The sequence below is a fragment of the Collinsella sp. AM24-1 genome (assembly GCF_003470325.1).
Classification (GTDB): Bacteria; Actinomycetota; Coriobacteriia; order Coriobacteriales; family Coriobacteriaceae; genus Collinsella.
In genome coordinates this window covers 57672-115342 of the sequence record NZ_QRHM01000002.1, presented here as the reverse complement: position 1 = coordinate 115342, position 57671 = coordinate 57672, and the positions used below count along the sequence as shown (strand labels likewise).

At 58.8% G+C, this 57671-nt stretch carries 50 protein-coding genes and 1 riboswitch (2 of these 51 cut by a window edge); of the genes, 21 read left to right on the top strand and 29 right to left on the bottom strand.

What is annotated here, in order from left to right; translation table 11 throughout:
- A protein-coding gene (locus tag DW661_RS01310) for a hypothetical protein (RefSeq protein ID WP_117817290.1) crosses the window boundary here: on the bottom strand, positions 1-821 show its 5' portion. The gene continues 61 nt to the left of window position 1, outside the view; the window shows 821 of its 882 coding nt (coding positions 1-821); the start codon lies at positions 819-821; its stop codon lies beyond the left edge, outside the window.
- A gap of 543 nt (positions 822-1364) precedes the next feature.
- Positions 1365-2801 (bottom strand): PLP-dependent aminotransferase family protein, encoded by a 1437-nt coding sequence (locus DW661_RS01305; RefSeq protein ID WP_118934247.1) that lies wholly within the window; start codon positions 2799-2801, stop codon positions 1365-1367.
- Positions 2802-2946: 145 nt separating this feature from the next.
- On the opposite strand from DW661_RS01305, the gene pdxS reads away from it, so the two are divergent.
- Positions 2947-3837 carry a pyridoxal 5'-phosphate synthase lyase subunit PdxS gene (gene pdxS, locus DW661_RS01300; RefSeq protein WP_117776059.1) on the top strand — a complete coding sequence of 297 codons (891 nt, stop codon included), beginning with the start codon at positions 2947-2949 and terminating at the stop codon, positions 3835-3837.
- A 20-nt stretch (positions 3838-3857) separates the two neighbouring features.
- Positions 3858-4445: a pyridoxal 5'-phosphate synthase glutaminase subunit PdxT gene (pdxT, locus tag DW661_RS01295; RefSeq protein WP_117765938.1), complete on the top strand. Its 588-nt coding sequence runs from the start codon at positions 3858-3860 to the stop codon at positions 4443-4445.
- A 402-nt stretch (positions 4446-4847) separates the two neighbouring features.
- Here pdxT and DW661_RS01290 read toward each other — a convergent pair whose 3' ends face one another.
- Together DW661_RS01290 and DW661_RS01285 are read right to left on the bottom strand one after the other, a co-directional pair.
- Entirely contained in the window at positions 4848-5759 is a 912-nt protein-coding gene (locus DW661_RS01290; RefSeq protein ID WP_117776058.1) for a hypothetical protein, read from the bottom strand.
- A gap of 152 nt (positions 5760-5911) precedes the next feature.
- Positions 5912-7327 carry an MFS transporter gene (locus tag DW661_RS01285; protein ID WP_117776057.1) on the bottom strand — a complete coding sequence of 472 codons (1416 nt, stop codon included), beginning with the start codon at positions 7325-7327 and terminating at the stop codon, positions 5912-5914.
- Between the two features lie 204 nt (positions 7328-7531).
- On the opposite strand from DW661_RS01285, the gene DW661_RS01280 reads away from it, so the two are divergent.
- Entirely contained in the window at positions 7532-7942 is a 411-nt protein-coding gene (locus tag DW661_RS01280; protein WP_117776056.1) for a peptide deformylase, read from the top strand.
- 36 nt (positions 7943-7978) lie between these two features.
- Complete coding sequence (locus DW661_RS01275) at positions 7979-8902, top strand: LysR family transcriptional regulator (RefSeq protein WP_117776055.1); 924 nt, start codon at positions 7979-7981, stop codon at positions 8900-8902.
- Between the two features lie 123 nt (positions 8903-9025).
- Here the strand turns inward: DW661_RS01275 and DW661_RS01270 are convergent, their stop codons facing one another.
- From DW661_RS01270 to DW661_RS01245, 6 genes are all read right to left on the bottom strand, one after another.
- Positions 9026-10468 (bottom strand): PTS transporter subunit EIIC, encoded by a 1443-nt coding sequence (locus DW661_RS01270; RefSeq protein WP_117776054.1) that lies wholly within the window; start codon positions 10466-10468, stop codon positions 9026-9028.
- 193 nt (positions 10469-10661) lie between these two features.
- Positions 10662-11780: a neutral/alkaline non-lysosomal ceramidase N-terminal domain-containing protein gene (locus DW661_RS01265; RefSeq protein WP_118934245.1), complete on the bottom strand. Its 1119-nt coding sequence runs from the start codon at positions 11778-11780 to the stop codon at positions 10662-10664.
- Positions 11777-13045: a hypothetical protein gene (locus DW661_RS01260; protein ID WP_117776052.1), complete on the bottom strand. Its 1269-nt coding sequence runs from the start codon at positions 13043-13045 to the stop codon at positions 11777-11779. Before DW661_RS01260 ends, DW661_RS01265 begins: the two co-directional genes overlap by 4 nt.
- A 26-nt stretch (positions 13046-13071) precedes the next feature.
- Positions 13072-14106: an amidohydrolase family protein gene (locus DW661_RS01255; RefSeq protein ID WP_117776051.1), complete on the bottom strand. Its 1035-nt coding sequence runs from the start codon at positions 14104-14106 to the stop codon at positions 13072-13074.
- A gap of 227 nt (positions 14107-14333) precedes the next feature.
- Positions 14334-15815, bottom strand: a complete 1482-nt coding sequence (locus DW661_RS01250; protein WP_117640619.1) for an aminotransferase class I/II-fold pyridoxal phosphate-dependent enzyme — start codon at positions 15813-15815, stop codon at positions 14334-14336.
- Between the two features lie 201 nt (positions 15816-16016).
- Positions 16017-16874 (bottom strand): LysR family transcriptional regulator, encoded by an 858-nt coding sequence (locus DW661_RS01245; protein WP_117640615.1) that lies wholly within the window; start codon positions 16872-16874, stop codon positions 16017-16019.
- Between the two features lie 118 nt (positions 16875-16992).
- On the opposite strand from DW661_RS01245, the gene DW661_RS01240 reads away from it, so the two are divergent.
- Both DW661_RS01240 and DW661_RS01235 read left to right on the top strand, forming a co-directional pair.
- A complete protein-coding gene (locus DW661_RS01240) occupies positions 16993-17904 on the top strand; it encodes a DMT family transporter (protein WP_117640614.1) in 912 nt (303 codons plus the stop codon).
- Between the two features lie 211 nt (positions 17905-18115).
- Positions 18116-20365 (top strand): KUP/HAK/KT family potassium transporter, encoded by a 2250-nt coding sequence (locus DW661_RS01235; RefSeq protein ID WP_117640613.1) that lies wholly within the window; start codon positions 18116-18118, stop codon positions 20363-20365.
- A gap of 79 nt (positions 20366-20444) precedes the next feature.
- Here DW661_RS01235 and bsh read toward each other — a convergent pair whose 3' ends face one another.
- Both bsh and DW661_RS01225 read right to left on the bottom strand, forming a co-directional pair.
- Positions 20445-21410, bottom strand: a complete 966-nt coding sequence (gene bsh, locus DW661_RS01230) for a choloylglycine hydrolase (protein ID WP_117640612.1) — start codon at positions 21408-21410, stop codon at positions 20445-20447.
- 131 nt (positions 21411-21541) lie between these two features.
- Positions 21542-21961, bottom strand: a complete 420-nt coding sequence (locus DW661_RS01225) for a peptide deformylase (protein WP_117640611.1) — start codon at positions 21959-21961, stop codon at positions 21542-21544.
- Between the two features lie 193 nt (positions 21962-22154).
- On the opposite strand from DW661_RS01225, the gene DW661_RS01220 reads away from it, so the two are divergent.
- The 4 genes from DW661_RS01220 (at position 22155) to DW661_RS01205 (ending at position 28429) form a co-directional block, all read left to right on the top strand.
- Complete coding sequence (locus DW661_RS01220) at positions 22155-23468, top strand: NCS2 family permease (protein ID WP_117640610.1); 1314 nt, start codon at positions 22155-22157, stop codon at positions 23466-23468.
- A gap of 207 nt (positions 23469-23675) precedes the next feature.
- Complete coding sequence (locus DW661_RS01215; RefSeq protein WP_117640609.1) at positions 23676-25463, top strand: hypothetical protein; 1788 nt, start codon at positions 23676-23678, stop codon at positions 25461-25463.
- A 308-nt stretch (positions 25464-25771) separates the two neighbouring features.
- Positions 25772-27556 carry a carbohydrate-binding domain-containing protein gene (locus DW661_RS01210; protein ID WP_158549367.1) on the top strand — a complete coding sequence of 595 codons (1785 nt, stop codon included), beginning with the start codon at positions 25772-25774 and terminating at the stop codon, positions 27554-27556.
- A 207-nt stretch (positions 27557-27763) separates the two neighbouring features.
- Positions 27764-28429 (top strand): alpha/beta hydrolase, encoded by a 666-nt coding sequence (locus DW661_RS01205; RefSeq protein ID WP_117640607.1) that lies wholly within the window; start codon positions 27764-27766, stop codon positions 28427-28429.
- A gap of 59 nt (positions 28430-28488) precedes the next feature.
- On the opposite strand, the gene DW661_RS01200 is transcribed toward DW661_RS01205, so the two are convergent.
- The 4 genes from DW661_RS01200 to DW661_RS01185 form a co-directional block, all read right to left on the bottom strand.
- On the bottom strand, positions 28489-29823 hold the full coding sequence (locus tag DW661_RS01200) for a uracil-xanthine permease family protein (RefSeq protein WP_117640606.1): 1335 nt from the start codon (positions 29821-29823) through the stop codon (positions 28489-28491).
- Positions 29824-29945: 122 nt separating this feature from the next.
- On the bottom strand, positions 29946-31079 hold the full coding sequence (locus tag DW661_RS01195) for a 5-methyltetrahydropteroyltriglutamate--homocysteine S-methyltransferase (RefSeq protein ID WP_117640605.1): 1134 nt from the start codon (positions 31077-31079) through the stop codon (positions 29946-29948).
- A 155-nt stretch (positions 31080-31234) separates the two neighbouring features.
- Positions 31235-32131, bottom strand: coding sequence for a LysR family transcriptional regulator (locus DW661_RS01190; RefSeq protein WP_117563541.1), 897 nt, complete (start codon positions 32129-32131; stop codon positions 31235-31237).
- A gap of 10 nt (positions 32132-32141) precedes the next feature.
- Positions 32142-33050, bottom strand: coding sequence for an HAD-IIB family hydrolase (locus DW661_RS01185; RefSeq protein WP_158549063.1), 909 nt, complete (start codon positions 33048-33050; stop codon positions 32142-32144).
- A gap of 163 nt (positions 33051-33213) precedes the next feature.
- Positions 33214-33324: riboswitch (TPP riboswitch) on the top strand.
- Positions 33325-33375: 51 nt separating this feature from the next.
- Between DW661_RS01185 and thiM the strand changes: the two genes are divergently transcribed.
- Genes thiM through DW661_RS01170 form a run of 3 tightly spaced genes read left to right on the top strand, consistent with a single transcriptional unit; the run spans position 33376 to position 35252 of the window.
- Complete coding sequence (thiM, locus tag DW661_RS01180; RefSeq protein ID WP_233502662.1) at positions 33376-34215, top strand: hydroxyethylthiazole kinase; 840 nt, start codon at positions 33376-33378, stop codon at positions 34213-34215.
- Positions 34216-34218: 3 nt separating this feature from the next.
- Positions 34219-34560, top strand: a complete 342-nt coding sequence (locus tag DW661_RS01175) for a thiamine-binding protein (RefSeq protein ID WP_233502661.1) — start codon at positions 34219-34221, stop codon at positions 34558-34560.
- Positions 34557-35252: a thiamine phosphate synthase gene (locus DW661_RS01170; RefSeq protein WP_006234517.1), complete on the top strand. Its 696-nt coding sequence runs from the start codon at positions 34557-34559 to the stop codon at positions 35250-35252. Before DW661_RS01175 ends, DW661_RS01170 begins: the two co-directional genes overlap by 4 nt.
- Positions 35253-35353: 101 nt before the next feature.
- Here DW661_RS01170 and DW661_RS01165 read toward each other — a convergent pair whose 3' ends face one another.
- Entirely contained in the window at positions 35354-36223 is an 870-nt protein-coding gene (locus tag DW661_RS01165) for a patatin family protein (RefSeq protein ID WP_187365011.1), read from the bottom strand.
- A 319-nt stretch (positions 36224-36542) separates the two neighbouring features.
- Here DW661_RS01165 and DW661_RS01160 point away from each other — a divergent pair, with 319 nt between their 5' ends.
- Positions 36543-39260, top strand: a complete 2718-nt coding sequence (locus tag DW661_RS01160; protein WP_118934234.1) for an EAL domain-containing protein — start codon at positions 36543-36545, stop codon at positions 39258-39260.
- Positions 39261-39386: 126 nt separating this feature from the next.
- On the top strand, positions 39387-40916 hold the full coding sequence (locus DW661_RS01155; RefSeq protein ID WP_117640602.1) for a diguanylate cyclase domain-containing protein: 1530 nt from the start codon (positions 39387-39389) through the stop codon (positions 40914-40916).
- 286 nt (positions 40917-41202) lie between these two features.
- Here DW661_RS01155 and DW661_RS01150 read toward each other — a convergent pair whose 3' ends face one another.
- Positions 41203-41523 (bottom strand): DUF3784 domain-containing protein, encoded by a 321-nt coding sequence (locus DW661_RS01150; RefSeq protein ID WP_117635527.1) that lies wholly within the window; start codon positions 41521-41523, stop codon positions 41203-41205.
- A gap of 404 nt (positions 41524-41927) precedes the next feature.
- On the opposite strand from DW661_RS01150, the gene DW661_RS01140 reads away from it, so the two are divergent.
- From DW661_RS01140 to DW661_RS01125, 4 genes are all read left to right on the top strand, one after another.
- Complete coding sequence (locus tag DW661_RS01140) at positions 41928-42551, top strand: flavodoxin family protein (RefSeq protein ID WP_118934233.1); 624 nt, start codon at positions 41928-41930, stop codon at positions 42549-42551.
- An 11-nt stretch (positions 42552-42562) separates the two neighbouring features.
- Complete coding sequence (locus DW661_RS01135) at positions 42563-42904, top strand: arsenate reductase family protein (protein ID WP_118934231.1); 342 nt, start codon at positions 42563-42565, stop codon at positions 42902-42904.
- Between the two features lie 86 nt (positions 42905-42990).
- The gene (locus tag DW661_RS01130) at positions 42991-44121 is read left to right on the top strand and encodes a GTP-binding protein (protein ID WP_118934229.1); all 1131 of its coding nucleotides are present in this window, start codon (positions 42991-42993) and stop codon (positions 44119-44121) included.
- 98 nt (positions 44122-44219) lie between these two features.
- Positions 44220-44819 (top strand): tRNA (cytidine(34)-2'-O)-methyltransferase, encoded by a 600-nt coding sequence (locus tag DW661_RS01125; protein WP_117640598.1) that lies wholly within the window; start codon positions 44220-44222, stop codon positions 44817-44819.
- Between the two features lie 183 nt (positions 44820-45002).
- On the opposite strand, the gene DW661_RS01120 is transcribed toward DW661_RS01125, so the two are convergent.
- From DW661_RS01120 to DW661_RS01085, 9 genes are all read right to left on the bottom strand, one after another.
- Complete coding sequence (locus DW661_RS01120) at positions 45003-46064, bottom strand: hypothetical protein (protein ID WP_117582856.1); 1062 nt, start codon at positions 46062-46064, stop codon at positions 45003-45005.
- Positions 46065-46073: 9 nt separating this feature from the next.
- Positions 46074-46205 carry a hypothetical protein gene (locus DW661_RS10425; protein WP_255413187.1) on the bottom strand — a complete coding sequence of 44 codons (132 nt, stop codon included), beginning with the start codon at positions 46203-46205 and terminating at the stop codon, positions 46074-46076.
- 11 nt (positions 46206-46216) lie between these two features.
- Positions 46217-46861 carry a DUF4230 domain-containing protein gene (locus DW661_RS01115; RefSeq protein ID WP_117582855.1) on the bottom strand — a complete coding sequence of 215 codons (645 nt, stop codon included), beginning with the start codon at positions 46859-46861 and terminating at the stop codon, positions 46217-46219.
- A gap of 144 nt (positions 46862-47005) precedes the next feature.
- Entirely contained in the window at positions 47006-47818 is an 813-nt protein-coding gene (locus DW661_RS01110) for an FxLYD domain-containing protein (RefSeq protein ID WP_118934227.1), read from the bottom strand.
- 165 nt (positions 47819-47983) lie between these two features.
- A complete protein-coding gene (locus tag DW661_RS01105; protein WP_117582853.1) occupies positions 47984-48619 on the bottom strand; it encodes a recombinase family protein in 636 nt (211 codons plus the stop codon).
- Positions 48620-48808: 189 nt separating this feature from the next.
- Positions 48809-51322 (bottom strand): excinuclease ABC subunit UvrA, encoded by a 2514-nt coding sequence (locus tag DW661_RS01100; RefSeq protein ID WP_199411556.1) that lies wholly within the window; start codon positions 51320-51322, stop codon positions 48809-48811.
- Entirely contained in the window at positions 51315-52433 is a 1119-nt protein-coding gene (locus tag DW661_RS01095; protein WP_117640593.1) for an AAA family ATPase, read from the bottom strand. Before DW661_RS01095 ends, DW661_RS01100 begins: the two co-directional genes overlap by 8 nt.
- A 93-nt stretch (positions 52434-52526) precedes the next feature.
- Positions 52527-54530, bottom strand: a complete 2004-nt coding sequence (locus DW661_RS01090; protein WP_118934225.1) for a translation factor GTPase family protein — start codon at positions 54528-54530, stop codon at positions 52527-52529.
- A 306-nt stretch (positions 54531-54836) separates the two neighbouring features.
- The gene (locus tag DW661_RS01085) at positions 54837-55325 is read right to left on the bottom strand and encodes an N-acetyltransferase (protein ID WP_117640591.1); all 489 of its coding nucleotides are present in this window, start codon (positions 55323-55325) and stop codon (positions 54837-54839) included.
- A gap of 77 nt (positions 55326-55402) precedes the next feature.
- Between DW661_RS01085 and DW661_RS01080 the strand changes: the two genes are divergently transcribed.
- Entirely contained in the window at positions 55403-55699 is a 297-nt protein-coding gene (locus DW661_RS01080) for a hypothetical protein (RefSeq protein ID WP_055310006.1), read from the top strand.
- Between the two features lie 48 nt (positions 55700-55747).
- On the opposite strand, the gene DW661_RS01075 is transcribed toward DW661_RS01080, so the two are convergent.
- Complete coding sequence (locus tag DW661_RS01075) at positions 55748-56452, bottom strand: class I SAM-dependent methyltransferase (RefSeq protein WP_117640590.1); 705 nt, start codon at positions 56450-56452, stop codon at positions 55748-55750.
- Between the two features lie 434 nt (positions 56453-56886).
- Here DW661_RS01075 and DW661_RS01070 point away from each other — a divergent pair, with 434 nt between their 5' ends.
- Complete coding sequence (locus tag DW661_RS01070) at positions 56887-57288, top strand: hypothetical protein (RefSeq protein WP_117640589.1); 402 nt, start codon at positions 56887-56889, stop codon at positions 57286-57288.
- 126 nt (positions 57289-57414) lie between these two features.
- Here the strand turns inward: DW661_RS01070 and DW661_RS01065 are convergent, their stop codons facing one another.
- On the bottom strand, positions 57415-57671 hold the end of the coding sequence (locus DW661_RS01065; RefSeq protein WP_118259607.1) for a putative RNA methyltransferase. The gene runs 556 nt beyond the window's last position; the window shows 257 of its 813 coding nt (coding positions 557-813); its start codon lies beyond the right edge, outside the window — the gene reads right to left on this strand; it ends in the stop codon at positions 57415-57417.

Below are 57671 nucleotides of genomic sequence, written 5' to 3'. Positions count from 1 at the left end.
TTGTCGATTTCTCCCAGTTTTGACCAGTCAACGAATAGCTCAGACCGAAGTAATGCCTCGGCCCCTTGCTCCTCCAAGCTTTTATCGCGATATTCAACATCGAGCAACCTGCATACGGCCTTAACAATCGCATGGAATCTATCATCATCGGATATCTGTCCGTGTGTCAGGAGAAATACATCGTAGCCCATGGCCTGAAGCGCCGTCATGCGGTCGGCGTCACGCAAACCATCCCCGGCTCGCCCGTGTGAGCCCTTTCCTTGGCATTCAATGGCCACCTGTCGCTCTCCGTCCGGCGAAGAAAGAAGTAGGTCGATATATACACGGGACTTGCCTACAATCGCCCGAGCACTTGCGCTTAGCGCCACTTCGACATTGAGCTCTATGCCGCAAAAACCTTCGCCTCCCAATGATCGTGGCAACCCAAGCAACAAATACGTCTCAACCTCAAAAGGCGATGCGGCACCCAGTGGAACGAGATGCGATACCGCGACAAATCGCTTGCCGTAACGCATCCCACAAACATCTGAACAAAAACGGTCAAGATCTCCGTCCAAAACCAAAGCGTCGCGCCGCCACAAATTTGAGGCGGCACCGTCCTCGGACGGGCAACGTGCCCAACCAAAGGTTGCCGGAATCGCGCCCGACTCAATTGCACGCGAAAGCTCTGCCTCGAGTGCTGCTGGCAAGGCACAAACCGTAAACAAGCCGCACATCTCCGCCAATACCAAAAGCAGCTGGAGATCCGTCAGATGCCGCGACATGATGAATGCCGTCAGCAAAGGAGATGTGACCAAAAACCCATGTTCCGTTTCCAGCACGGATTCCCTGGGAAGCTCACCAAGGAACAGCCGTTGCCTAACGCTGGCAGGACAAGTCCGCTTATTTCTCGTCCCAACCAATGTATGCAACGGCAAGCCGAGCGCAACCGCAGCCGTCGGGTTACGGGCGAGGCCATATCGCTGCCGGTCTTCTTCCGGTCGTGGAAGTGGCGGACACAAAGCGAGGGCTTGAGGAGGCAAACGCCAGTACCTAAAAGCCGATATGTCACAAAGTAGATCCTTCATAGGCACAGGAAAACACGGATTTCAACCCAGTCAGTCACGCATTGGCGCGAACGCACCAAAAATGGCGCCGAACGGACTGCCGAGTTTTCAACAGCCCTCCCCAACTGGCCAAAAGCTTGCCAAGAGCTGGACGAAGCCCTGTTGAAAACCCCATTTTTTTTCTCATGCAGGAGCTTTGCGCGGCAAGTGAGTAGACTTTTTTGAACATCCCGATCAGGCCGGTCATCCTGCTTTTCAAAACCGCAGGTAGATAGCTTGTTACAAAACTGCCTGGTCGCCAAAGTGCTAAAAGTCTACTCACTTAGGTTGCAGAGTGCCCCCCATTAGCTGCAATTCCAAGATAGTTAGTACTTTTGGACTCAGATCGTCATACTGAACAAGAATTTGAGTTGAGTTTTCAGGGACAGATGCGCCATCGGCACACCAAAAACAGTCACCGATATCGATAAAAGGGATGCTCGAGCGCGTGAGGGCCCGTGCAAAAGTGCTTCCGCCCATTCCACGCTCCGCAACCACGATACAGTAAAGGCCCGCGTCTGCATGCTCGATCGAGACCTCCCCTGCCGGAAACGCTTTCCGTACAAGCGCTGCCAGGCCATCGCGTGCCTCGCGAGCACGCACGCGCACGCGGTTCACATGCCGCTCGTAATCACCCGATTCCAGCAAGCGCGCTAAAGCGACCTGGTCAACAGAACTTACCGACGAGGCGTAGAAACCAAGGTTGCGTTTAAACCTCTCCATTAGTTCATCGGGCAGCACCATGTACGCCAAACGTAACGCCGATGAAAGGCTCTTCGAAAACGTGTTGGTGTAGATAACCGACTGGGCGGCATCGATCGACGCGAGCGCGGGAATCGGCTTGCCGGCAAGGCGAAACTCACAATCAAAGTCGTCTTCGATGAGATACCGACCTGGCCGCTCGGCGGCCCAGCTCAGCAACGCATAGCGACGTGCAATGCTCGTCACAAGACCGGTCGGATACTGATGAGACGGCATCAGATGAAGGACATCGGTCCCGATTTTCTGCAGCGCGCTCAAGTCCACGCCCTCAGCATCCAACGGGACATGCCGTACTTCGCAACCCATGGCCTGATAGATGCGCGTCAAGCGCAAATAGCCTGGATCCTCGACGGCATACACCTTGTCCGCGCCAAGCAACTGAACCAACATGGTATCGAGCAGCTGGGCGCCCGCACCGATAACGATATTGTCGGGATTGACATTCATGCCCCTTGTCCCGCGCAGATGGTGCGCAATCGCACGTCGCAGTCGAGCGGTGCCCTGCGCCGGTGCGGGCGAAAAGATTTCACGTTCGTCTTCGGACGTCAGCGTCGCCCGTAGGGCGGCCTGCCAAAGCCGCGCCGCTTCCAAGGCGGAAGGAGAAAGTGCGTCGAATCGCTCGACCTGCCCCGTGGCATCATGCGCGCTGGGGCCAACAGAGACAGCATCTCGGTCGATATCCCCCGCGGCCAAAGACAAAACCGGTGCATCGGGAAGCTCGCACGCGTAGTAACCACGGCGCGGCTTTGAGCAAATATAGCCCTCGGCAAGCAACTGGCTATATGCATTCTCGATGGTAATAACACTGATTCCCAGATGACTGGCAAAGGCGCGCTTGGACGGCAGATGCTCCCCCGCCGTAATGCGTCCAGCTACGATATCATCTCGGATTTGCTGGTAAACATACTCATAGAGCGATGCTTCGCCGCGTTTTTCCAAATTGTAGTCAAGCATGAGTTTATCACCTGACCTTATCGAGCTGTTCAATCTGGTATTAAGCTGACCTTATTATTATCTCGAAAACTGAGTATTTTGCCATGCCCAGCTCCCCGATAGGATGTTCCGTCAAGCAATGCACATGCCAACCAAGGGAGCAACCATGGCAGAACAGACCAGCAAGGCAGATCGCGTCAAACTCAATCGCGAGCTCGCGCAGATGCTCAAGGGCGGCGTCATCATGGACGTCACCACGCCCGAGCAGGCACGTATCGCCGAGGAGGCAGGCGCCTGCGCCGTCATGGCTCTCGAGCGCATCCCGGCCGACATCCGCGCCGCCGGCGGCGTGTCGCGCATGAGTGACCCCAAGATGATCAAGGGCATTCAAGAGGCCGTCTCCATCCCCGTCATGGCCAAGTGCCGCATCGGTCACATCGTCGAGGCGCAGGTCCTTCAGGCCATCGAGATCGACTACATCGATGAGTCCGAGGTTCTCTCCCCCGCCGACGATGTCTACCACATCGATAAGACCCAGTTTGACGTCCCGTTTGTCTGCGGTGCCCGCGATCTGGGCGAAGCGTTGCGCCGTGTTGCCGAGGGCGCCACAATGATTCGCACCAAGGGCGAGCCGGGCACGGGCGACGTCGTCCAAGCCGTGCGCCACATGCGCAAGATTCAAAAGCAAATCCGCGACGTTGCTGCTCTGCGCGATGACGAGCTCTTTGAGGCAGCTAAGCAACTGCAAGTTCCAGTCGAGCTTGTGCGCGAGGTCCATGCCACGGGCAAGCTTCCCGTGGTGAACTTTGCCGCCGGCGGTGTAGCAACCCCCGCGGACGCCGCGCTGATGATGCAGCTGGGTGCCGAGGGCGTCTTTGTCGGCTCGGGCATCTTTAAGAGCGGCGACCCCGCCAAACGCGCCGCCGCCATCGTTAAGGCTGTGGCAAACTTCACCGACGCCAAGCTCATTGCCGAGCTTTCTGAGGACCTGGGCGAGGCCATGGTCGGTATCAACGCTGACGAGATCGAGATCATCATGGAGGAGCGCGGACGCTAGTCCAGCAGAAAGGATCGCACATGAGCGATTATGCAGGCCAGACGGTCGCCGTGCTGGCGGTCCAAGGCGCTTTTGCCGAGCACGAGACAAGACTATCCGAGCTGGGCGCACGTTGTATTGAGCTGAGGCAGGCGGCTGATTTGATGCAGGACTTTGACCGTCTGGTACTTCCCGGCGGCGAGTCCACCGTTCAAGGGAAGCTGCTTGATGAGCTGGGCATGCTCGAGGAGCTTCGCGCCCGTATCGCTGAAGGCATGCCCGTCCTGGGCACCTGCGCCGGCTTGATTCTACTGGCTCACGACCTTGCCGCCCATGACGATAAAGGCACGCCGCGTTTGGCAACCATGGATGTACTTGTCGAGCGCAATGCCTACGGCAGGCAGCTCGGCAGCTTTCGAACCAAGGGGCAAGTAGCCGGCATCGACGGCGAAGCGCCGCTGACGTTTATCCGCGCGCCCCGCATCGTCGAGGTCCACGGCGACGCCAAGGCCCTGGCCGAAGTCGATGGCCGCATCGTCGCTGCCCGCCAAGACAATCAGCTCGGCGTAACCTTCCACCCCGAACTCGACGAAGACACCCGCCTCCACGAACTGTTCCTACAAATGTAGGCATCGAAATCAACAAACGAAACGAGAGCGGACAATCTCCCACTTCAAGCTTGAATGCAGGCTCAAACCGGGAGATTATCCACTCTCATGCTATGTAGTCATTGGGGTCGCTCTTAAACGACTACTCAAACAAGAACGTTCCCAACGACTACATTGCGATAGACAACCACGTTTGCTCAGATAAAACCGACCAAAATAAACCTGCCCCTTTTTGGCAGGTTTTGATCAAGGCAACGCCGATGTTTTGGCAACGCCAGCGAGCGCCGCCCAGGGCGAACAAGTTGGCATGAAAAAGGCAAGGCATAGACCTTCTGGTCATGCCTTGCCTTTTGAATGACAAATTGTCGCCCTGGGTGGCGCGCAGCGTCAACTAGTTACGCGGTTCGTAGAACCGCGTAACCCCTAAAAGCGGTTGCCGCGGAAGCCGCCACCGTTGCGGCCGCCGCGATCGCCGCCGCGACCGCCGCGGTCGTTACCACGGTTGCCGCCGAAGCCGCCACGGTTGCCACCGCGGTCGCCATAGCCACCACGGTTGCCGCCAAAGCCGCCGCGACCGCCACGGTCGCCGCCACGGTCACCAAAGCCGCCACGGCCGCCACGATCGCCACCGCGACCGCCACGGTCACCGCCGCGGCCACCGCGATCGCCAAAGCCACCGCGGCCACCACGGTCGCCGCCACGGCCACCGCGATCGTCACGGCCACCGCGAGGACCGCGGTCCTCGTCCAGGCCCATGGCGACGAGCGGAGCGATAACCTTATCGAGAGCGACCATCAGCTCGGTGGCCTCCTCGTAAGAAAGCTCGGGCAGGAGCTTCTCCTTCTTGTTGGCAAGCTCGACCAGGCCCTCGGCAGCATCCTCGGCAGCGAAGACGACGATCTTGCGCATATCGCCCTCGGCGTCGTCGATGCGGCCGACCAGATCGGCAGCCTCGGCCTCGGCCATCAGGCCATCGAGCTCACGAAGGCGCATGCCCAGCAGGTCGGACATCTCCTTCTGCTCCATCTTGGGCTTGAGGTCAAGAAGCTTGATGGCGCGCTCGATGTTCGCCATGCGCTCGGCCTTGGCCTCCTCCTCCTTGGAAATAGCAAAGCGACGGCTGCGCAGCAGGCGGGCGGCCTTCTGCATCTTGTCCATCAGCTCTTCGTCATCGTAATCAGCGGCGGCCTCGACAACCTCGGCCTCCTCCTCGGCGGAAACCTCGTCAGCAGCCTCAACCTCGGCAGCTTCGGTCTCCACGGTCTCGACTGCCTCAACCTCGGCAGCCATGGTCTCGTTCTCGGTCTCGTTCATGATCTCTTCGTTCTCGGACATGAGACTCCTTCTTGGCCCTCTCGGGCATCATCGCCCCATTCGCGGGGCCCGTCGCGCACTCTTTGCGCTTTAAACATTCATGCCTCTCGGCAAAACGTCCATTAGTTTATGGTGTCGCCGTCCAATCTAGCTGCAGAATCTATGTGCACACATTAATGCGACATGTGCGACTCGCGGCGAGCGTACACAACCGACACCGCGAACCCGACCACGGCAATCACGGCCGCCACGCGCACGGCAGCTGCAAATCCAATCGCCTGGGCAACGTCCGTCGCAACTCCAGAGGTTCCGGCAGCCGCCGCAGAACTCGAGAGCAGGCCAATAAACAGCGACGGGCCAAACGACGCGGCGATCATGTTCCACGTGTTGAGCAATGCCGTTCCGTGAGGATGCTCAGCGGCAGGCAGCGTCTCCAAGCCGGCCGTCTGCGAGGGACTCAGCACCAAACCGACACCGGCATACACCACAACGGTCAGTGCCACGACAACGCCGATGTTCATGCTTGCCGCAGTCATCGAGATTGCAGTCTGCCCCACGGCAATCAGGGCAAAGCCTACCGGCAGCAGCGGCCATGCGCCATGGGTATCCATAACACGCCCGCCCACAATCGAGGTCACGGCGTTGCAGGCAATCGCCGGCAAAATGAGCAAGCCCGCAACAAGCGCGGTCATGCCATATGCACCCTCAAAATAGAGCGGCAACAAAACGCTCATCGAGAACGTCGTCATCATCGACACCACCACAAGCAGGCACGCCGGCCAAAAACGAGCGCTCGCCATGGGATGTACGTTGAGCACTGGATGGTCAAGCTTGAGCTGGCGGGCCGCGAACAGGCCGAGCAGCACAGCGGCGACGAAAAGCGTCACGACACCGGTCATTACATTGGTCGAGAACTCACCGACGGAATACACAAACGCCGTAATGCCGGCGGCAAGCAAAATAACCGACAGGACATCAAGGGTGGCGTTCGAGCGCTCTCCGACATTTCGAACGAGCTTTGCGCCCGCCACAGCGACCACAACACCGCCCACCAGCGGGACGATAAACACCGCCCTCCAGCCAAACAGGGTGCACATAAGACCACTGATCACAGGGCCAAACGCCGGCCCCAGCGTAATGCAAGCACCGCCTAGGCTCAGATACAGACCGAGCTTCTCGCGCGGAGCGCAAGATAGCACCACATTCATCATGAGCGGAAACAGGATGCCCGAGCCCGCGGCCTGCAGAATACGGCTCGGCAGCAACACGGCAAACGACGGCGCCAACAGGCACAGAATCTCGCCGGCAACCATGCAGCCGCATGCAAAGAACAGCAGCTTGCGTGTCGAGAAGCGCCCGGATAGAAAGGCCATGATGGCCGTAAAGATCGACGTCACGATCATGTAGCCCGAAACAAGCCACTGCGCCGTGGTGGCACTCACCGAAAAAGCCGCCATGATGTCGTGCAGCGCCACGTTAATGATGTTCTCGTTAAACGCGGCAACAAAGGCCGCGATATACATTACGGCAAGAAAAGCCGAAGTGCCCGATGGCGCTACTTGAACTTGTTGCTGAGATTTACTCCCCATGCATTTCCTTCCTCTTGGAACGACAGTTGCATCGCCCCAGAGGAACAGTCCAGGGCGAACATGAGCCCTAGACTTACGCCAGACGCCATACGCGACGAATCTGACAACATGGTCCAACGTCGAAAGATTGTAACGCGGACGCGCGGCTTTCCTTCCGCGCTATTATTAAAAGTCCACGAAAGCATGAGACATGAGGAGCCCGCCATGATCAAGCCCATCATGAAATCCGAGTTCTTTTTGCGCCTGCCTTCCGAAGACGCGGGACCCGAAGACGCCGCGACCGGACAGGACCTCCTGGATACGCTCCACGAGCACGAGCACGAGTGCGTGGGCCTTGCCGCCAACATGATCGGTGTGCGCAAACGCATCATCTGCGTAAAAGATGGCAACAGGGCGCTGTTGATGTACAACCCGCAAATTCTTGAGCAGGTAAATGCCTATCAAACGAGCGAAGGATGTCTCTCGCTGATCGGTGAGCGCCCCTGCACCCGCTACCGTCGCATTAAGGTGGAGTATTTGGACGAGAACTTCGTTCACCGCATCAAAAACTTCTCGGGCTACACCGCCGAAATCATCCAGCACGAAATCGACCACTGCAACGGCGTCGTGGTTTAGGCCACCTGCCAAAATGAGGGTACCGGAGGCCTCCCTATGGATATCAGCCGCTTCGGCGAATTCGCCATCTTAGCGCAGTCACGCACGTTTCTTGATGCGGCGGAACTGCTTTTCATGTCGCAATCAACCCTCTCCAAGCACATCATGGCAATGGAGCACGAACTCGGCTGCAAGCTCATCGATCGAAGCAAGCGCCACGTAACACTCACCGCGCAAGGTGAAGCGCTCCTCCCCTATGCGCAAAAAATTGCGACGCTTCAGCATCGCTATCTTGCCGCCATTCAAATAGGTGCAGATGAGCCGCTCGAGCACCTCACCGTCGGTTCTATCCCCATTATGACCCCTTATGGGATTACGGACGCCGTCATCGATTTTCAGCAGGCGAACCCCTCATATTCTGTCGAGCTCATCGAAGGCGAGGGCGACACACTCAAGCGCATGCTCCTGCACGAGGACATTGACCTGGCCTTCATCCGCGACAGCGGCGCCATCGAGCCGGAGTTCAAAAAGATTCCCTTTACGACCGACCGGCTCGTGGCCGTCCTTTCGCTCGACCATCCACTCGCCGAACGTGACACCGTCGAGATAGACGACCTTATCGACGAGAATTTCCTCATGCTTCCCCAAGGCTCGTTCGTAAGCGAGCTCGTCCTTTCCCTTTGTCGCAAAGCTGGATTTGGCCCACGTGTTACGTTCACCGGCAAACGAGCCGAGAACATCATCTCTCTTGTCGCACGCGGCGCCGGTGTCTCATTCCTCATGCGCAAGCCGGCGGAATCGCTTGCCAGCGGAAAGGTAGCCCTGGTGCCGCTTGAGCCCGCGACGACCTCCGAGGTCAGGCTCTACCTCAAGCGGAACGCCGCGCACTCGCAGGCGGTCGTCTCGTTCATCGGCTTCCTCCCCTACCGTCAGCTCCTGCAGGGCGACCGTGCGTCTTCCACCGCGGCACGACCGTCATAATCCCCGTTGCTCCACAACCGCAGGCTTGTGTCCGCAAACACGCTGACAACGGCACAAAACACAAATATGCCTCGGGCGGCACGTCACCGTCCGAGGCAAATTTAGTTAAAGTGCGCAGACAGACTAGTCCACCGAGATGTTGAGCGCCTTACCGCCCTCGTCCTTCCTGGTACCGATCACCATAGCGGCGACAAGAGCCAGAACGAAAGCGACCACACCGGAGATGACAAGGCCGATAAAGCCCGTGTCGATGCCGGCAGGGTTAATAAAGCTCGGGAAACCGAGCGGGCCGGAGGCACCGAAGGCATAGAGTTTGGCACCCATGAGGCCGGCGATGGCGCCGCCTACACCAGCGGAAATAAAGGTTGCCCACATAAGGCGCTTACGCGGCAGCAAGATGGCGTAAAGCGCAGGCTCGTTGACACCGAAAATCGAAGAGACAAGGGCGGGAATGTTGACGGCAGCATTTTCCTCGGAATCCTTGGTTCGGATGACCATGCCAAGCACAGCACCGGCGATGGCACAACCGCCTGCATACACGAGCGGGTTAATGAGGTCATAGCCGTAGGTTGCGACATCGAGAAACCACAGCGGGATGATACCCCAGTGCAGGCCGAACATGACGAGCAGGCTCCAGAACGTGCCGATGACGAAGCCGGCGATGGCGGGCTGGAAGTTGATGAGCATCAAGATGATCTGGGCAACGATATTGGAGAGGACCGTCATGACCGGACCGACCACAAGCAGGCCAAGGATGCCGCAAATGAGGAGCGTCAGGATGTTGGAGAAGAACGAACTCACAAGCGCGGGCAGCGCGTTAGAAAGGGCCTTGTGCACCTTGGAGGCAATCCAGACGATAAAGATCGCAGGCAGAATCGTCGATGAGTAATTCTGCATGATCAGCGGGATGCCAAAAATATCACCATAGACATTGGACTCGAAGACCGTGCCGGCGCCGAGCGTGTAGAGCGGATCTCCGCCCATAAGGGCAACGAGCGTCGGGTAGACGAGGATACCACCGAGCGCCATTCCCATAACGGGCTTAAGTCCGAACTTCTTGGCCGACGTCCAGCCAATGATTAGCGGAAAGTAATAGAAGACCGAATCTCCGATTGCCGAGAGCGTCACATACGTATTGCTGTCCTTGGCAAGCCAACCGGCAACCGTGCAGAGCGCGAGCATCGACTTGATAAAGCCACCGGCCATAAGCACGCCAAGAACCGGCTGCAGAATCTCGGAAATGATGGCGAGCAGACGCGAGAATGGATCGCCCTTTTTGACGTCGTCGCCCTCATCGATATCGAGTGCGGGTTTGGAGTCGAACCCGCCAATCTGAACAAGGTCGTTGTAGACGGCCTCGACAGTGGCACCTATCACGACCTGATACTGTCCGCCGGCCTGGATGACGTCAACGACGCCCTTCGTCGCCTTAAGTTCATTGGTCTGGGCGAGCGATTCATCCTTGAGGTGGAAGCGGAGACGCGTAATGCAGTGGCTCACGTCTAACACATTGTCTCGACCACCGACCTTTGTGATGATTTCATCGCAAAGCTTCTGGTATTTCATGGAATTCTCCTTTTTCTGAGCGGGGCATAGCGTAGATTTCAGGCCTCCGTAGTCGACGTGGGAGGGCAAGGAACCCGCTTCCCCCTTTGAAATCCGCGGACGCACGTACGCCCGGGATAGGAAACGGCAGAGAAGATGGAAGATGCCGATCACATGGCAGCGAACCTCATTAGCCCATGTCACGCAATCAGGTCTACAGACGCGAATCTGCTGCGCCGAGAAGTCTCGTCGTCTGGCAGAACTTGTCACACAGACGTTCCGGTTCGCCCTGGGGAATCTGAGTACGCTCGGTCTCAAAGGAGAGGCCGTACTCGCGTGCCGGAAGGAAATACTCGAAATAGCCGTTGGTGTAACCGCAAACTATTCCCTCGACCGGACATTCGCGCTTCATGCGAATACCCAGGTCGCTGCCGAGCTCACTCGGGAACACAAAGAGATGCAGGCCGCCCAAACTGATGACGGCACACTTAAGCGTGAGCGAAAAGTCGTCATGGGCAACGGTGTGATAGAACGTCTGAGGCTCGATGCGGTCAATAACGACCTCGCGATCGAGCTTGATCTGGGAAATCGCCTCGGCAAGACCGGTCGAAACACGCTCAACCTCGGGAATGCCGCGTCCCTGGCGAAAATTGCGGTCGCTACAGTCGCCAGCAGCACCGACGACCATGGCCGGATAGTAACCAAGACTCTGAGCGAGCTTTTTGCCGGTAAGACCGGCGAGTTCGCTCGTGAGCTCCGTGCAGTCGGGTCCGACACAGGCAGAATGCACCGCCCAGTTCACAAAGCCCGCAAACGATTTGCCTTCGTCATCGAAGAACGACACCACGATAACCTCATTGTCGGCAAGCTCTCCGGGAATGATGCGGTTGTCGTAGAAACCGGTGATGACTTTTTTGCCCATGCGGCAGGTCGCAGGTCGCACGTTGGCGCGGCACTCTTCGAAGCATTGACAGATGGTATCGAGGAACCAGCGATAGTAGTCCTCGTTGAATTTTCCCGTCCACCAGCTGCGATGGTAGGCGACGATCGAAGTGTGGTCGTGCGTCGCGGAGAGCAGAACGCAATCACGGTCGATTCCGTAGCGCTCGGCGAGCATCGTCTTAACCTCCTCGGCCATGCTCTCCTCAAACTCGAGAACATCGGCGTTGAAGAGAAAAACTTCGCGGTCGTCCTGTTGGAAAAGAATCGCGTTGGCGAAGACGTCGTCATGGACGCCTGTCGCAGGCTCCAGACGGTTGGGGAGGTTACGGTATCCGATTAGATAGATGTCGCCTTGCGGGGTAATCTTGCGGCGTGCATGTCCGATATTCATGCAAGTTCTCCTTTTTGTCGCGCCGCGTTTAAAGCGGCAAGGATGGTTTGGAGGAGGCGCTCATGGGAACCGGCGGCAAAGCCGGAGTTCATGGCCTCATAGGTGATTTTCTCGTACGCATCGGGGGCCGGCAGATACTTCTGCCCTCCGTTGACAAGCGTGGCGAAGAGCACGGGGCAGAATCGGGCGGCGCGCACGGCGGCGCCAAACGAGCTCGAAACCTCGGGCTGGATACCAACGAACTCGGCATTTCCCAGCCGAAGTAAATAGACCCTCGTACGCTGTTCGCCCGCCGCATGAAACTCATAAGTTCGATGCGGGGCCAATGAGCAGAAGTCGGCGCGCGTCTGGGCGGGCAAAAGGACGTCGACCGTGCGAGCATCGACGCCGATGGCATCGTCCTCACGCGCCGCACGGACGGCCTCAATCAACGCATCGCTCAGAACGCGACCCTGTCGATGCAGCATGCGATATCCACTCTCGTGAGCATCTAACGTTTGCTTCGCCCCGGTCGAATCAAACGCAACGGTCACGGCGCGCTCCGCCGGACTCTGATCCCCCGCGGCACCGGGCAGCAGCAACACAACTCCGCCCAATTCGCGCTCGAGAGCCATGGCGGCAAAGCCAAAGAGGTCCCCGCTCACCACGCGCTTCCCTTGAGAATCGTGCGATCCGTCGAGCACGGAAGACTGGACATCAGCCGTCGCAAGCATGGCAACGAGCCCGCCCTCAGCATCCCTCGCGACAAGTACGGGCATCGCGTGGTCGGCAAACCCCTTGGGGTCTACTCCCAGCCACCAGCCGGCCGGCGTCTCAATGTCGCGGTTAACGTTCACAGGACAGTGGCCCTCCGCCGAGGCGAGCGTGACAGAGCGAATGCCCGCAACCGCCTGCTCAACAGCCGCGCGTGTCGCGGCGATGAGCGCGGCACGATAGCGCTCATTTCGATCGCGGGCATCGGTGTCGGCCAGATGCCCAGGGGTGCGCACGTGAGGCGCAGAAAACGTGTGGGTCGGGACCACCCAAGAAAAGGCGCCGTCGCAATTGGAGACATCCTTGACAACCTCACGCAGATCGGCGAGTAGGGCCGGAGCGATCGAGGTAACCTCAAGTGAAAGGATGCAAGCGCGCCGCCCCATCCCTTCGACCACGAAGGCACGGACAAAGATTTCATGACGGAGTGCGTCGAAACCGTCGAACGGCAATACGTCCTCTAAGTTAATGGCCACCCGGGCGGCTCCGGCCTTCATCTCTCCCTTATCCATGGCGAACGCCCTCCTTTATCTGTCGCTCACTCGATGCCGTACAGGCGCCGTGCCGTGCCGCCAAGCATAAGGTCCTTGTCCGTATCACTTAAATCTGTAGCGCGGACGCAGGCGACACCCTCTGTTAGCCACTCGCGTTTAACGGGATAACTCGTACCAAAGACAATATGGTCTGCACCAAGGACTTCAACCGCACAGGCAAGAAGCGTCTCGCCCCAGGGCTGAGCATGGGACATGTCGAAATAAACGTTGTTCTCAAGACGCTTGGAGACCGTCTCGGTATCGGTCTGGAAGCGACCCGAGGCATCTGGACGCTTGGGACCGTGCGGCAGCAGCATCTCCTTAAACGCAAAATAAGCGCCACCGAGCATGGAGTGGACCATCTTGACGTTGGGATAACGCTCGAAGAAGTCGCTGAAGATTTCACGACCGATCACCGTGGTCTGGTCGACGCAACGGCCGTAGGAGCGACGCAGGTTGTCGTATGCGAGCAGCGACGTATGCTCGACCGGTACGGGCACATGGTGCACGTAAACGGTGACGCTGCGTTCGTTCAGTCGCTCAAAAAAGCCCGAAAAGATCGGATCGTCAAGATAGCGCTTGCCGTAGTGGGCGCAGAGTTGCACGCCCGCGAAACCCTCGTCGAGCCTGCGATCGAGTTCCTCAAGGTTCGCCTCGGTGCCAAAGGGAGGCACGGCGACAAGCGGTATCAAGCGACCGTTCGACGCTTTTGCGTCAGCGGCCATACCGTCGTTGAAGCGCCGGCACATCTCGAGTGACATCCACTCATGGCAGCCGGGGAGTTTGAGAATCGCTTTATCGACCCCCGCCTCGTCCATGTCTGCCAGACGCTTCTCAAGGGTGTAGTCTCCCTCGATATAGTTAAGGCCCGGGAAGCCAGCGGGCTTTTCGATCACAATCTGTCGCTTGCCCGTGGGGCTTACGGTCAGATAGCCCTCGGTGTCGTAAGCGCGGGGCACCTCGGCCAAAAACTGTTCACAGAGTGTCTCGTCATGGAAGATGCGCTCGTCAAACCAGTAGGAATTTGCATCGATAATCATTGGTGGGGACCGCCTTTCATCTTGTCGAGAACATTCTAAAAAAGCGGACACACGGACATCAATTCCAGTTGAAGCACACTGTATTCCATTTTGGAATACAGTTTTCCGTTCACACGCGAACCCCACTCACCCAAACGATCGAGACGCCGACAACGCGAGCTTTAACAGAAAACGGGCGACCCGAATCTGTTACGGGCCGCCCGTTAAATGACAGACTATCTCTGTCGTTATGATTGACGGTAGTGATCGAAGAAGTCGGCGAGGTCTTCGAGGGACTCTTTGAGTACTTCCATGCGCGGCAGGTACACGATGCGGAAGTGGTCAGGCTCAGCCCAGTTGAAGCCGCCACCGCGCGTGATCAGGATCTTCTTCTCGTGCAGCAGGTCGAGGGCAAACTGCTCGTCATCGGTGATGTTGAACTTCTTCACATCCATCTTGGGGAAGATATAGAACGCCGCACGCGGCTTGACCACCGAGATGCCGTCGATCTTGTTGAGTGCCTCATACACAAAGTTGCGCTGCTCGTAGACACGACCGCCGGGGCGGATGTAGTTGTTAACAGACTGATGGCCGCCGAGCGCCGTCTGGACGATCGACTGAGCCGGCACGTTGGAGCACAGGCGCATGTTCGAGAGCATGTTGATGCCCATAATAAAGTCGCTCATGCAGCGCTGGTTACCCGAAAGCACCATCCAGCCAATACGATAGCCCGCGATCATGTGCGACTTGGAAAGGCCGCTAAAGGTGACGCAGGGCAGGTCGGGGGCGAGTGATGCAATGGAGACGTGCTCGTAGCCGTCCATGCACAGGCGGTCGTAGATCTCGTCGGCAAAAATCATGAGCTGGTGCCTGCGCGCGATTTCAACGATGCCCTCGAGCACCTCGCGCGGATAGACCGAGCCCGTGGGGTTGTTGGGGTTGATGATGACGAGGGCCTTGGTCGCGCTCGTGATCTTGGACTCCATATCCTCCAGGTCGGGATACCAATCCGCTTGCTCATCACACAGATAGTGAACGGGATGACCGCCGGCAAGGGTTGCGCACGCCGTCCAGAGCGGATAATCGGGGCTGGGGATCAGAATCTCGTCGCCATTGTCGAGCAGCGCGTTCATCGAAAGCTGAATGAGTTCGGACACGCCGTTGCCCGTGTAGATGTGCTCCATCTGAACATTGGGCAGGCCCTTGATCTGCGAGTACTGCATGATTGCCTTGCGCGCGGAGAACAGACCGCGCGAGTTGGAATAGCCTTCGCAGTCGGGCAGCTGCTGGCGCATGTCCTTGATGACCTCATCGGGCGTGCGGAAACCAAAGGGCGCGGGGTTGCCGATGTTGAGCTTGAGAATACGCTCGCCCTCGTCCTCCATACGGGCGGCCTCGTCGACGACGGGGCCGCGCACGTCATACAGGACGTTATCGAGCTTGGTGGATTTAGAAAAAGTACGCATGGTGGTGCTCCTTGGAATTTGAGCTGAGGGATGGGGTTCGGGCTTGGGCACGTTGCGAGGCGATGATTCCTCGCCTTGATCGGCGTCACCGGCGATCAGCCAGGTAACATCAACCTCCAAAATACGGGCGAGTAGCTCTGCCACATCGCGCCGCGGGATCGTCTTGCCGCTCACATATTGGCTCATCTGACTCTTGCCGAGTTTTTTGCCGAGCATCTCCGATGCGCGGATTACGTCCGACTGGCGAACGTCGCGATCGGACATAGTCTGTCGCAGGCGATCGCTAAACGTCTCTTGGGCCACAGGAACCTCCTTGCTGGCAAAGTTCAATTTATAGAACACGAATTGAACCTAAGTTCAATTTAGGCAGCAGTATAGCGCCGTACCTTATTCGGAAGTTCAATTTCACAAGAAAACGTACCGAACTCCGAGATTTGCCCAAGGCGGACAATGACGCGCACGCGTTTAGAGATATTCAAGGAATCGAGCGGCGGCAAGCGAAACGTCAGCCGTGCGATATATCGCGTTGATCTGCCGATGGGGATGTCCCTCGAGCGGACGCACGGCGACATCGAACTGACAGCGGCGCAAGATGAGCGCCGGAAGAATACTCACGCCCAGACCGTCCTCGACCATGGCCATAATCGCATAATCATCCCAGGTCGATAGCTTAGAACGCACCGCCAGACCCGCGCGGCGAAACAGCGGCGTAATCTCGTCGTCGCTACCGCGTTCCAGAAGAATAAACTGCTCGTTGGCCAAATCGGCAAGGGAAACGACCTCCGCGGTGGCAAGCGAGGAGTCCGCTGGCACCACGGCCATCAGCTCGTCTTGCACCAACGGCCGCGACGCCATGCCGGCGCCGCGTGGCTCGCGCGGAATAAAGCCCAGGTCGCAGCGGCCTTCCGCCACCCATTGCTCAATCTCGGAGTAATCACCCATCAGCAGCTCGTAATCGACATCCGGGTGATCAGCGCGAAACCGCGCGATCACCGGCGGCAGTACATGGGTCGCCACACTCGAGAATGTACCGATACAGATCTTGCCACGCATGAGCCCCCGCATCTCGTCCACGCGTCGCTGCAGGCGGCCAAACTCTTCGCATAACGCCTCGACTGCCGGCATGACCTGCCGCCCGTCGGCAGAAAGCACCACGCCCTCGCGGCCGCGATCAAGCACCTTAAAACCCCAGTCTGCCTCAAGGTCGCCCACCATGCGGCTCACGCCCGACTGCGAATAGCTCAGCCGCTCTGCAGCATGCGTAAAGCTGCCGGCACGCACCGTCTCGAGCAGCACTTGCATCTTTTGAATATTCGTTTCCACGGCATCCCTCCACCTTTACATGAGTTTTTGTCATGTTATCCATGCATTATATTCGCTTTTCTTCTAAAGCCACCTCACCCATAGTGAACATGCTCGGATATAGAGGAGATGTCAGCACATGAACAACGGACTGTTTACGTACTTAGCAGCATTGCTATTGTTTGGCTCCAACGGCATCATCGCCGCTGCCATCGCGCTGCCGAGCTCCGATATCGTACTGTTGCGCACGTTTTTGGGCGCTCTCACCCTTGCCGCCATCCTCTTCATAACCAAGCGCCATAACCTGCAGGCTCCGTCTCGCCCCCGCGAGGCCGCAGCGCTCATCGTCTCGGGCGCCGCGCTGGGCGCCAGCTGGATTTTCCTGTTCCGCGCCTATCAGACGATCGGCGTTGGCATCTCCTCGCTGTTGTATTACTGCGGCCCCATCATCGTTATGGCCCTCTCCCCGCTCATTTTTGGCGAAAAGCTGACCGGCGGCAAAATCGCCGGGTTTATCGCCGTTGCCTGTGGCGCCTTTCTCATTGCGGCGCAAGGTCTAGGCGGCAATATGCCCATTGCGGGTATCGCTTGCGGCATCGCCTCGGCCTTCTGCTACGCCTTGATGGTCATCGCTAGCAAGGGTGCGCCACACATCGAAGGCCTCGAGAACTCCACGCTCCAGGTGAGCGCCGCCTTTGTAACCGCGTTGATCCTTACGCTCTTCACGCAAGGTGCCCCCTCGTTCCTCTCCCCCAGCATTGCCGCCGGCATCGATTGGGGCGCCGTCGCCATGCTCGGCGTCGTCAACACCGGCATCGGTTGCCTGCTCTACTTTAGTGCCGTCGCCAAGCTGCCCGTCCAGACCGTCGCGGTCGTCGGCTACCTCGAGCCGCTTTCGGCCGTCGTGTTCTCCGTTGCCCTTTTGGGAGAGACCATGACGCCCATCCGCCTCATGGGCGCCGCGTTGATCATCGGCGGCGCGATCTTTTGCGAAGTCGCCGGCAAACGCGCAGACACCAAAGCAAGCATCGCCCAAGCAGCACGCGCCTAAAAGCCCCTCTTCAGTTTCAAAGCAGGGGCGCGTCCGTGGTTATCACATTGCAGCAAGACCATACAGCCGGTGCGCCCCTGTTTTGAAATGCTACCTGCGTACATGAATAATCCCCAGATGGGGATTATTGTCTAAAACACCCCGATGTGCCAAACTGCTCTTATATGTATAAAGATGGCATAAAGGTTATCTGCCCTAGACAGATAACCGGATGTCTAAGGGAGTCCACGTGGCACACAACAAACTGGAGGCAAACCTCCAAGACCAGCACGGACAGAGCGGGCATGGAGCCATTCCCCTTTCTGCTGGTATGTTGCTCGTAACGCTCGGCGTCGTCTATGGCGACATCGGCACGAGCCCTATGTACACCATGAAATCAATCGTCGCCAACAACGGCGGCATCGGTACCGTCAGCGAGGACATGATCCTGGGCGCGCTTTCGCTCGTCATCTGGACCATGACGCTCGTAACCACGGTCAAGTACGTGCTAATCGCCATGAGGGCCGACAACCACAACGAGGGCGGTATCTTCGCCCTGTTCAGTCTCGTGCGCAAAGTGGCGCCGTGGCTGATCCTTCCCGCCATGATCGGCGGTGCGGCGCTGCTTGCCGACGGCATCCTCACCCCCGCCGTCACGGTCACCACAGCCATCGAGGGTCTGCGCACCATCGAGTGGGGCCACGCGCTATTGGGCGACGGCCAGACCAACGTCATCATTATTACCATCATCATTATCTGCGGCCTATTTGCCATGCAGCGCGCCGGCACCTCGTCAATCGGCAAGCTCTTCGGCCCGCTCATGACGCTATGGTTCCTGTTCCTGGCGGGCGCCGGCCTGTTCAACATGCTCGGCAACCTGTCCATCTTGCGCGCACTCAACCCCATCCGCGGCATCATGTTCCTGTTCTCGCCCATCAACCACTCGGGCATCATGGTGCTCGGCTTCGTCTTCCTGTCGACGACCGGCGCCGAGGCGCTCTATTCGGACATGGGTCACGTGGGCAAGGCTAACATTTACGCATCCTGGCCGTTCGTAAAGGCGGCCCTCATCCTTAACTATCTGGGTCAGGGCGCTTGGCTGCTCGCCAACAACTCCAATCCCCAGATGCTCGCGATGGACATCGTCAACCCGTTCTACATGATGCTTCCCGAGCCCCTGCGCCCCTTTGCCATCGTGCTATCGGCCGTAGCGGCCATCATCGCCTCGCAGGCGCTTATCACCGGCTCGTTCTCGCTGGTATCCGAGGCCACGCGTCTCAACCTTATGCCGCATCTGCGCATCCACTACCCCAGCGACACCAAGGGTCAACTCTATATTCCGCTCGTCAACAACATCATGTGGGTCGGCTGTATCTTCATCGTGCTGCTGTTCCAAAACTCCGAGCGCATGGAGAGCGCCTACGGCCTCGCCATCACCGTGACTATGCTCATGACCACGACGCTTTTGACGAGCTATATCGCCGGCATCCTCAAGCACAAGCTGGGCGCCTGCGTCTTTGCCCTGCTTTTTGGCGCAATCGAGCTCTGCTTCTTTGCCTCGTGCCTCACCATGTTCTTTGACGGCGGCTATGTGATGATCTTCCTGGCCTCGCTGCTGTTTGGCCTTATGTACGTGTGGCGCCGCGGCACCGCCATCGAGCGCACGCAGACGATCCTGCTGCCCGTCTCCAAGTACATCGATCAGCTCAACCGCCTGCGCAACGACGAGACCTACCCCGTGCTCGCCGACAATCTGGTGTTCCTCACCAACAGCCCCGACCCGCTCACGCTCGACCGCGACGTGCTCTATTCCATCCTGGACAAGCACCCCAAGCGCGCCAAGGCATATTGGTTCATCAACGTGCACGTTACCGACGAGCCCTATACGCACGAGTATTCCGTCGAGACCTTTGGCACGGACTTTTTGTTCCGCGTGCGCCTGGACCTGGGCTTTAAGGTCAACCAGCGCATCAACGCCTATCTGCGTCAGATCGTTGGCGACTTGATGACATCGGGTGAGCTGCCACCGCAGCATCACACCTACTCCATCTACGAGACACGCGGCAACGTGGGCGACTTCCGTTTTTGCATGCTGCGCAAGATGCTTGCCCCCGAAACGGACATCAACCGCAACGACCACCGCGTGATGGCCATCAAGTACGCCGTCCGCCGCGCCTGCGGAAGCCCGGCACGCTGGTACGGTCTTGAGAACTCGGCGATCATCATCGAGTACGTGCCTCTCTTTGCCCGCATGCGTCCGGCGGTCAAACTCGTACGCACCCATGTGCCGCTCGAGGTCCAGATCGAAGAAGCCGAGGAAATGGAAGTCGATATCTTCTCGGACGACCTGGTCAACGGCAACGAGGCCGGTAGGGACATGAACGTCGATCCCACCGAATTGCTCGAGAGCGTCGCCGATACGCCCGAACAGCAACTGCTCGACGGCCTCGAGAGCGCCCAGCTCAACGACGCCAACTTCTAGCGACGTCGCGCATCAACGACAGCGCCCCTGCACCTCACAGGAGATGCAGGGGCGCTTTGCATTTCAGTAAAGCCCTCGGCTACGAACGACGCGGCTCGGGAACCACAAGCCTATCGGGGCTCGCGCCCTCGGCATCCATCAGGCTCACGTAGCGAATCGACGGATCCTCATACATCGCGTAGTAATAATTGCCTGTGCGCGCGCTAAAGCATCCGGTATAGATAGTCTTCTCGAACTTGCCATCGCCCATCCTGGACGCCCCCTCAATCATCACCACGCCCTCGAGTGAACGGAACATGCGGACGACGTTTTCGGTCTCGCTGTCTTTTTGCGGGTAATTGGCGTTGAGGTACGCTGCCTTTACAAAACGGCTCGGCGAATAGCAGTCGCCGGGAATGCCGCGCATGCCGGCACCGGCTCCATAGGGCTTAAGCTCGGCGCCACGCCACGTCGCCGTCTGCGGAAAATCGCTTGTGGCGGTGATATAAGTGCGTAGGTTTTCCATATGCCACGGGAAGGTGGGCTGATTGGCAAGGGTGTCGACCGGATCGTCGTATACATGCAGGCCGTCAGCCATCATCTCGACCACGATGCTACGCTGGCTGTCGCCGATAATCCAATGGAGCAGCGACACGCCCAGCCCCTCTCCGGCAGATTTGGCGACAATCACCGTGTCGCGCAGCGCGGCCTCGACCTCATCGACCGTCGAGAACGTCGCTGCCACCCACAGGGGAAACTCATAGGCCGCGATATTGGTCTTGCCGTCGACAGGGTCCTCGGCATACTCGGCATAACCCGGGAAATTGAGACCTGCCACGGCGAGGCCCGCATCGTTGCCGCAGTCGAAGAACATAGGGTAGTTCTTGTAATCGATGCACATACCGATCACCGCGTGTGCCGCTGTCGTGTCGTCGATAAACGAATACGGAATGTGAAACCCGCGCGGCATCACGCGAACCTGTTGGCCGTAGTCAAAGCTCCAGTCGAGGTTGCGGCCCAGATACATGTTGCCGGAATTATCGGTAAATCGAATGCTCGTACACATAGCGCCTCCTAGCTTTACGTTCTTGCTAAGTTCATTGTCACCAAACAAAAAGGCGCTAAACACAAAAGCCCGGACATGACAACAATGTCACGCCCGGACCAAAAACGACGAAGTGCGGTGCTGTGGTCGCCCTAGACAAGCTTGCCAAGACAGTGATCGATCATATGCTGGATCATCTGCGCCTCGAAGCCCACAAAGTCCTGCTTGCGCTCGCGCATCTTGCCATCGACGATCTGGTCAAAGGCAACCTTGCACTTGATATAGCGCGTGGACTTGGTGACCCCCTCGTGCGTCAGGCAGCTCTCCTCCATCTTGCTGGCGCCCAGGCCAAACACCAGACGGGGGTTGTAGAGCACGTGGGGCTCGCCGGCGTCGTCCAGGTAGACGCAGACCTTCTTGGTAACGCCAATCTGGTTAGCGGCAAGGCAGCCGGCATCGTCGAGCGACTTGATGGTATCGATCAGGTCCTGAGCAACCGACTCGTCCTCGACGGTCGCAACCTCGCAACGCTGGGACAGGATAGCCTCGTCGTGGCAAAGCTCTTTAATCATACGTTCCTCCATAGGGGTTGTTGTAACCGCTTAAGTATACGGTACCCACACATTTTCATGCGATAAATACCGTCCGTCTGTTACAAAGCGCCGAACATCAACATGCGAGGAACAGCAAGGTTGTAAAGACGATATAGTAAGTGAGTTCGTGTCAATCGGCCTAAACTCGGGGCCGAACAAGGAAAGGGTATGCATGGACGAACTTTTTCACGTCAGTGAGCGCAAGTCCACAATCGGGACCGAACTTCGCGCTGGACTGACAACATTCCTGGCGATGGCCTACATCATCGCCGTCAACCCCGCAGTGCTCTCGGGCGCTGGCATTGATGCGGGAGCGCTCGCCTGCGCCACCTGCCTGGGCGCCGGCATCATGACCATCTGCATGGGCATCTTCGCAAACCGCCCGCTCGCCTGCGCTTCAGGCCTGGGCATCAACGCCATGATCGCGGGCATCACCACCACCATGTGCGGCGGTGACTGGCACGTCGCCATGAGCGTTATCTTCCTCGAGGGTATCGTCATCTTGCTGCTCGTCCTTTGCGGCCTGCGCGAGGCCATCATGGACGCCATCCCCGTGGTCCTGCGCCACGCCATCTCGGTGGGTCTGGGCCTGTTTATCGCCATGATCGGCCTGTGCGACGCCGGCATCATCACCGCTGGCGCCGGTACGCTCGTCGGCCTGGGCGACATCGCCTCCCCCACCTTTATCGTCGGCATCATCTCCATCGTCGTGACGGTTGCCCTGGCTTCCCGCAACGTGCCGGGCTCGCTGCTCATCGGCATCATCGTCGCCGTTATCGCCGGAATCCCGCTGGGCGTCACCCATGCGCCCGAGGGCCTCATCGCACCGCTCGACTTCTCGACCTTCGGCGCCCCGTTTGCCAGCACTGCCGACGGCAACCTTGCCATCGTGAAGGTCCTGACCGACCCGATGCTGCTCGTCGTTGCCTTCTCGCTGCTCATGAGCGACTTCTTCGACACCATGGGCACCGCGATGGCCGTCGCCAAGCAGGGCGAGTTCTTGACCGAGGACGGCAATGTCGAGGACATCCGTCCCATCCTGGTCGTCGACTCCGTGGCCGCTGCTGCCGGTGGCTTTATGGGCGTCTCCTCCATCACCACCTTCGTCGAGTCCACCTCTGGCGCTGCCGACGGTGGCCGCACGGGCCTCACCTCCGTCACCACCGGCGTGCTGTTCATTCTCGCCGCGTTCTTCTCCCCCATCGTCACCATCGTTTCCAGCGCCGCCACCTGCGGTGCTCTGGTCTACGTCGGCTACCTCATGATGAGCGAGGCCTCCGAGATCGACTGGTCCGACGTGTCGCAGGGCTTCCCGGCGTTCATGATTGTCGCCGGCGTGCCCTTCACCTACTCCATCTCTGCCGGCATTGGTCTGGGCTTTATCGCCTACGTGGTCGTCGCGCTCTTTAAGGGCGAGGCATCCAAGATCAAGCCGCTCATGTGGATCGCAGCCCTTGCCTTCCTCGTCTACTTCTTTGTAGCGTAACGGCAAAGCTGCCAAAGCAGAACACCAAAGCGCGGAGTCGCATCGAGCGGCTCCGCGCTTTTCTTTTAAAGCCAGGCACCGCACGGACGCGCGATGTATTGCCTCCCAAGTTTTGGACATTTTGCCCTCCAAACGGCACTACCGCCGGCTACATCCTGCAGATATGCTGGGCGTAATCGCATAGGCCCTATGAGGATGGGAGTAACCATGGCCACCTTGTTCACGACCCCCAAGCGCAATGATAAAACCTCAGGAGCCCATTTTGTCGAGCCCGACGTGCACCGTCGCACGCTGCTCGCGCACGGCAGCTGGCGCCGCGTGACGCGCCGCATCGTCTGCGGCCTGGCCTGCGCGCTCACGGTAAGTTCGCTGCTCATGCCGAGCGTCTCGCTCGCGGCGGAGTGGGTGGACGTTGGCGGCGTCCGCCATGAAGCGGCCGCGGGGCCCACGGGAGACGCCGCCGGCACCTGGAGCTGGGACGGCGCCGACGATATGAAGCTCAACGGCTATGACGGCGGTGCGATCAAGGCTGCGGGCAAGCTCAACATTGCCTACGAGGGCAAGAACACCGTGAAAACCGAGCCCGATTACACCGGGGCCGCCATCAAGGCGCAGGATTGCACTAGCCAGAAAGCAGAGTTGAACATAACGAGCTCGAATAGCACGGATGAGCTCAATGTGACAGCCGAGGCCGATGCAATTAAATCAACAGGTGACCTTTCCATTTCTGGCCCAGGCACTGTGAACACCACAAGCACTAATTCCGACGGAATTGAGGCAAAGGGCGATCTCTCTATCACAGGCTCGGGCACCGTGAATGCAACGGGCGGTACCGAAGGCATCCAATCCAAGGGCAAGACCACCATCGATTCCTCTGGTACAGTGATCGCTAAAGGAGGCGAAGGTTACGGCGTCGCCGCGGGCAGTGACCTGATCATCAAAGGCGGTGGCAAGGTAGAAGCAAGCTCGATAGAAGAAGCGGCGATTTGGGCTGACGACAACATCGACATCTCGGGCGGCAGCCAGGTCAAGGCGAACTCCGAGGGAGATCTTGCCGTCAACGCTGAGGGCAGTCTCGCGGTCACGAACGCCTCCCTTGACGCAAGTGGTGTTAAATATGGCGTCTATGCTTGCAAGGGCGCTATACTCGATCACGCGACCGTAACGGTCCGCACAAGCGCGAGCGGCGGCCAGGCCATCGCCCTCATCACTGACGGGGACGACATCGTCATCAAGAATGGTTCCATCGTGGACGCGTTCGCGGAAGGCGAATTCTCGGTTGCAATCTCTACCAGAAACCACCAGCTCAACGACGCGGGCGGACACATCTACATCAGCGACTCCGTTGTTAAGGCTATAGCCCGCTATGTCGAGTCCGGTAGCGACGGCCCTGACCACTACAGCAACGACCAAAGCGGCGAGGTCATCCCTGAGCCTAGGGGTCTGAACATCGGTATCTTCGCCCAGACCAGCGAGGGCATCACGCCCGCGACTATTTCGATCGTCCGCAGCAAGGTCACTGCCGAAGGAGACACGGCGGCGATCTTCGCCCTTGCCATGAGCGCGGACGGCAAGGCAATCGGCACCATCGAAATCGAAGGCTCCACCATCCTGACGCCTGAAGGCGGCAAGGTCATTGACTATCGCAACAAAGAAGAGCTCAGCAACGGCGACATCTACGAAGCGGGTCAAACCATCGGCACGGGCGACGCTGTGATCGACTCCCCCTATAACGAAGCTGTCGCCAAGAGCACGGTCATCGTGCCTCCCGAGGAGATCAAACCCGAGGAGAAGCCAGGCGAGACCAAGCCCGAGGGTTCCAAGTCCGAGGGCACGAAGACAACCAAGACCGTTGCAGTTGCAGCCACGGGAGCCAAGACCACCGGCAAGCTCGCGGCAACCGGCGACGCCTCGAGCGTAGCCATCGTGGCAGCCGCCCTTGCGGGAACAGCCGCCATCGCCGCCGGCGCCGCGGTGAGTCGCAAGCGTGCATAGACGCCTCGATCTTTAACGCACGGGGCGGCACCCCCGAATACGCCTAGTCCGCACGCCGTTTAGCAACGCCACCGCCAAGCTCCCCTCCGGCGGTGGCGTTTCCTGTTTGCACTCGTATGGCGCACACGCGAGCGGAGTCGCAACAAGCGGCTCCGCGCTTTGTGATTAATGCCCGACAACGCGTAGGTGCGCAGCTTATTCCTCTTCCGGATTTTGGACATTTTGCCCTCCAAACGGCACTACCGCCGGCAACATCCAGCAGATACGCTGAATCTAGCCGTATAGGCCCTATGAGAACGGGAGCAACCATGGCAGCCTTGTTCACGACCCCCAAACGCAATGACACTACCGCCGGAACCCATGTTGCCGAACCCGACGTTCGCCGTCGCATAGGACTCGCGCACGGCAGCTGGCGCCGCGTGACGCGCCGCATCGTCGTAGGCGCCGTGTGCGCGCTCACGGTGAGCTCGCTGCTCATGCCGAGCGTCTCGCTCGCGGCGGAATGGGTCAAGGTCGGCGGCAACAAGTACAACACCGCGGCGAGCGACGAGGCCGGTACCTGGTCGTGGGACGGCGCCGACGACTTGAAGCTCAACAACTATAACGGCGGCGAGATCCAGGCCGCAGGCAAGCTCAACGTGAATTACTCGGGGACCAACATCGTCACTGCCGAATGGATCGAAGGCATCAACGTTTCTCATGGCACTAACGAGAACGCCGAGCTCAATATCCAAGGCGACGCGGGCAGCACGCTCAGCGTGACATCTACTGAGGACGCTATCCTCTCCACGGGTAATATCAACATCGACGGAGCCGGATCCGTCAACGCCACGAGCACTGGGTTTGACGCCATAAATGCCGGGGGTGATCTCGCTATCAAAGGTTCGGGCAACGTCAACGCCACGGGTGCATCGGATGGCATCAGGGCAAACGGTAATATCACGATTGACGACAGCGGAGCCGTCACCGCCAGGACTACCGAGGACAAGGGTATTGGAACCGACAAGAACCTCACCATCAAGGGTGGCGGGACGGTCGAGGCAAGCTCAGCTGATGGTGAGGCCCTTTGGAGCGGCGGCAATATCAACATCTCGGACGGCAGCCAGGTCAAGGCAAGCTCCGAGAAAGACGCTGCCGTCGAGGCCAAGGGCAGCCTCGCAGCCACAAACGCCTCCCTCAACGTAAACGGTGTTGAATATGGCGTCTATGCCCACAAGGGCATCACCCTCGATCATGCAAACGTGACAGTCCGCGCAAGTAAAGGCAGATACGGTAGCGCCATTGCCCTCTTCACCTACCCAGACGATATCGTCGTCAAGAACGGCTCCACCGTGGACGCGTTTGCGGAAGGCGAGGTTTCGGCTGCATTCTCCACCAGAAGCGATCGACCCAACGAGGAGGGTGGCCACATCTACATCAGCGACTCCGTTGTCAAGGCCATAGCCCGCTATGTCGAGAACGGCGACGGCCCCATCCCCTACAGCGAAAACCAAGATGGCGAGACGAGCCCCGAGCCCCAAGGCGAGAACATCGGCATCATCGCCCAGACCAGCGAGGGCGTCACACCCGCAGTCATCTCGATCATCCGCAGCAAGGTAACGGCCGAAGGAGATACAGCGGCAATCTTTGCCCGTGCCATGAGCGCTGACGGCAAGGCAATCGGCACCATCAAGATTGAGAACGCCGCCATCCAGACGCCCGAAGGCGGCAAGGTCATTGACTATCGCAAGCTCCGTGACGGCATCTACGAGGCAGGCCAAGCCATCGGCACGGGCGACGCTGTGATCGACTCCCCCTATAACGAAGCTGTCGCCAAGAGCATGGTCATCGCACCTCCCGAGGTAGCCAAGCCGGAAGACCCCAAGCCCGACGAGACCAAGCCCGCAGAAAGCAAGCCCGCGGAGTCCAAGCAGAACCCCAAGCCTGAGGGCTCAAAGCCGACCAAGGCCGTTGCGGCTTCAATCACGAAAGCCAAGACTACCGGCGTGCTCGCGGCAACCGGCGACACCTCGGGTGCGGCCATCGTGGCAACCGTCCTTGCGGGAACAGCCGCTATCGCCGCAGGCACCATGGCGAGCCGCAAGCGCTCTTAGACGCCTCTGCGCACATGGCAGCTCCCGCGAAGGCTCCGAGTCCCAGCACCGTTTAACAACGCCACCGCCGAGCTCCCCTCCGGCGGTGGCGTTTTCCATATGCGTCCGCAGGGTATGCACGAGATTGTCTTTGGTCTAGCCCAACCTGCATGAGCCGGCGTGCGACAATGGGGGCCGTCGATATCACAACGCCGAGAGAAGCCCGTCATGGAAGCGCATCAAAAGCAGATAACCGTTCATGCACAGCATGCCGAAAGCGCACCAGTCATCTATCTTCCCGTGGTCATGGGCGACGGCACGGAGGTTTATGAACGCTGCCGAGAGCTCGGCTGTCCACCGTTCACCCTTGTCGCCATTGGCGGGCTCGATTGGAATCGCGAGCTGAGTCCCTGGGAATGCGACGGGACCGTGCGCGATGCCGAGCCTTTCGGCGGCCAAGCTGCCGGTTTTCTTGATGAGTTACTGAACCGGATAATCCCAAAGGTCGAATTATCGCTCCCACAGCCACCTGCTTGGCGTGGCATTGCCGGTTATTCGCTGGCGGGTCTCTTTTCGCTTTGGGCCCTCTGGCAAACCGACGCCTTTAGCCGCGCCGCAAGCGCATCGGGGTCGTTGTGGTTTCCCGACTTTGTCGATCGCGCCAGCACGACCCCTTTTGCCGGCAACCCGCAGGCCGTCTATCTGTCACTCGGCAAAAAGGAAACCAAGACGCCCAACCGCATGATGCGGCACGTACTTGACGACACGCGCGCAATGGAAACGTTGCTCGTTGAGCGCGGCATCCTCACAACACTGGAACTCAACCCCGGCAACCACTTTGCCCAAACCGACCTGCGCATGGCGCGTGGCATCCACTGGGTTCTTGCGCACTAAAAAGCCGGCCATGCGCATCGGACGCATGGCCGGCTTTTTAACTGAGTTGGACACAGCTGCTATTCGGCAGACCCTTCGAGTTCCGAGACATCAAACTCAAAGTCATTACCCGGCAGAATCGCATTGAGCACGATACCCACCAGCGAACCCACGGCAAGACCCGAAAGCGAAATCGTCACGCCGCCCAGCTCCAACACGATGGCGCCGGCGGTGCTGTACGCGATGCCGAGCGAAAGCACGAGCACAAGAGCGGCCACCAGCACGTTGCGGTTGTTCTGGAAATCGACCTGGTTCTCAATGAGGTTGCGCACGCCTACGGCACTGATCATGCCGTAGAGTACGAGCGACACGCCGCCGATAACGCATGGCGGCATGGCGGCGATCACGGCAGCGAACTTGGGGCAGAAGGAAAGCACGATGGCGCAGCACGCGGCAATGCGAATCACGCGCGGGTCGAACACGCGCGTCAGAGCGAGCACGCCGGTGTTCTCGCCATACGTGGTGTTGGCCGGAGCGCCAAAGAGCGAAGCCAGGATCGTGGCGAGACCATCGCCGAGCAGCGTGCGATGCAGGCCGGGATCGGCAATGTAGTTACGCTCGCAGGTGGAGCCAATAGCGGAGATATCACCGATATGCTCGATCATGGTTGCAAAGGCCAACGGCATGATGGTGATGATGGCGGTCGTGGCAAGGCCGCTATCGAACTGCGGCCCAAAGAGTGCAAACACGGTGTTGTCCCACACGATGGGAAGACCGACCCACGGCGCGGCGGCAACGCCCGAAAAATCGACCTCACCCAACGCGGCGGCAACGGCATAGCTCACCACGACGCCCAGCAGGATCGGCACGATCTTAACCATGCCGCGACCCCAAATGTTGCAGATCACGATAACGGCAACGGCAATAACAGCCACAAGCCAGTTGGTCTGGCAGTTGGCAATAGCGGAGCTCGCCAGAATCAAGCCGATGGAAATGACGATGGGACCGGTCACCACCGGCGGGAAGAAGCGCATGACGCGCTTGGCGCCAAACGCGCGGAAGAGTGCCGCAAGTACCGGATAGAGTAGACCGGCGCAGGCAACGCCCAGGCAGGCGTAGGGCAAAAGCTCGGCCTCGCAGTTGGGCGCGATGGCGGCATAACCGGCAATAAAGGCAAACGATGAGCCCAAAAATGCCGGCACCTTACCGCGCGACAGGAAGTGGAACAGCAGCGTGCCCAAGCCGGCAAACAAAAGCGTTGCCGAAACCGAGAGACCGGTGAGCACGGGCACCAGCACCGTGGCACCAAACATGGCAAACAGGTGCTGTAGGCCGAGCAAAAACATGCGCGGGCGGCCGAGCGACGATGCGTCGTAGATGGCATCGGTGACGGCGGGCGTCGAAGACTGGGACATGGATGTCCTTTCGAATGGAAGGGCGATCGGGCATATCGGATAACCTGCCCGAACGATACGATCCGAACCATTGTACGCGATGCACCATGTCTCGCACGCGCCGTCACCTGCAAACGTTACCGCTATTTCCAAACGCGCTCGGCGATGCGTTTGACCAGGGCGATCTTTGCCCACTGCTCGTCCTCGGTCAGCTTGTTGCCAATCTCGCAGCTGGCAAAGCCGCACTGGGGAGACAGATACAGGTTCTCGAGCGGCACGTACTTTGCGGCTTCGCGGATGCGCTCGACGATAACATCCTCGTTCTCGAGCTCTGCGGCCTTGGTGGTCACCAAGCCCAGCACGACCTTCTTGCCCGGGGCAACGTAGCTGAGCGGCTCAAAACCGCCGGCGCGCGGCGTATCGAACTCCAGGTAGAATGCGTCGACATCCTCATGTGCAAACAGGTACGGCGCGATGGGGTCATAGCCGCCCTCGAAAGCATAGGTAGAGTGGTAGTTGCCGCGGCACACGTGCGTGTTAATGACGAGGTCGTCGGGCTTGTCCTCGATGGCGGCGTTGTTGAGCGCCACGCCCAGCTCGCTCACCCTTTGCAGGTCAACCGGGCTCATGCCAGTCTTGGACACAAAGTCGGTATCGCAGTAGATGCCCCAGGTGCAGTCATCAAACTGGATGTTGCGGCAGCCCGCGGCATACAGGTCAGCAATCACGGTGCGGTATGCTGCGGCAATGGCATCGACGAGTTCTTCGTCGGTCTTGTAGACGGCGTGCAGACTCTCCTGCTGGCCATCGCAGCGGTCGAGTGTGACTTCGGAGAACGTCTGGATCGGCGCCGGAATGGTCTGGCGCGCGACCTGGCCCTCTCCCTCGAGCGACTTGATAAATTTGAAGTGCTCGACGAACGGATGATTCTCACCGCTAATGGGACCGGTTACCACGGCGGTGTCGGCGGTAGTCTCCTCATCGTGGAACATGTAGCCCGTGCGCGAGGCGCGGCGCTCAATGCCGTTGAGGCCCCACATAAAATCGAGGTGCCAGTAGCTGCGGCGGAACTCGCCATCGGTAATCACCTGCAGGCCGGCAGCCTTCTGCTTGGCCACTAAGTCGCGGATGGCCTCGTCCTCGACGGCCTTAAGGCCGGAAGCGTCGAGTTTACCCGCGACATAGACGGCACGGGCGTCCTTTACAGCCTGCGGACGAAGAAAACTGCCGACGATATCGGCACGAAACGGCGCGTTCGGTTGAATCAAAGTGCTCATAGATATCTCCCTTTGCATTGGTTGCTTTACTGGGACAGAGTATGAGCGCTCATATGGACATCGTAAAATATGCGTTTATAACAGTTTGATATAGATGCTTCCTATATTAGTTGGGACTGCCATAAAGAGATTTGACCCGTGCAGAACGCAGCAGTCTAGATGTGCTGACGAATCGCTTCGATATAGGCCTGCCCGTAGCGCGTAAGCGTCGTGTTCTTGCGCGTGATGATGCCGATCTCCATGTACTCGTCTACATCGAGCGGAATGGAGATAATGCCGGGGCCGTTAAGTTCATGGCTGATCACGCCCGAACACACCGTGTAACCGTTAAGGCCCATAGCTAGGTTGAACAGCGTCGCACGGTCGCGCACGCGGATATTCTTGCGGCGCTCAAAGGTCGAGGTCAGCTCCTCGGAATAGTAAAACGAGTTGTAGCTGCCCTGCTCATAGGACAGGAACGGGTAGTCTTCCAAGTCCTCGAGCGTCACACTCGAGCGACCCGCCAGCGGATGGTCGGAGCACACAAAGACATGCGGCGTAGCGCAGAAGAGTCCTTCGAATACGAGCTCGTTGGCCGCCAGCATGCGCTCGATGACCTCGCGATTGTGCTCCGACAGATACAGGATGCCGAGCTCGCTTTTCATATGCGCGACGTCCTCGATAATCTCGTGGGTCTGCTCCTCGCGCAGGGTAAAGTCGTAGCGCGCGGCATCGAACTCGCGGATCACATCGACAAATGCATTAACGGCAAAGGAATAATGCTGGCAGCTCACACTAAAGTGCGGCACCTGCTCGGACGTGCCTTTGTACTTGCCCTCGAGCAGGTCGGCCTGGTCGAGCACCTGGCGCGCGTAGCCCAAGAAGGTCTCGCCTTCCTCGGACACAATGACGCCCTTGTTGGTGCGCTCAAAGATGTGTACACCCATCTCGTTTTCGAGATCGCGAATTGACGCGGTAATCGAAGGCTGCGACACAAAGAGCCGGCGCGAGGCCTCGGTGATGCTGCCGCATTCGGCAACTTTGACGACATATCTGAGCTGCTGGAGCTTCATGGCTTTCTCCCTAGACGTTCGTGACGTCGAAACCCGTCGCGTCCATCTGACGCATAAACGACGGCATCTCCCCCGTCGCGGCGCAGGCGGCAATCTGATGCAGAGCCCCGGCAACCGCATCATCTGCCGCAGCGCCGATATGCCAGCGCGCGGCAGCCGTGACGGCCTCGTTGGCATTGGCGACTGCAACGGAATTGGGAACGGCATCGATCATGGGCAAATCGTTATCGGAATCGCCGAATACGGCCACCTCGTCGGGCGTCAGGCCCAAAGCGCGCGCCAGCTCCAGCGCAGCACAGCCCTTGTCCCAGCCGGTCGGAAGAACGTCGAACAGGCGCACGCGGTTGTTGGGAAACACGAGCGAGAGCTCCGGCACCTCGGCGGCAACACGCTCGCGCAGCTCGGCGAGCTCCTCGCGCGAACGGGCACTCCAGATATTCGCCTTGTATACCGGGGCATCGTCAACGACAGGGCGACAGGGAGCCTCTTCGCCCTTGAGCCACGCGTTGCCGCCTGACTCCATGGCGCGACGCACACGCTCGGGATCGCTTGTCACGCAATAGGCGTCGTTGTCCCAAAAGTCATCACCCAGACGGTAGACCTTCAAATAGGTATCGTCGGTCTCTTGCTCCAGGTAGTCGGCCAGGCGCATAAGGGCATCGTTATCAGTTGCGCGCGAGGCAACCGCCTCGCCATCGACAAACATCACCTGGCCGTTGCAAAACGCACCGGTCGAGAAGCACTCGGAGCGATTGCGGAACATCCAGCTCATCGCGGACGGCTGGCGACCCGAAACCGGGCCAAAATGCAGGCCCGCCGCCTGCATGGCATGAATGCCCTCGATGGCGCAGTCGCTGGCGCCATCGTGTCCAGCAGGAATCAGCGTATCGTCCATATCGGTCAGAACAAGTTTGATCATAAGGTCCCCTCGGTCATTCTTTATCCCGTCTATTGTAACGACCTGCCAATAAGGGACAGGTTTATCTTGGCAGGTTTTATCTGGGAAAATGCAGCGCCCCTGTTGCCACCTGCCAAAATAAACCTGTCCCATATTGGCAGGTGCGCTAGTATAGGGAACAACAGATTCGATGCGGGAGTGCCGGCGGTGCAAACCACAAGGCTGAGAGGGCATAGGGCCCAATCCTTTGAACCTGTCAGTTAATGCTGGCGTAGGGAGCATGCCGCCTTTACAGGGGCGCTGTCTATGCACAGCGCCCCTTTTCTATGCCAAGGAGGCATGTGCAGTGATTGATTCGGAACAGCTTAAGCAACATATGGTCAAGGCCGTAGAGGAGATTCGAGCCACCAATCCGATGGCCGGCTCCATCACCAACACGGTGACGATCGACTTTGTCGCCAACGCGCAGCTCGCCGTGGGCGGTTCGGCCGCCATGGTCTATCTGCCCGACGAGGGCGAGGCGCTCGTTGCCGGCGGCGCCGCCATCTATCTCAACATGGGCACGCTCTTCCCCATCTACGAGCAGACGATTCCCCGCGCGGCCAAGGCGGCACACGACGCCGGCAAGCCCTGGGTGCTCGATCCGGTGGGTCTGGGCATCGGTAGCCTGCGCACCCAGCTGGTAAACGAGCTCAAGCAGTACAAGCCCGCCATCGTACGCGGCAACGCCTCCGAGATCATCGCACTCTCCGGCCTGTGGGGTCTTGAGGGCGAGTCGGCCGATCTGAGCCGCGTACGTGGTGTCGATACCACCGACACGGTCGACGCCGCCCGCGATGCCGCCGTGGCGCTCGCTCGCTACACCGGCGGCGCCGTTGTGGTCTCGGGCGAAGTCGACCTGATTACCGACGGCACGACCGTGGCCAAATCCCACGGCGGCAGCCCGCTCATGTCCAAGATTACCGGCTGCGGTTGCTCGCAGGGCGGCGTGCTGGCCGTGTACGCCTGCGCTGCCGATCCGTTTACGGCAGCCGTCTGCGGTACCGCCGTCTACAACGTCGCCGGCACGCGTGCCGCCGCCGTCGCCGATGCCCCGGCAAGCTTTAAGGTCGCCTTTATCGACGAGCTCTACCGCGCAACCGCCCAAGACATCGCCGATAACCAACTCGAGCTCGAGGAGGCATAAGCCATGTCCGAGCCCGCAACCAATGCCGGCATGAACACGCTCGTCGCTGTGGCCATCGCCCCGTGCGGCACCGGCGATGAACTGTCCGCCGAGGTCGCCGAGGTCGTGCGCGTCATTCGCGAGAGCGGCCTTCCCAACCGCACCACCTCGATGTTCACCGAGATCGAGGGCGACTGGGACGAGGTCATGCAGGTCGTGCGCGACGCGACCTTTGTGTTAGCGAACAAGGGCATCCGAACCGAAGTCGTGCTCAAAGCCGATATTCGACCTGGATTTACCGACACCATGACCGGCAAACTCGAGCGCATGGAAGCGCAGATCAAAAAGCAGGAGGAAGCACGATGAGCATCCGCGACAACCTTGATATCTCGGCCTATCTGGTGCTCGGCCCCGAAAACACCCTCGGACGCCCCGTGGGCGATGTGGTGGCCCAGGCGCTCGACGCCGGCTTTACCTGCATTCAGGTGCGCTCCAAGGTGGCAAGCGCCCGCGAGATCATTGCGCTGACCGGCGATGCCGCGCAGGCAATCGCACAGGCCGGCAAGACCGGTCAGGTCGCCTTGCTGATCGATGACCGCCTTGACTGCGTACTCGCCGCACGCGAGCAGGGCATTGCGGTCGACGGCGTGCACGTGGGCCAGAGCGATATTCCCGTCGAGGTCTGTCGCAAGCTGCTGGGCCCCGACGCCATCGTGGGCCTTTCGGCCCGTTGCGAGGAAATGCTCGAGTACGTCAAGACCGCCGACATGAGTCTGGTCGACTACCTGGGCATCGGCCCGCTCCACGAGACCGAGACCAAGCGCGACTGCGGACGCGCAGCCGATGGCTCCATCATCACCAAGAGCTTTGAGGACCTGGCCGCACTCCACGCGGCAAGCCCCGTGCCCATCGTGGTGGGCGGCGGCGTTAAGACGGCCGACTTGCCGCAGCTTAAGGCAACCGGCGTCGACGGCTTCTTTGTGGTGAGCGCCGTCTGCAGCGCCGACGATCCCTACGCCGCGGCCAAGGAGCTTGTCGACACCTGGCAGCAGGCATAGGCATAGGCCGAACAGCTGATTCGCAGCCTCATATCTTCAGCAATGGAAAGCGCATCCCAGTTTGGGCCTCCATTCCGGGATGCGCTTTCCGTATGCGACCCTTACCCCGCCAGATACGCTTCCAACGCCGGCAAAGTCGCCTCTGCATCGTGGCGGCCGACCTGGTAGATGCGCTCGAGCTCATCCGGTTCGCGGCACAGCGACGGCACCTTCACCGATTCGCTCGGCCGCACCACAAAGATTTCCCCGGCAGCCTCTCGACGTGCCAGGTCATCGAGCGTGGCATTGTAGACCTCATGCCGATGCTCAAGCGCTGCAACAAACTCCGGATAGTGACGGAACACGCGCCGCAGCATGGGCATCACGCTGTTGGGCTGCTTCACAAAGCCCGCCGGCTGCGTGAGTACCACGATATTGCGGTCATACCCCTGCGCAAACAGCCATGCGCTGGGAATAGAATCAGCCACGCCACCATCCAGATACTTATGCCCGTCAATAGCAACGGGACGCGTCGCCACAGGAATCGCCGACGATGCCCGGATCCACTCGATATCCCGCTCGTCGCCATAGGGCAGGTCGTGGTAGACGGCCTTGCCCGTCTCGATATCGGTGCACACGCACGTAAACCGCATGGGGCAGGCGCGATACGCCTCCAGGTCGATGGGATCGCGCTCGATGGGCACCTCGTGATAGGCAAAATCGGCATTGAACATATCGCCGGTTCGCAGCCAGCTGGTCACGCTCGCATAGCGTTTGTCGGCGCAATAGGCCTTGTTATAGCGAATGGCGCGGCCGATCTGGCGCGATTTAAAGTTGTAGCCAAATGCCGCGCCCGCCGAGACGCCCACCATATGGTCGCAGGTCAAACCGTGCTCCATCCAAACGTCGAGCACGCCCGCCGTATACATACCGCGGTAGCCGCCTCCCTCGAGCGCCAGCCCCACCGTGCGCGTCATATTTGACTGTGCCATGCGACCATCTCCGTTCCTGCGTTTTAAAACGGAACAAGTATACCCATCAACAAATATCGTCTCAGTCGCATTTTCATCGAACATCGTCGCGTTACCGTTTGGCGAATAATGGCCGCCCGCAACATGGGCACCCCTACATAATTCCATACACTTGTTTATACTACTCAGTAGTTATCAGCCGAGAGCACGAACCGACAAATAAACCCAACGACGCAGCAAGGCGGGGGCTTGGAAACACGCAAGGCGTTGAGCAGCAACGCATGTGCACAACGAGCTCGCCCGACGCAATCCGCCCCGACCTCAGAAAGCCGCTTACAGTATGGATAACGCCAGCAATAATACCAAAACGCTCGAAAAGACCATCCGTGACCTTCTGGAGCGTCAGGACGATCTGATCAGGACCGCCTTTACCGACGAGCTCACCGGACTTGGCAACCGCGGCGGCTTTACCCGTTCCTTAGAGGAACTCTGGGAGCAGGAACTGCCCGTGACCATGGCGTTTATCGACATCGATAACCTTAAGCACTGCAACGACATCTTTGGACATGACGAGGGCAACCGCTATATCTTGCAGGTGAGCCTCTATCTCAAACTGTATATGAAGGTGGACGAGGCGGCATTTCGTCTGGGGGGCGACGAGTTCGCCATCCTATCTACGATTGCGACCGAGGACGACCTTGCCGAACGTCTGGAACACTGCCGAACGGTACTGCTCGAAAACAACGCTTCCAAGATGCCTCACTCGTTTAGCTACGGAGTGGCACACGCCGACCCCGCCCTGGGCGAAGCCCCCAATCGCTTGACGAACGATGCCGATCATCGCATGTACGACTACAAGCTACGTCATGCCGTGCACCTTGATCGACGCAATATCGCACAAGCCCACACCGACGACTTCGAAATAAGCGATCGCATTTTCGACGCCCTTTCGATGCTCAACGAAGGCCGATATTTCTTTATCGAGAACTTGGACAAACATCGAACCCTTTGGTCACAAGGCGCCTTGCGCGATCTTGGTCTTCCTTCGGAGCATATAGACAACTGCCACGATTACTGGAAAACGCGTGTCCATCCCGATGACCTTGAGGCCTATACCAACGACATCGACCAAATCTATGACGGCTCCAAACATCGTCACGTCATGCAGTACCGCGTGCGCAATGCCGCCGGCGATTACATCCTCGGCCGTGCTCGCGGGTTTCGTATCGACGGCGACGGAAATGTCCCCTCGCTCTATGTCGGCGAGCTCGTCAACCACTCGCTTGCCGAGACCGTCGACGCCGCCACGGGTCTCGGAACACAGCGCACGCTGATCAACGCTATCGATGCCTGCCGTCGCGACCGTTGCGAGACGGGGCTTATAGCAGTGCGCGTTCGCGGCACGGCAAAGCTCAACGAGCTCTACGGGGCCGAGGCCGTCGACAACATGCTCGCCGAATACGCAGGCCGCATGCTGTCGATTACTCGCGGCAGGAGTCGCGTCTTCCGTTCACGCAACGCCCAGTTCGTCGTGCTTAGCAACAATTTGGATCACGAAGCATTCGAGCAACTGATCCAACATCTCAAAGAGGCCGTTTTCGCTCCCGTTCGAATCGCGGGCGACACTATTACCCCCGTCTGTCTTGTCGTTCCGGCCTTTTACGAGCACCTGACCAATCAAACGGCCGCCGTTTTAGGCGAACTCGACCGTCGCATTCGCACGGCCGGCGGGCTTGTTCCCAACGACAGCCTCCCCATACCCGAGGTGGAGCGCAAAAGCGCCATCGCCGAACGCATCGATCCGCTCACGGGTCTCTATCGACCCAGCGAGTTTATGCGCCGCGCCAACGAATTTCTCGAGACAAGGCGCAACGGCGCCTGGTGTATCGCCACCGTCGATATGGGGCACATGCGACTGTTCAACGAATGGCACGGACAGGCCGAGGGCGACCGCGTACTCGCCGATGTGGGCACGGTTCTCAAGGACATCGAGAATGCCGCCATGGGCGTCGCAGGGTACTGGGGCCAAGACGATTTTTGCGTACTCATCCCCTTTGAACACGACACCGTCCATCAGATCTATAGCCGCATTCGCCAGGCCGTGGCCAAGCATGATGACGGCGTGGGCTTCTGGCCGTCCATGGGCGTCTACCCCATCGACTCCAACGAGGAAATCACCATCGATGCGCAGGCCAAGGCCATGTTTACCAATCGGCGCGCAAAAAACGACTTTAAGGAGCGCATTGCCATTTTCCGCCCCGAGGAATACGAACACGAAATCGCGTTCCACCGCACGCTGACCGAATTCCAGTATGCGCTCTCAAACGGCCGCATTACCTACTACTTGCAGCCCCAGGTCGACATGGAAACCGGCGAGATCGTTGGCGCCGAGGCGCTCACACGCTGGATTGACAAGGATGGCTCCCTCATTTCACCTACCACCTTTATCCCCGCTCTCGAGGAAAGCGGTTTTGTGGTGACGCTCGACAAATATGTTTGGCAGGGCGTCGCCTCGTGGCTGCGTGAGTGCATCGATCGAGGGCTGCGCGTAGTTCCGATCTCGCTCAATGTGTCGCGCGTGGATATCCTTGCCTGCGACGTCGCCGAGCATATGGGGGCGCTTGCCGCCCAATACAACCTACCGCCCGAGCTCATGCGCATTGAGATCACCGAGACGGCTTATACGGGAGAGTCCGAGGCCGTGGATAAGCTGACGGCCGACCTACACACTCGCGGTTTCTCGACCTACATGGACGATTTTGGCACCGGCCAGTCTACGCTCGCGATGCTCAAGAACGTCAACGTCGACGTCATCAAGCTTGATCGCACGTTTGTGCCCACCGACCGCGATCAAAGCCGTAGCGCGCAAATCGTTTCATCAACGCTCGAGATGGCGCAATCGCTCCATCTGCCCGTTGTAATCGAAGGCGTCGAGACAAACGAGCAGGCGAACATGCTGCTCCAAATGGGTGCCCACTACGCTCAGGGCTTCCTCTACTACCGCCCCATGCAGGTGGAGGATTTTGAAGCGCTGCTCGATGGCGGCGGCCGCAACTGATACGCTTACGCGCAAAACGATACCGCCGAAGGGGCGCTTGTCCCCATTGGCTAACTTATGCCCCCAATCCAAACCGAATTGGGGATATGATGCAAACCACTGTTGTGCCCAAGGAGGTTATCCATCATGAACGAGTCGTATCGCCTGGGCGAGCAATCGATCATTGCTTATCTTCAGCGACTTGCGAACGGGGTCTCGACCGCCGAGCTCGATGTTGCCGCGCTGCCCACGGAGCTGTGCGCCATCGGCGAGCAGCTACAGAAGACATTTGCCATCCTGCAGCAAGAACGCGAGCTGCTTGAGCGCGGCGCCTATATCGATTCGCTCACCAATCTTGGCAACCGTGCTGGACTCCACCGTTATGCCGAGCTGCTTTGGCACAAAGGCACCCCCTTCACCTGCGCCTATATCGATATCGATCGCCTTAAGCATTGCAACGATACGTTTGGCCACACCGAGGGCAATCGCTACATCCTGAGCATCTGCCGTGCACTCACCGAGACAATGGAACCCAATGACCTGCTGTTCCGTATCGGTGGAGACGAATTTGTACTCGTATCCCCCACGACAGATGAAGCCGAACTCGAGCAGCGCCTGGAGCGGACGCGCACCAACCTTATCGAGGCAACATCGGGCGGCAAAGCGCCCATGATCGCTAGCTTTAGCTTTGGCTGCTCGCGCGTCGACCCACTCGCTGGCGATACGCGTCGCCAGATGACCATGGACGCCGACCGCAAAATGTATCGCTACAAGCTCATGCACCGTGTGCAGCAGCCGAAGGAAAACGACGCATCCATGCGCCCAATCGCCGATCAGCCTCCCTGCAACGACCGGGTGTTCCAAGCGATCTCCATGAGCTCCGAGACGCGCTATCCGTTTATCCTTAACCTCGATACCGGCGAATCGCAATGGTCGATTAATGCCGTGCGCGATTTTGACCTGCCCTCCCAGCATCCCTATAACTCGCTCGATATGTGGCTCGCCCGCGTTCACCCCGAGGACCGCGACAACGTGCGCAGCGAGCTCGATATGGTGGTAAACGGCGCGTGGCACTTCCATTACATGCAGTATCGCGTCATGAATACCGCTGGTAAATATGCGCTGTGCGAGTGTACGGGCTACCGCTTGGATAGCACCGAAACCGAGCCCAACATGTATGTGGGCATTATCATCAACCGAAGCTTGGCGGATACGACCGATTCCGTGACCGGCCTGGGCGATATCCACGCCCTGGTCAACGCCATTGGCGAAATGCGTCGCGTGGCGCGCAAGGCAGGCCTGGTCGCCATCAAAATCGACGACATCGCCAAGGTCAATGCCCGCTTTGGCTTTGATGCGGGCGACCGCGTTTTGGCAGAAAGTGCCGCCTGCCTCATGGACTGTTCGCGCGGCAAGGGCCGTCTGTTCCGCTCGACCGGACCGATGTTCGTGGCGCTTTTCGATGACCTTGATCCCGAAGAGACCGACGCGATCGCAGAAGAAATCGAGCGGTTCTTGGGGTCGCCCGTACTCTTTGGCTCATTTGAATATCAGCCGCCCATTCGTGTGGCCACACTTCATCTGGACGCCGTCGACCGACAGCCCGTTTCCATTTTGAACGAGCTCAAAGCGCTACTTGAAGAGGCACCACAAGTACCGGGCACCAAGCTGGACTAGCGTTATGGGGCGCATGATGGTTAATTTCCGATCTCGGGCGAACACGTTGGGCAAATAGGCCGTACCCGCAGTTAGCCGAACGCCCCCCCCGCAGTCCCTAGCGGGCCCGGGGGCACCGTTTCGATACTCTTGGTTTACTTTGCCTGATGCAAATAAGTGCTCAACAAGATAGAACCTATCCCCCGCCACGGATATGCCCTCGAGTAAATCTGTTAAGCCAAGCCTATCAAATTCTATTGACAATTGGCTGCATTGGTCCATTTTGTCGTCCAGCCACTTCCGCTGGCTATCGCCTCATAAACACAAACCTAACGAGCCGCACGAACGACAAAGAGGCCAAGCTGAACAGAAGTAGAACCAAAACTTCAAAAACGCTGGTATTCCAATCGCGTACCCAGCCCTCTACCGCCCACAAGAAAAACAGCAGCCCCATCCATAACGTCACAGAAGAAATCAGCTTTGCGTAGGGGCGTATATCAATCTCGCTCTCCCTTTTTGTGACATCATATCCAGCAATTGAGCAGAGCCATCTTCCTCTTCGGTATTGGATTGAAAGGACAATCAAGGCAATCGAAGTCATCAAGCAAACAGCATCCTCTGTTTCCATAGAGTTTCCTTTGCTTTCCATCCTAGTTACGCATTCACAATCGAATCAAACCAAGTATGAATTACTCGATAGCAACCGCCTTAGTATAAACCATAGCCGCCGCAGCAGCCCGCCTTCTAAGACCTCAGAGTTCGCCATCGAAGGCGACCTGCCCAGACTCCTCACAATCGGCTTGCATGAGGCCCCGAGCTCCAACATACTCTGGACCGTGTCCCTCTCGTACCTGGTGAGCGAGCCCGCCGTTGGCCCTCGGGGCCGGCTTCCCGGCCCCGAGAAACACTCGGATGAAGCTACCGATCGAGACGGGGCGCATGATGGGCGGTCGCTGGAATCGCGCCCCACGCCATCTGCCCGCTCGTGCGATAATCCTCCGCAGAAGTCACCGACAGCAGAGGGAGTTTGTGATGAAGGTTCTTTTGGTCAATGGCAGCCCCAAGGCAAACGGCAACACCGACCGCGCACTCGCCGAGATTGCCGAGCAGCTCGACGCAGAGGGCATTGAGACGCAGGTGTTTCAGCTGGGCGCCAAGCCTATTCGCGATTGCATCGGGTGCGGCCAGTGCGGCAAGCTCGATTGCCGCTGCACCTTTGACGACGATATGGTCAACGAGCTGATTGCCGCTGCCGAGCAGGCAGACGGCTTTGTCTTTGGTTCGCCCGTCTACTACGCGCATCCCAGCGGACGCATCCTCTCTGCCCTCGACCGTGCATTCTATGCTGGCAGCAAGGCCTTTGAGCACAAGCCCGGCGCCGCGGTCGCCGTCGCCCGTCGTGGCGGCACGTCGACCACGTTCGATGTGCTCAACAAGTACTTCACCATTAAGCAAATGCCTGTGGTTGCCTCCACCTACTGGAACAACGTGTTTGGCCGCGTGCCCGGCGACGCCGATGGGGATGCCGAGGGCCTTGCCACCATGCGAAACATCGGCAAAAACATGGCCTGGCTCCTGCGCTGTATCGAGGCAGGACAGGCCGCCGGTATCAACGCACCCGAAGCCGATCGCGCAACGACCAACTTCATCAGGTAGAACGGCGGAATATGAATATCCAGATTTTTGGCACCAAAAAGTCCTTCGATACCAAGAAGGCTCAGCGCTATTTTAAGGAGCGCCGCATTAAGGTGCAGTTTATCGACCTAAAGGAAAAGGAGATGAGCAAGGGCGAGCTCGCGAGCGTGATGCAGGCAGTTGGCGGCATCGACAAGCTGCTCAACCCCAAAGCCAAGGACGAGGAGACGCTCGCGCTCATTCAGCACCTCACCCCTAGTCAGCGCTTCGACAAGCTGCTCGAGAACCAGCAGGTCTTGGCCGAGCCCATCGTGCGCAACGGCAAAAAGGCCACCATCGGTTATTGCCCCGATGTTTGGGGAGCCTGGGAGTAGCTTGTGTTATTTGCCGGCGCGTGGGTATAAGAGCAGGCGTTTGGCATAAGATTCAACTGTAAGCCATGTCTAACAAAGGAGGGCACATGCCCAACAAACCCGTGAAGATCATCATGCTTACCGGATACCTCGGTGCCGGCAAGACCACGCTGCTCAACCACATCCTCGCTAACGACGGCGGCATCCGCGCCGCCGTGATCGTCAACGATATCGGCGAGATCAACGTCGACGCCAGCCTTATCGCCGACGGCGGCCTTTCCGAGACCGACGACCTCATCCCGCTCACCAACGGCTGCATCTGCTGCACGCTTTCGGACGATCTGGCCAACCAGCTGCAGGGCATCGCCGATTCGGGCAAGTTCGACTACATCATCATCGAGGCCTCGGGTATTTGCGAGCCCATCCCCATCGCCTACACCATCTCGAGCTTCTGCGACGAGGCCAAGGTGGGCGGCGAGCCCAAGCTCGCGCTCGACAACATCGTGGCCGTGGTCGACTGCGCCCGCATGTACGACGAGTTCAACGGCGGTCGCGACCTGCTAGCCGAGGATATCGACGAGGACGACATCGAGAGCCTGCTCATCCAGCAGATCGAGTTTTGCTCCACGCTGATTCTTAATAAGACTGACACCGTCACCCCCGAGCAGATCGCAGAGCTTAAGGCCATCGTGCGCAGCCTGCAGAAGGACGCCGTGATTGTCGAGGCTCAAAACGGCGAGGTCCCCATGGAGGAGCTGCTCGACACCGGCCGCTTCGACTTTATGCGCGCCTACAACTCCGCCGCCTGGATCGAGGCCATGGAGCATCCCGAGGAGCACGACGACCCCGAGGTGCTCGAGTACGACATCGAGACCTTTGTGTACTCGCGCCGCAAGCCGTTTGACCTGCAGAAGTTCACCGATTTTGTTGAGCAAGAGTGGCCCGACGAGGTCATCCGCGTCAAGGGTCCGCTGTGGCAGACCGGCGATCCGGACATGTGCTACATGTTCGAGCAGGCCGGCCACCAGATGCGCCTGATGGAGAACGGTCTGTTTGTCGATTCGGCGCCCGAGGGCGAGAAGCAGAAGATCATCGACGAGAACCCCGAGATCATGCAGATTTGGGACGACGAGACGGGCGACCGCATGACGAGCCTGTGCATCATCGGCCGTCACATGGACAAGGACGCGCTCATCGCCTCCCTCGATGCCTGTCTGACCGACTGGCACCGCGCCTAGGCTATCGAAGCGAGCATTTTCTGCCACGTAACCGCCAAACCACCACGAAGGTGCCTGTCCCCTTCGTGGTGGTTTTTCGTTCTGAGCCAAGGAGATTCATGTTCAATATCGTGCTGTATGCGCCCGAGATTCCGGCCAATACGGGCAATATCGGCCGTACCTGCGTGGTCACCGGTACCCGCCTGCACCTGGTGGAGCCGCTGGGCTTTTCGCTCGACGACAAGACGGTGCGTCGCGCCGGCCTGGGCTACTGGCAAAACTTGGACGTGACGACCTATGCCGGCTGGGAGGATTTCCTTACGTGCAACGGCCTCTCCCCCGCCGATGAACGCCTGCATCTGCTGACCAAAAAGGCGCGCCGCACCTATGCGCAAAGCACCTACCGCGACGGTGACTATCTGGTCTTTGGCAGCGAGAGCTCGGGGATTCCCGAAGAGCTGCTCGCCGCAGAGCCTGCGCGCTGCGAGCGCATCCCCATGCTGCGCGACTGCGACTCGCTCGATAACGCCGAGGCCTGGGAAGCCCACGAGGAGGCGCTCGGGCATAGCGAGAGCGGCCACGAGGCCATCCTTCAGCAGGATATCTGCGGCAACTTTGTAGACCCGGACGACTACCGCATCAGCGCCCTCAACCTCTCCAACAGCGCCGCCATCGTCCTCTACGAGGCCCTCCGCCAGACAGGCTTCCCCGGCATGTGACAAAGGGACTGTCCCTTTGTCACATATTGCACCTACTGATTTAAATGGAATTAACCGGTTTTAAACGCTTTTAACTAGAAAAGATGCCAGTATATTACTAACTTTTACTGAGTTGCACCGTATGGGTTTCTATGCTTCTACCCCGTAAAGGACAGGAACCCCGCAGCAAATGGTCCCCACACATCAGAATTCAACTTCAAATACAAACGATTGCCGGAGTTCTCGCTTAGCTTGGCTTGTCAGGCTCGAATTCGCCCTTATGTTCAGTTTGCTGCATGCCTCGTCGATAGCCATAGCAAGTGATACAGACATGGTCATGGCCGTTTCACTTTTCAATTCGACCCGATAGCTCTTCGCCTTGTTTTTATCCTCTCCACCACATCTCGTCTCAATTAACAAGAGAACATCTGAGTCATGGGCATACCAATGGAGCTCAGGGCGCTGTGGAACCATGTCGCCCTCAAATTCCTGTGTAAACAGAATTTTCTTCTCGCTTCTCGTTGAATCGCTCAAGGAACCGTCGATTCGAACCGAGCCCTTCTTTCCCGCCTTGGCATTTCCCTTAACCTGGCGGCCTCGCCGAGTTTCCTCGTACTCCGTCACCTCCAGCTTGCAGCGCTTCGCGCCAAGCATGAACGCAATCCGTCTCAACTCGGCCATCTTGTCTTGTTGCATGGTTGCAAAATAAGAGTCAAGGTCAACAAAGCGAGACCGATCAAAAGCATCTATGTAATATGTGGAGTAAAGAGATGGTTTAGGATAGAAAGACAATTCGCTATCCCCGATTGCCTCGCGGTACAGATTGAAAATCTGCGTGCCCTTAACAGTATCCAGCCAACCAATAGCATCTCTACAGGCGTCGATGCCCCGGCGCTCATTTCCGTCAACAATTCGAATCATGTTCGGCAAATGGAATGAAGGACTCTGATAGGTCTCCTTGGTTACCGGCCTGTATCTATTAAGCTGCTGCTGGTATGCCCAATCGTTGACCGCGTCACCGATATCCGCAGCAGTACCTGCCGCACCATCGGCCGCATCAGCAATAGCTGCCAAGGCGTCATCGACCAGCGGAGTTGCAGCACGCATTGCACCATCGGCAACTTTCTGTACGGTTGCAACCGCGCCCGCCATCGCGCTTCCGGCGCCATCAACCAACCCGGCAGCGGCCTTACGGATATCAAAACTCTGCTTATGTCGCGGCGGCTCCTCCCTTTCGACAACAGCCAGATCGTCTTTATCCTCCATTGTGACCTCCTATTTCCGATAGTCGAAATCAACCGTATATTCATCGCCAAATGCCGAGTTGAAGGTAGTGTCGAGAAAGGTGGTGTAGTGCCCGATCAGAAGCGAGCCGGCCCCAGCGATCTGTTGCCGTTTATCCAACATGCTATTCACCCCTACTCAAACGCAACGTCAACATTGACGTCATCGCCGCATAAGGCTTTGACCTGTTTTTCGATAAGGGCGCAGGCTCTATCATCAGATTCTTGGAGCATATTGCTTTCCTTGACCTTCTTGGTCTGCTCTTTCTTTGCCTGTTTCAATAACGTGTTTAGATCATCCGTGCTTACTTGATTCCAGTTAAGAAAGCCATTGTCCTCAACATATTTCTTAAGCGTATTGGGGTCTGTCGAGAACGAGGTGATCTCCGAGTGAGGCAGTATAACCTTTACGCTCTTGACCTCTGAATTCTTATCGGCCATATTAGCCCGTACGATTGTAACCTTCATCTTATCGGCATCGATCCCGATGTCAGCTTTGCCGTCAATCGTTGCGACATATCGCTTAGACGTAAAGGGGTTTTCCCACCCAAGCGGATTGCCCGCCTCATCAATTGAAAGCAGCTGGGTGAAGTTGTACTCGTACGTCACGAGCTTAACGACTGGCGTGATCTCCTCGCGAATCGAATCATCGCTGATCGTTGTAGGATTACGCGTCAATGACATCCAGATACCCCAGGCAACCGCTAGAACCGTAACAACGACTAACCCGCCAAAGGCAACCTTTTGCGGTATCGTTGTAAGAAATTTTGTTTTTGCCATCCTGTTTCACCTTTCCTTTATTGCCCCGACGTTCCCATCATCTTCCAGCGCGAGCATGATGGCACGAATCATTCCGTCAACGGCTCAATGCAAAGCGCGACCGTTCAAAGAAAACGGCCGCGCTTTCTTTTCAATTCCCGCGAACTATTCCTTGACGCTGTAACCCGACACCGTCGGCGCAAGCCTCGAGGCGTCAACCTCGCTCATTACCTCAAACTTCACCTTCTCGCCAGGCGCCCAGGCAGATGTATCTGCGTAGCATTCTTCCGCCCTCACACCATCGGCATCGTAAAGGGCAACGTTTAGATAAACGTTTTCGAACGATATGTCAGAGGTATTTTCGACGATTGCGGTGTACGTATAGAGACCGTAGCCATCATCACTTTTCTCAAAATTCGCCGATGAGAGCAAACCGTTGATAACCTCATCGTTATGCGTCTTCTCCTCTACGGTCCTACCGTTCTTAATTAGCTCGTCAAACTCATCTTGATACTCGTCATCGACTGTTAAGTCATATCGATCGACCAGTTTCTTAAGCTGTGCGGATCGTGCGTCGTAGGCCTTTCCCCATTCCTCGTAGTACTTAGGATCAGATTCCGCATACTTCTTGGTAACATCAAGCTGATTGTCAAGCAGGTTGAGATAGGCGATGACATCTTCCTGCATCTTAGCGTCTTTAAAAGGCGCCTTTTTGAGTTCTTTGTCGTTATCGATCTCGGTTTTAATTATCTCTTTTCGCACTTTATTCGAGCTTAGATCAGCATCTTCTCCAAGCGATTCGATATAATCCGACCGCTTTTGATAACCTTGAGCAATCACAGCCATTGCACGGTCATCGGCATAATCAGGTTCATCATTTTTCTTCTCAGACTGCGAACAGCCGCTCAGCAGAAGCGCCCCACAAAACACCATCGCAAATAGCGCGGTCACCAGAGCCATTCCATAACGCCTTTTCATTTCGTCCTCCTTTAAATACAAAACAAAACACGATATATAGCCCTCGTCAAAAAGCAGACGAATTGGCAACGCGGTGGCACTATTTGGTTCAAGGGCGTGAACTGGATAAACATCGAGGGAAGGAGTGGGCTCTGTGTAATTAACTCCCCTCGTCAAAATGTCTAGCTAAAGAGGACGAGCAGACGACAAACGGTCAAAACTGGTCGCGTCCGCCCGTCTCCAACGATCGAACGTCGAGACGCTGACGTTCAAAAGCGCAGCAGCCTCTCGCCTCGTAACCTCTCCCCCTTCGAATAATTTGATGACATCGCGATAGCTATCTGGGCGTTCGAATGCCGGCCTTCCAAATTTCACGCCACGCAAACGCGCCGACGCGATGCCCTCCGCCTGGCGTTGCTTGATGTTTTCGCGCTCTAGCTGCGCCACATAGCTCAAGATTTGAAGAACCAGATCCGCCATGAACGTTCCCGTAATGCCATCAGGCTGCTCGCGCGTATCGAGCAATGGCATATCAAGCACCACGATGGCAGCATTCCTATCCACCGTGATGCGTCGCCACTCATCGAGGACTTCACGATAATTGCGGCCCAAACGATCGATACTTTTGATCACGAGAACGTCGCCTTCGCGCAGCCTGCGAAGAAGACGCTGGTACTGGGGACGCTTAAAGTCCTTACCGCTTGCCTTGTCAGCATAAATCTGGCTCCGTTGCACGGGAAACCTTGCCAGCGCGTCTAATTGGCGGCCCAGGTTCTGGTCTGCGGAAGAGACACGCGCATACCCAAAGATTCGATTGTCCATAATTGCCCCTATCGGCTGCCTCTTGGCAGCATCAGCTCAAGCGAGAGCCCACTCACTATAGGGCGTGCAAATTTCGCGAATGGGTTGAGGCCATTTTGACCCTCACGCGAAAACTGTTCAAGCGCCATGCCGACAGATGCTGGCTTTAACGGGAATGTGACAAAGGGACAGTCCCTTTGTCACATTCGGTTAGAGGTAGCGGCCGGTGATGCTTGCGGAGCAGGCAGCGATGTCGCCCGGCGTGCCGACACAGACGATTTGTCCGCCTGCGTCGCCGCCGCCCGGGCCCATGTCGATCACGTAATCGGCATTACGGATAAGATCGAGGTCGTGTTCAATCACGATAACCGTGGCGCCCTTGGCAACGAGACCGTCGAACACGCTCAGCAGCACCTGAACATCGAGCGGGTGCAGGCCGATCGTGGGCTCGTCGAACACAAACACGGCATCATCCTGCACGCGGCCCATCTCGCTCGCGAGCTTAAGACGCTGCGCCTCGCCGCCCGAAAGCGCCGGTGTGGGCTCGCCAAGTGTGAGATAACCCAAGCCCAGGTCGTGCAAGGTCTGCAAGCGCGCCTGAACCTTCTTGAGTCCCACCGTGGCGTCGAGGGCCTCATCCACACTCATGTCCATAAGCTGCGGCAACGTCAGCAAGCTCCCGTCCTTGCCCTCGCGATGGATATGCGAAGCCGCATCTGCATAACGTGAGCCGCGACATGCCGGGCAGACGATCTCGACGTCGGGCAAAAACTGCACGTCGAGCGATATCGAACCCGTGCCATCGCACGTAGGGCAGCGCAAAGCGCCAGTGTTGTAGCTAAATGCGCCTGCCTTGTAGCCGGCTGCCTTGGCCTCGGGCGTGCGGGCGAAGGCGCGACGCAGTTCATCATGGATGTCGGCATAAGTCGCTACCGTCGAACGCACGTTGGCACCGATGGGCGTGGCGTCTATCAGGTTGGCACGTGCAATGCCCTCGGCATCGACCCAACGCACGTGTTTTGGCAGGCGCTCGCCGGCTGCCTGCGCCTTAAGTGCCGGGATGAGTGTCTCGAGCACCAACGTCGTCTTACCCGAACCCGAAACGCCCGTCACCGCGACAAGGCGACCGCGCGGGATATCGACTTCGAGCGGTTTGACGGTATGGATGGCATCGGTCGCCATGCGGATATGGCCCCGGTCAAACATTTCGTCGTCAGGCACCTGCGGACGCAAGCGCTCAGGCTCCGAGCGCAAAAATGGGGCGATGCGGCTGCCCTGCGATTCTTCGACCTCGCCTACCGCGCCCGCGGCGATCACATTGCCGCCGCCTGCTCCGGCAACGGGGCCCATCTCGACCAGATAGTCGGCTTCCGCCAGTACGCGCGTGTCGTGGTCGACAACGACCACGGTGTTGCCGTCATCCACCAAATCGCGCATCACGCCTACCAGGCCGTCGACATTGGCAGGATGCAAGCCAATCGAGGGCTCGTCCAGCACATAGAGCACGCCCGTCGATCGGTTACGCACCACGCGGGCGAGCTGCACGCGCTGACGCTCGCCCGTGGAGAGCGTGGCACCGGCGCGGTCGAGCGAAAGGTAATCGAGGCCCAGATCGACCAGTCGACGGGCCGTGCTCAAAAACGAATCGCAGATATCCGTCGCCATGGGCTGCATCTCGGCCGGCAAGGATGCGGGCACCCCGCGCACCCACTCAATCGCCTCACCCAGCGTCATAGCCGCGGCCTGCGCCAGATTGATACCGCGCACCTGGGGATGGCGTGCGGCCTCGGAGAGACGCGTGCCGCCACAGTCACGGCATGGCCCCTCGCGCAAAAAGCGCGCCACGCGCTTGAGGCCCTTGTCGTCCTTAACCTTGGCGAGCGCATTCTCGACGGTATAGACAGCGTTGTAATAGGTAAAATCGAGCGGCGTGGCGCCCTCGCCGTTTTTGGGAACGTAGAGAATGTGCTTTTTAACCGCCGGACCGTGGAACACGATGTCGCGCTCTTGAGGCGTGAGCTGGTTAAACGGCACGTCGGTGCGCACGCCCATCTCGCCAGCCACCTGCTTCATCAGATCCCACATGAGTGTGCCCCAAGGAAGCACCGCGCCCTCGTTGATAGTCTTGGACTCGTCGGGCACCAGGCTCGCCTCGTCCACCTCGCGCATGACGCCGGTACCGCCACAGGTGGGACATGCACCGCCGCTATTGAAAGCCAAATCCTCGGCACTCGGCGCGTAGAACTCGCGGCCACATGTCGGACACGTGAGCGACAGGCCTGCAGCCACGTTAAGGCTCGGCTCCACGCGCGCCCCGCAATGTGGGCACACGTGATGGGCGCAACGGCTAAAGAGCAGACGCAGACTATTGTTGAGCTCGGTCATGGTACCAAAGGTCGAGCGCACGCCCGGCACGCTCGGACGCTGGTGCAGCGCGAGCGCCGCCGGCACGTGCAATACCTCATCCACCTGGGCGTGCTCGGCCTGTGTCAGACGACGTCGAGTATAGGTGCTGAGTGCTTCCAAGTAGCGACGCGAGCCCTCGGCATAAAGAACCCCCAGCGCCAGCGAGCTCTTGCCCGAGCCCGACACGCCGGCAATACCCACGAGCTTTCCCAGCGGAATATCGATATCGATGTCCTTAAGGTTATGGACGCGCGCACCACGCACCTCGATAGCCTGCGGGCTCATCTTCTGTTCCGTCACCTTTATCACCCTACTCATGCCATAAAATGCGATCGCGAATGTACTCGCCCAGCATGGGCACGGTAAACCGGACAAGGCCGTATCCGGCAGCCTCGACGACGCGCTCGCGAATCAGACTTGCACGATATTTACTCGCCCAGCTCTGGGTACGGTCACAGCGTTCAATGATATCCGCCGTGCGCGTCGGCTTGTCCTCGTCAACCGCCATAGCCTCGATAAAGAGGCGCTGAGGGCTGCGCAGACCGTAATACAGAGGTGCGTCAACCGCTTCGTAGAACTCGGAGACGGCATCCGCATGGCCATTCTCGACATCGCGCCTTTCGATGACCTGCGAGCCACGCCGGACAGCAGACCGCCACATGTAATAGCCCACCAGCTGAACCATATAGGGATGCCCCATGCTCTTGCGCGCCGCAAGGTCCGCCGTCTCCGCGTCAACGTAAAGACCAGCGTCTTTGACCGTCTGGATATACGAATCGCGCACTTTGGGCAAAGATATTGCCCCCAACGTACGCTGCTGGGCACGCCGCAAAAACGTCACGCTCGGCTCTTCGAGCAGATCGTCAACCATACTGGGCAAGCCGGCGAACGCCAGCGCAAGACCGCGCTGGTCGCTATCGGGCAAGCCCGTGGCATCCTGGTCTCCGAGCACCTGCTGATAGAGGACGGCAAGAGCCGCCAGTTCCTCGATAGACGCCGATTGTGCCTCGTCAATCGCAAACAAGACGCCCTTGCCCGGACCGAGCTTCTTGAGACGCTCGTTGACCAGCCCTCGCAATGTCTCGCCTTTTGCCCGCGCCGCCTCGACCGACATCCGGCCAAACGACGGCCCAAACTCCATTGACGTCACAACGGGTTTATTCGAGCGAAGCGCGTCGACCAAGCGGTCGCACAAACCAAGCGAAGCGGAATCGGAGACAACCGCCCATCCGCGCTCGCTGGCTAGACGTTGCAGCTCCCGCAGGAGAACCGTTTTGCCATAGCCGCGGTTTCCCGTAATGAGCATGAGCCTGCCCGGCGCTCCGGCGCCGTTGTCGAGCCCTTCCTCAAAATCTTCGATGACCGACTCGCGACCGATGAGTATCGGAGGCCGCTTACCAGCTGTGGGCTTAAAGGGATTTGGATTCATATCGGCCTCCTCGGATTGGCAAACCCTGGTAACAGTTATACCAACTTATACCGAGTTATACCAATAGCATGTGACAAAGGAACTGCCCCTTTGTCACATGTGGCCGAAAAACTCGGCGTCTGCTGCTCGCCAGGGGCGGAAGGTGGCGGGATCGACCTTTACGTGCGCCGCAGCGGGTGCGTCGTACCATTTGACCGTGTAGCCGGCGCCGTGGGCGCAAAAGACCGAGTCGGGCGTGTTGGGCAGATCGGCCTCGGGCTCGTAGGCGGCAGCCTCGATTACGCGCTCGCCATCATGGCAAGCCGCATAACCGGCGAACTCCAGGTACAGATGCCCGCGACCGCTCGTGTAGGCAGCCACCTCCAGCGCATAATCTTGCACCTCGGATGCCGGAACGCGACCCACAAGCTTCGCCCGGTCTCCCGCCATCGTCGGCGGCTCGTACTCGGCACTCATGCGCGTGGCATCCGAGAGCGCCCGGCCCACGCACTCCCCCGGCACCTCGAGCTCAAAGCGATACCACGGCTCCAACAACACCGCCGCGCCGGCCTCGCGCGCCTGCATCAAACCCTGGCGAATCGCGCGGTACGTGGCCTGGCGAAAATCGCCGCCCTCGGTGTGTTTGGCATGCGCGCGGCCGCCCGTGAGCGTAATGCGCACATCGGTGATGGGCGAGCCCGTCAGCACGCCCAGGTGGTCGCGCTCCATAGCGTTGGTGAGTGCCAAACGCTGCCAGTTAAGATCGAGCTCGTCGGTCGAGGTCACGGTGCCAAACTGCACACCCGAACCCGCCGGCAACGGCTCCAGGCGCAGATGCACCTCGGCATAGTGGCGCAGCGGCTCAAAGTGGCCCACGCCCTCGACCGGCCGCGAAATAGTCTCCTTATAGAGAATGCCGCCGGGCTCAAACGCAACCGAAAGGCCAAAGCGATCAGCCAACACCCGCTGCACGACCTCGAGTTGCACGGCGCCCATCAACTGCAAATGGATCTGCTCAAGATGCGTATTCCAGCTTACGCCGAGCATGGGATCTTCGTCCGCCAACTCACTCAGCGCTTTAAACACCGCATGAACGTCGTGTTCGCCCGGCAGCACCGTATAGGTGAGGACCGGAGCGATGACGGGCGCATCGCCCGCGGGCTCCGTGCCCAGGGCGTCCCCTGGGCGAACGTGCGCAAGACCCGTCACGGCGCAAATACCGCCAGCAGCAACTTCTTGGGCAAGCTCATACTTCTCGCCGTTATAGATGCGTACCTGATCGACCTTCTGCTCCCATGCCTCGATACCGGAGCGCCCCTCGATCATCTGTTTTGCACGTAGCGTGCCGCCGGTCACTTTAACCCAAGCCAAGCGCTCGCCGCGAACGCCTCGGCTGACACGATAGACACGCGCGGCGAACTCCGGGGCCCACGCCTGTTCACGCATCAGCGTGCACATGCCATCCAGCAGCTCGCCCACGCCCTGGTCCTTAAGCGCCGAGCCGGCAAAGCAAGGAAAGAGCCTGCGCTCGGCAACCATGCGCGAAAGCGTTGCGACGGAAAGCTCGCCTGTCTCAAGAAACTCCTCGAGGGCTGCCTCGTCCAACGCGGCAGCGTCCTCCCAAGCGGCACCGCCCGTCAGCAGTTCGTTGGCATCCAGACAGCCCTCGGAAAGACGCTGCCCAAGTTGCGTCAGTAAAACATCGCGGCCGGGATTCTCCAAATCGATTTTGTTGATAAAGACAAACGTCGGGATGCCATAGCGCGCAAGCAGGCGCCACAAGGTTTCGGTGTGTCCCTGCACGCCGTCGTTGGCGCCCACAACCAAAATCGCGTAGTCGAGCGCACGCAATGTGCGCTCTGCCTCGGCAGAAAAATCGACATGCCCCGGTGCATCCACGAGCATGACGTGGGCATCTCCGTGGTCGAGCACGGCCTGCGACGAGAAAATCGTGATGCCGCGCTCGCGTTCGATAGCGTTGGTATCCAGGTGCGAGTCGCCGTCGTCCACACGGCCGCGCTTGCGAATGCGACCTGCGTTGAACAGCATGGCCTCGGCCAGCGTAGTCTTGCCGGCATCGACATGCGCCAAGATTCCAACGACCGCTTGTTTCGACATGGCTCTCCTCTTATTGCAAGCCCATCGCACGCGGCAACGGGCGCTCTCGTTCCACACTGGATGATACAATTTACGGGCCGGCGGGCGAAGCGGGCCCTATCCCCCGACCGAGCTCATCGCCCCGCGTTGCCGCGCAGCGATTTTCGTAGGTTCGCGCCTTGCGAAAGCCGGCACCTCCCCTTTTTGTCTGCCCGGGTTCATCTGGAACGGCAGCGACGCGAGCCCCACAACAACGCGTTTTGCCAAAAAATGGCCCCACCCGGGGCCATTTTCATTTAGATGGAGTGTTGGTATGCGCCTGGGCGCTTATGCCTCGCGCAGCCAGTCAAACGCAACACGCGGTGTGCCGTCCGACACATACACGACGCCGGCGCGCTCGAACCCCGCCTTAACGATCGCACCCTGCATGGGAAGGTTGTCCTGATGCGTGTCGATGCGCAGGTGGTCGGCGCGCTCCTTGGCAAAGACAAACATCGCAGCCGCGATGCCGTGCACGGTGCCGTCGGATGCCACACGGTGCAGCACGGCGTATGGAGTGTCGCTACGCCATTGGCCGCCCTCAATCACGTCATAGCACTCGTCCGGACCCGGTAAAAAGGCAAACGTCGCCACCACGCGGCCGTCGACTTCGCACACGTAACTGCCACCAGCGGCAATATCGGCAGCCAGCTGCTCGGCCGAAGGCGTGCCCTCGGGCCACTGCATGGCGTTGCCATGCGCGCGCATAAAAGCGCGGGCCGCGTCATAGATAGCCATGACGGCGGGAATGTCGGTATCGAGGGTTTTTCTGATCATCACGCGGCGACCTCACGTTTATTGGTATCACTTTGATTGAGCAATGATACCAGCGTTTGAAGAGGGGCGCGAAGCAGATGGGGAGCAAAAAGCGAGCCGCCTGGTCAAAGGCAAAGAGCGAGTTTTTGGGCGCTGCCACCGGCGGCGATATGAGCGATCTGTTTGCGCGCGAAGACGAGCGCCGCGACGCCCTGGACGCCGAGCGCGATGAAGCCTGGCGCTACAAGTCGTGCGAACGCAAAAACCGTTACGACACGCGCGCCGAGGCCGAGGCAGTTATGGCCGACTGCGAAAACCGCGGGCGGCGCGGCCTTGCCTGCTACAAATGCGAATACTGCGGCGGATGGCATCTGACGTCGCACCCCTGGAAATAGGCCCCGCATCGGCACGGCGCTGGCGAAGCGCCGGCCATCGCACGCAAGCTACGGGCGCGGCGGCACCAAAACGTCGTAGCGAACGGCCTTGCCCGCGAGCTGATAGCTCGGCTTAACGCCGGCAAGCAGCGGCCCCTTCACCGGCCGTTTGATAACGACTTTGCGCGGATACACCGCAAGCGCTGCCTGGACCAGCGTCTCCTCGTCGGCGCACGGCTGCTCCAGATGATGCAAAAGCTGAAACTTCTTTTTAACCGCCGCACTCTTGGCGCGCTCGGGAAACATAGGGTCCAGATACACCACGTCGGGAGCGGCGAGCTCACCCTGCTCGATCAGCTCGGCCGTATGGCGAAGGCCGGCAATGCTGTCCTCGCCGGCATGTAAGCGCATTCGTGCCACGGCTGTCGCAAGCGCCGGATCATCTGTCGCGCGATCCAAGGCATCCTTGAGAAGCGCCGCGATCACGCAATCCTGTTCATACAGATCGACGGTAAAGCCCGCGGCCGCCAGCAGCAGCGAGTCCTCGCCAAAGCCTGCTGTGGCATCAATCGCCCATGGTTGTTCGATGCCTTTTGTGCGCGCAGCCTTTACCAACAGCTCTTGCTGCAGACGACCCTGCTTGAGCCGTGGGCGCATGCGGGCAAAATCGGCACGCAGCTCCATCGTGCCATCGGTGAGCGTGAGGCCCTCGAACGTCCGCACGAGCTCTAGCCCTGCGGCCCGAGCAACAGAAAAGGGATCGACGACGCCCATGGACACTCCTTAGCAAACAAAACGAATACATGGGCGCCATTCATGTCGGCACCCAACCGTCCGTTATTGTCCCACATGCGACATGGTCCACAGCATCCCAATGCAAAGCACAGCCATCAATACCGTGCACACGGCAGCGATCACAGAATCACTCATGCGCCTTCCCAGCGACCGCGGCTCATCCACTTGCTTGACTCCGTACATCATGGCTCCTCCTTCGGTCCAGCTCTTACCATGGCCTCATCATCGCAGCGCCGCGCATGCGCTGCCATCGATTTGACTTACGTCCAGCTTTCCTTTTTGAAAGGTTGAACCGTGCAGGCAAGAGACGCTTTCAGGCGCATGCATCGCCGCGTTGAACTACAATGTGCTTCACCATATGTGCAGCACATAGGGTGCGCCAGGTTGGCGTACTCGTATCGAAAGGACCAGCCATGAGCTTCACTCGCAAGACTCTCAAAATCCTTGCCCTGATTTATTTTGTTCTGGGCATCGCCAGTCTCGTCATTGGAATCGCCGGCATCGCGACCGGCAAGTTCGAGTCCACCTACGGATCGAACGCCATGCTCGCCGCGGCCGTGATTATCGCCAAGGGCCTCATCGATCTTGCCGCGGGCGTTGCGGGCATCAAGGGCGCCAACAAGCCTTCGCAGGTGGATGGTGCGTTTAAGCTCGGCATCGTCGCCGCAATCGCCACGATTGCGCAGGCCGTGCTCACGCTTCCCGCGTTTGGCGGCGACGCCATCAACTTTGGCGCCTTTGTCATCGTGGTGTACGACCTGTTCTTTATTCAGCAGGCACACGACATTAAGGCCGAGAACAAGGACCGCCTGTAGACTCCCTCCTTCCACTGCCCCCTACATCCAAGCAACCAACAAGGACCGATCGCGCAGCAACGCGGTCGGCCCTTTACATTTGCCCAGATAAAACCTGCCAAAATAAACCTGTCCCTTTTTGGTAGGTTAGTGGCGGTACTCGGCGATGATGAAGTCGATGTCGGTTTGAAGGGTGTCCAGGTTTGCCAGGCGCTCTTTGTCGGCGGGGCGCGTGCGGTAGTAGTACGGCGTCATCTGGAACACCGCCTCGATGTCGGCCTGGGTCTGGAGCGTAATGTTCGCAGACACCCGCTGCGTTCCGACCAACTCGAGCTCGGTAGTCTTCGGCAGCTTCTCGTCGTTGAGATATGGCGTGTCGTAGAGCACCTCCTTGAGCCCAAACA

Coding starts and splice junctions, on each gene's coding strand:
- DW661_RS01305 (WP_118934247.1), bottom strand. CDS start 2,801: ATGCTTGACTACAATTTGGAAAAACGCGGCGAAGCATCGCTCTATGAG.
- pdxS (WP_117776059.1), top strand. CDS start 2,947: ATGGCAGAACAGACCAGCAAGGCAGATCGCGTCAAACTCAATCGCGAG.
- pdxT (WP_117765938.1), top strand. CDS start 3,858: ATGAGCGATTATGCAGGCCAGACGGTCGCCGTGCTGGCGGTCCAAGGC.
- DW661_RS01290 (WP_117776058.1), bottom strand. CDS start 5,759: ATGTCCGAGAACGAAGAGATCATGAACGAGACCGAGAACGAGACCATG.
- DW661_RS01285 (WP_117776057.1), bottom strand. CDS start 7,327: ATGGGGAGTAAATCTCAGCAACAAGTTCAAGTAGCGCCATCGGGCACT.
- DW661_RS01280 (WP_117776056.1), top strand. CDS start 7,532: ATGATCAAGCCCATCATGAAATCCGAGTTCTTTTTGCGCCTGCCTTCC.
- DW661_RS01275 (WP_117776055.1), top strand. CDS start 7,979: ATGGATATCAGCCGCTTCGGCGAATTCGCCATCTTAGCGCAGTCACGC.
- DW661_RS01270 (WP_117776054.1), bottom strand. CDS start 10,468: ATGAAATACCAGAAGCTTTGCGATGAAATCATCACAAAGGTCGGTGGT.
- DW661_RS01265 (WP_118934245.1), bottom strand. CDS start 11,780: ATGAATATCGGACATGCACGCCGCAAGATTACCCCGCAAGGCGACATC.
- DW661_RS01260 (WP_117776052.1), bottom strand. CDS start 13,045: ATGGATAAGGGAGAGATGAAGGCCGGAGCCGCCCGGGTGGCCATTAAC.
- DW661_RS01255 (WP_117776051.1), bottom strand. CDS start 14,106: ATGATTATCGATGCAAATTCCTACTGGTTTGACGAGCGCATCTTCCAT.
- DW661_RS01250 (WP_117640619.1), bottom strand. CDS start 15,815: ATGTCCGATCGCGACGTTCGCCAGTCGGACGTAATCCGCGCATCGGAG.
- DW661_RS01240 (WP_117640614.1), top strand. CDS start 16,993: ATGAACAACGGACTGTTTACGTACTTAGCAGCATTGCTATTGTTTGGC.
- DW661_RS01235 (WP_117640613.1), top strand. CDS start 18,116: ATGTCTAAGGGAGTCCACGTGGCACACAACAAACTGGAGGCAAACCTC.
- bsh (WP_117640612.1), bottom strand. CDS start 21,410: ATGTGTACGAGCATTCGATTTACCGATAATTCCGGCAACATGTATCTG.
- DW661_RS01225 (WP_117640611.1), bottom strand. CDS start 21,961: ATGATTAAAGAGCTTTGCCACGACGAGGCTATCCTGTCCCAGCGTTGC.
- DW661_RS01220 (WP_117640610.1), top strand. CDS start 22,155: ATGGACGAACTTTTTCACGTCAGTGAGCGCAAGTCCACAATCGGGACC.
- DW661_RS01215 (WP_117640609.1), top strand. CDS start 23,676: ATGGCCACCTTGTTCACGACCCCCAAGCGCAATGATAAAACCTCAGGA.
- DW661_RS01210 (WP_158549367.1), top strand. CDS start 25,772: ATGGCAGCCTTGTTCACGACCCCCAAACGCAATGACACTACCGCCGGA.
- DW661_RS01205 (WP_117640607.1), top strand. CDS start 27,764: ATGGAAGCGCATCAAAAGCAGATAACCGTTCATGCACAGCATGCCGAA.
- DW661_RS01200 (WP_117640606.1), bottom strand. CDS start 29,823: ATGTCCCAGTCTTCGACGCCCGCCGTCACCGATGCCATCTACGACGCA.
- DW661_RS01195 (WP_117640605.1), bottom strand. CDS start 31,079: ATGAGCACTTTGATTCAACCGAACGCGCCGTTTCGTGCCGATATCGTC.
- DW661_RS01190 (WP_117563541.1), bottom strand. CDS start 32,131: ATGAAGCTCCAGCAGCTCAGATATGTCGTCAAAGTTGCCGAATGCGGC.
- DW661_RS01185 (WP_158549063.1), bottom strand. CDS start 33,050: ATGATCAAACTTGTTCTGACCGATATGGACGATACGCTGATTCCTGCT.
- DW661_RS01175 (WP_233502661.1), top strand. CDS start 34,219: ATGTCCGAGCCCGCAACCAATGCCGGCATGAACACGCTCGTCGCTGTG.
- DW661_RS01170 (WP_006234517.1), top strand. CDS start 34,557: ATGAGCATCCGCGACAACCTTGATATCTCGGCCTATCTGGTGCTCGGC.
- DW661_RS01165 (WP_187365011.1), bottom strand. CDS start 36,223: ATGGCACAGTCAAATATGACGCGCACGGTGGGGCTGGCGCTCGAGGGA.
- DW661_RS01160 (WP_118934234.1), top strand. CDS start 36,543: ATGGATAACGCCAGCAATAATACCAAAACGCTCGAAAAGACCATCCGT.
- DW661_RS01155 (WP_117640602.1), top strand. CDS start 39,387: ATGAACGAGTCGTATCGCCTGGGCGAGCAATCGATCATTGCTTATCTT.
- DW661_RS01150 (WP_117635527.1), bottom strand. CDS start 41,523: ATGGAAACAGAGGATGCTGTTTGCTTGATGACTTCGATTGCCTTGATT.
- DW661_RS01140 (WP_118934233.1), top strand. CDS start 41,928: ATGAAGGTTCTTTTGGTCAATGGCAGCCCCAAGGCAAACGGCAACACC.
- DW661_RS01135 (WP_118934231.1), top strand. CDS start 42,563: ATGAATATCCAGATTTTTGGCACCAAAAAGTCCTTCGATACCAAGAAG.
- DW661_RS01130 (WP_118934229.1), top strand. CDS start 42,991: ATGCCCAACAAACCCGTGAAGATCATCATGCTTACCGGATACCTCGGT.
- DW661_RS01125 (WP_117640598.1), top strand. CDS start 44,220: ATGTTCAATATCGTGCTGTATGCGCCCGAGATTCCGGCCAATACGGGC.
- DW661_RS01120 (WP_117582856.1), bottom strand. CDS start 46,064: ATGGAGGATAAAGACGATCTGGCTGTTGTCGAAAGGGAGGAGCCGCCG.
- DW661_RS10425 (WP_255413187.1), bottom strand. CDS start 46,205: ATGTTGGATAAACGGCAACAGATCGCTGGGGCCGGCTCGCTTCTGATC.
- DW661_RS01115 (WP_117582855.1), bottom strand. CDS start 46,861: ATGGCAAAAACAAAATTTCTTACAACGATACCGCAAAAGGTTGCCTTT.
- DW661_RS01110 (WP_118934227.1), bottom strand. CDS start 47,818: ATGAAAAGGCGTTATGGAATGGCTCTGGTGACCGCGCTATTTGCGATG.
- DW661_RS01105 (WP_117582853.1), bottom strand. CDS start 48,619: ATGGACAATCGAATCTTTGGGTATGCGCGTGTCTCTTCCGCAGACCAG.
- DW661_RS01100 (WP_199411556.1), bottom strand. CDS start 51,322: ATGAGTAGGGTGATAAAGGTGACGGAACAGAAGATGAGCCCGCAGGCT.
- DW661_RS01095 (WP_117640593.1), bottom strand. CDS start 52,433: ATGAATCCAAATCCCTTTAAGCCCACAGCTGGTAAGCGGCCTCCGATA.
- DW661_RS01090 (WP_118934225.1), bottom strand. CDS start 54,530: ATGTCGAAACAAGCGGTCGTTGGAATCTTGGCGCATGTCGATGCCGGC.
- DW661_RS01085 (WP_117640591.1), bottom strand. CDS start 55,325: ATGATCAGAAAAACCCTCGATACCGACATTCCCGCCGTCATGGCTATC.
- DW661_RS01080 (WP_055310006.1), top strand. CDS start 55,403: ATGGGGAGCAAAAAGCGAGCCGCCTGGTCAAAGGCAAAGAGCGAGTTT.
- DW661_RS01075 (WP_117640590.1), bottom strand. CDS start 56,452: ATGGGCGTCGTCGATCCCTTTTCTGTTGCTCGGGCCGCAGGGCTAGAG.
- DW661_RS01070 (WP_117640589.1), top strand. CDS start 56,887: ATGAGCTTCACTCGCAAGACTCTCAAAATCCTTGCCCTGATTTATTTT.